Annotated in this window: 27 protein-coding genes; 14 read left to right on the forward strand and 13 right to left on the reverse strand. The window is 53.9% G+C overall.

Going from position 1 to position 43,512, the window contains the following annotated elements; genetic code table 11:
• Both OSC10802_RS45545 and OSC10802_RS0134370 read right to left on the reverse strand, forming a co-directional pair.
• Window positions 1–3,828, reverse strand: a 3,828-nt coding sequence (locus tag OSC10802_RS45545; RefSeq protein WP_017721296.1) for a putative Ig domain-containing protein, incomplete at its 3' end; no start/stop codon positions are given.
• Window positions 3,829–4,200: 372 nt separating this feature from the next.
• On the reverse strand, window positions 4,201–7,974 hold the full coding sequence (locus tag OSC10802_RS0134370; RefSeq protein WP_017721297.1) for a DUF4347 domain-containing protein: 3,774 nt from the start codon (window positions 7,972–7,974) through the stop codon (window positions 4,201–4,203).
• Window positions 7,975–9,120: 1,146 nt separating this feature from the next.
• Here OSC10802_RS0134370 and OSC10802_RS0134380 point away from each other — a divergent pair.
• The 4 genes from OSC10802_RS0134380 to OSC10802_RS0134395 all read left to right on the forward strand — a co-directional run bounded on the left by OSC10802_RS0134380 (window position 9,121) and on the right by OSC10802_RS0134395 (window position 13,636).
• The gene (locus tag OSC10802_RS0134380) at window positions 9,121–9,588 is read left to right on the forward strand and encodes an LptA/OstA family protein (protein WP_017721299.1); all 468 of its coding nucleotides are present in this window, start codon (window positions 9,121–9,123) and stop codon (window positions 9,586–9,588) included.
• A 121-nt stretch (window positions 9,589–9,709) separates the two neighbouring features.
• Entirely contained in the window at window positions 9,710–10,438 is a 729-nt protein-coding gene (lptB, locus tag OSC10802_RS0134385; RefSeq protein ID WP_026099065.1) for an LPS export ABC transporter ATP-binding protein, read from the forward strand.
• A 277-nt stretch (window positions 10,439–10,715) separates the two neighbouring features.
• Window positions 10,716–11,891: an LptF/LptG family permease gene (locus tag OSC10802_RS0134390; RefSeq protein WP_017721301.1), complete on the forward strand. Its 1,176-nt coding sequence runs from the start codon at window positions 10,716–10,718 to the stop codon at window positions 11,889–11,891.
• 203 nt (window positions 11,892–12,094) lie between these two features.
• Window positions 12,095–13,636, forward strand: a complete 1,542-nt coding sequence (locus tag OSC10802_RS0134395; RefSeq protein ID WP_017721302.1) for a hypothetical protein — start codon at window positions 12,095–12,097, stop codon at window positions 13,634–13,636.
• Between the two features lie 237 nt (window positions 13,637–13,873).
• Here the strand turns inward: OSC10802_RS0134395 and OSC10802_RS0134400 are convergent, their stop codons facing one another.
• From OSC10802_RS0134400 to OSC10802_RS0134425, 5 genes are all read right to left on the reverse strand, one after another.
• Window positions 13,874–15,301: an NADP-dependent isocitrate dehydrogenase gene (locus tag OSC10802_RS0134400; RefSeq protein ID WP_017721303.1), complete on the reverse strand. Its 1,428-nt coding sequence runs from the start codon at window positions 15,299–15,301 to the stop codon at window positions 13,874–13,876.
• Window positions 15,302–15,936: 635 nt separating this feature from the next.
• Window positions 15,937–16,473, reverse strand: a complete 537-nt coding sequence (locus OSC10802_RS0134410) for a hypothetical protein (protein ID WP_155969096.1) — start codon at window positions 16,471–16,473, stop codon at window positions 15,937–15,939.
• Window positions 16,460–17,266, reverse strand: coding sequence for a hypothetical protein (locus OSC10802_RS0134415; RefSeq protein WP_017721305.1), 807 nt, complete (start codon window positions 17,264–17,266; stop codon window positions 16,460–16,462). The genes OSC10802_RS0134410 and OSC10802_RS0134415 overlap by 14 nt, the downstream gene beginning before the upstream one ends.
• Window positions 17,267–17,364: 98 nt before the next feature.
• The gene (locus OSC10802_RS0134420) at window positions 17,365–18,084 is read right to left on the reverse strand and encodes a hypothetical protein (RefSeq protein ID WP_017721306.1); all 720 of its coding nucleotides are present in this window, start codon (window positions 18,082–18,084) and stop codon (window positions 17,365–17,367) included.
• A gap of 374 nt (window positions 18,085–18,458) precedes the next feature.
• Window positions 18,459–18,827, reverse strand: a complete 369-nt coding sequence (locus OSC10802_RS0134425) for a hypothetical protein (RefSeq protein ID WP_017721307.1) — start codon at window positions 18,825–18,827, stop codon at window positions 18,459–18,461.
• 699 nt (window positions 18,828–19,526) lie between these two features.
• Here OSC10802_RS0134425 and OSC10802_RS43200 point away from each other — a divergent pair.
• Both OSC10802_RS43200 and OSC10802_RS45180 read left to right on the forward strand, forming a co-directional pair.
• A complete protein-coding gene (locus OSC10802_RS43200) occupies window positions 19,527–20,858 on the forward strand; it encodes an AAA-like domain-containing protein (protein WP_017721308.1) in 1,332 nt (443 codons plus the stop codon).
• Window positions 20,842–23,718, forward strand: coding sequence for a protein kinase domain-containing protein (locus OSC10802_RS45180; RefSeq protein ID WP_071593412.1), 2,877 nt, complete (start codon window positions 20,842–20,844; stop codon window positions 23,716–23,718). The genes OSC10802_RS43200 and OSC10802_RS45180 overlap by 17 nt, the downstream gene beginning before the upstream one ends.
• Before the next feature lie 296 nt (window positions 23,719–24,014).
• Here OSC10802_RS45180 and OSC10802_RS52050 read toward each other — a convergent pair whose 3' ends face one another.
• Window positions 24,015–24,170 (reverse strand): hypothetical protein, encoded by a 156-nt coding sequence (locus OSC10802_RS52050; RefSeq protein ID WP_155969100.1) that lies wholly within the window; start codon window positions 24,168–24,170, stop codon window positions 24,015–24,017.
• A gap of 9 nt (window positions 24,171–24,179) precedes the next feature.
• On the opposite strand from OSC10802_RS52050, the gene def reads away from it, so the two are divergent.
• From def to OSC10802_RS0134455, 3 genes are all read left to right on the forward strand, one after another.
• Window positions 24,180–24,773, forward strand: a complete 594-nt coding sequence (gene def / locus OSC10802_RS0134445) for a peptide deformylase (RefSeq protein WP_017721311.1) — start codon at window positions 24,180–24,182, stop codon at window positions 24,771–24,773.
• Window positions 24,774–25,127: 354 nt separating this feature from the next.
• Complete coding sequence (locus tag OSC10802_RS0134450) at window positions 25,128–25,331, forward strand: hypothetical protein (RefSeq protein WP_017721312.1); 204 nt, start codon at window positions 25,128–25,130, stop codon at window positions 25,329–25,331.
• A 24-nt stretch (window positions 25,332–25,355) separates the two neighbouring features.
• Window positions 25,356–26,684 (forward strand): PrsW family glutamic-type intramembrane protease, encoded by a 1,329-nt coding sequence (locus OSC10802_RS0134455; RefSeq protein WP_017721313.1) that lies wholly within the window; start codon window positions 25,356–25,358, stop codon window positions 26,682–26,684.
• A 539-nt stretch (window positions 26,685–27,223) separates the two neighbouring features.
• Here OSC10802_RS0134455 and OSC10802_RS0134460 read toward each other — a convergent pair.
• Window positions 27,224–27,838, reverse strand: coding sequence for a hypothetical protein (locus OSC10802_RS0134460; protein ID WP_017721314.1), 615 nt, complete (start codon window positions 27,836–27,838; stop codon window positions 27,224–27,226).
• Between the two features lie 102 nt (window positions 27,839–27,940).
• Window positions 27,941–29,572: a CHAT domain-containing protein gene (locus OSC10802_RS0134465; RefSeq protein WP_017721315.1), complete on the reverse strand. Its 1,632-nt coding sequence runs from the start codon at window positions 29,570–29,572 to the stop codon at window positions 27,941–27,943.
• A 12-nt stretch (window positions 29,573–29,584) separates the two neighbouring features.
• Between OSC10802_RS0134465 and OSC10802_RS52055 the strand changes: the two genes are divergently transcribed.
• Window positions 29,585–29,734, forward strand: coding sequence for a hypothetical protein (locus tag OSC10802_RS52055; RefSeq protein ID WP_155969102.1), 150 nt, complete (start codon window positions 29,585–29,587; stop codon window positions 29,732–29,734).
• A gap of 461 nt (window positions 29,735–30,195) precedes the next feature.
• A complete protein-coding gene (locus tag OSC10802_RS0134470; protein ID WP_017721316.1) occupies window positions 30,196–30,948 on the forward strand; it encodes a ferritin-like domain-containing protein in 753 nt (250 codons plus the stop codon).
• Between the two features lie 320 nt (window positions 30,949–31,268).
• On the opposite strand, the gene OSC10802_RS45185 is transcribed toward OSC10802_RS0134470, so the two are convergent.
• The gene (locus OSC10802_RS45185; protein WP_017721317.1) at window positions 31,269–31,637 is read right to left on the reverse strand and encodes a hypothetical protein; all 369 of its coding nucleotides are present in this window, start codon (window positions 31,635–31,637) and stop codon (window positions 31,269–31,271) included.
• A 445-nt stretch (window positions 31,638–32,082) separates the two neighbouring features.
• Here OSC10802_RS45185 and hemC point away from each other — a divergent pair, with 445 nt between their 5' ends.
• Together hemC and OSC10802_RS0134485 are read left to right on the forward strand one after the other, a co-directional pair.
• A complete protein-coding gene (gene hemC, locus OSC10802_RS0134480) occupies window positions 32,083–33,060 on the forward strand; it encodes a hydroxymethylbilane synthase (RefSeq protein WP_017721318.1) in 978 nt (325 codons plus the stop codon).
• A gap of 210 nt (window positions 33,061–33,270) precedes the next feature.
• Complete coding sequence (locus OSC10802_RS0134485) at window positions 33,271–33,984, forward strand: glycoside hydrolase family 108 protein (RefSeq protein ID WP_017721319.1); 714 nt, start codon at window positions 33,271–33,273, stop codon at window positions 33,982–33,984.
• Window positions 33,985–34,183: 199 nt separating this feature from the next.
• Here the strand turns inward: OSC10802_RS0134485 and OSC10802_RS0134490 are convergent, their stop codons facing one another.
• A complete protein-coding gene (locus OSC10802_RS0134490) occupies window positions 34,184–40,801 on the reverse strand; it encodes a CHAT domain-containing protein (protein WP_017721320.1) in 6,618 nt (2,205 codons plus the stop codon).
• A 351-nt stretch (window positions 40,802–41,152) separates the two neighbouring features.
• Window positions 41,153–42,922, reverse strand: coding sequence for a hypothetical protein (locus OSC10802_RS45190; RefSeq protein ID WP_198525358.1), 1,770 nt, complete (start codon window positions 42,920–42,922; stop codon window positions 41,153–41,155).
• Here OSC10802_RS45190 and OSC10802_RS56240 point away from each other — a divergent pair.
• Window positions 42,921–43,512: hypothetical protein (locus tag OSC10802_RS56240; RefSeq protein ID WP_198525359.1), on the forward strand; the 592-nt coding region annotated here is incomplete at its 3' end. The genes OSC10802_RS45190 and OSC10802_RS56240 overlap by 2 nt on opposite strands.

The raw sequence follows: 43,512 nt of genomic DNA on the forward strand, positions 1-43,512 counted from the left end.
GCTGTTAGTAGGTGTGCCGGTGAAGGTGCGAGTCGCCGCATTAAATGTCAGCCAGGAAGGTAGGGGAGTGCCGCCGGCCAATGTGGCGGAATATGTTAAAATGTCACCGGCATCAATATCCGAGAAGGTAGAAGCGGGAATTTGGAAGTTGAAGGCGGTATCTTCCGCTGCCGGTGTGTCAGGGATGGGGGTGAGGAGTGCCGGCGCATCGTTAGTGTTGGCGACTGCCAAATTAAAGGTATCGCTGACAGAAGCACCGGCACTATCGGTAGCTGTCACTTGCACGGAGATTGTGCCAACATCGCTGTTAGTAGGTGTGCCGGTGAAGGTGCGAGTCGCCGCATTAAATGTCAGCCACGAAGGTAAGGGAGTGCCGCCGGCTAATGTGGCGGAATATGTTAAAATGTCACCGGCATCAATATCCGAGAAGGTAGAAGCGGGAATTTGGAAGTTGAAGGCGGTATCTTCCGCTGCCGGTGTGTCAGGAATCGAGGTGACGACAGTTGGCGCATCGTTAGTGTTGGCGACTGTCAAATTAAAGGTATCGCTGACAGAAGCACCGGCACTATCGGTAGCTGTCACTTGCACGGAGATTGTGCCAACATCGCTGTTAGTAGGTGTGCCGGTGAAGGTGCGAGTCGCCGCATTAAATGTCAGCCACGAAGGTAAGGGAGTGCCGCCGGCTAATGTGGCGGAATATGTTAAAATGTCACCGGCATCAATATCCGAGAAGGTAGAAGCGGGAATTTGGAAGTTGAAGGCGGTATCTTCCGCTGCCGGTGTGTCAGGAATCGAGGTGACGACAGTTGGCGCATTGTTAGTGTTGGCGACTGTCAAATTAAAGGTATCGCTGACAGAAGCACCGGCACTATCGGTAGCTGTCACTTGCACGGAGATTGTGCCAACATCGCTGTTAGTAGGTGTGCCGGTGAAGGTGCGAGTCGCCGCATTAAATGTCAGCCACGAAGGTAAGGGAGTGCCGCCGGCTAATGTGGCGGAATATGTTAAAATGTCACCGGCATCAATATCCGAGAAGGTAGAAGCGGGAATTTGGAAGTTGAAGGCGGTATCTTCCGCTGCCGGTGTGTCAGGGATGGGGGTGAGGAGTGCCGGCGCATCGTTGACATTCGCCACGGAGAGCGTGAAATTCTGGTCAACAGTTGCCATGCCATCGGATACCCGCAACACGACACTGTAAGTGCCAACTTCAGCGTTTGTTGGGGTGCCAGTTAGGGTGCCGGTGCCATTCCCATTGTCCGTGAAAGTTAGCCAGGCAGGGAGGGTGGGCGCACTAATGGTTAAAGTGTTACCGGTATCGGGATCTGTGGTGGTGATATTGTAGCTGTAGGCAACATCTTCGGTGGCAGCTGTCACCGCACTGCTGGTAAAACTGGGGGGTTGATTGAGTGAGGAGTTGGCATTAATCGTGTGGGTGTGGGCAGTATTTGCGCCCAAAACATAGGTGCTCCCAGACGGTGCTGTCAGCCCCAGCTGCACCGTCTCGGCAGGTTCAGTCAGGCTGTCTGCCAATATCTGCAGTGGGATATTGACGGTGGTGCTGCCGGCTGGTATAATAATTGTGCCGGTTGGGGCAGTAAAATCACTGCCACTGGTGGCAGTACCCCCCGTCACTGTGTACGGCACAGTTACGTCAAAACCTGCCGCTTGGCTGAGTTGAATTTGGATATTTTCAGTGGCGGAACCGCTAGCCGGTTCGTTGGCATTTGAGGCGGTAGAGGTAAACTGAATCTGAAACTGCTCAAAGGCACCACTATCCGCATTCACCCGGGTGACGCCGCGCTGATCTAATGTTTCCCCCGCCACACCGGCATTAATTGCAGGACTTCCCGGAAGCAGGGCGTGCGTGAACGTTAGCCCGCCATTATTTTGCAACAGGCCAAGCAAGGGATCGGCAAGCGTCACACTCGCTGTTACATTCAGATCCGAGGGGTCAGAAGGATTTTTTGGCGGCCACTGAATATTCCCCCCGCCATCAGTGAATTGAGTGCCGGTGTGTTGCTTAATATTCCAAGGATTGCCCCCATTTGCCGCCGTATTGTAGGCAACAATTGTATTTTTCAGAGTCGTACTCGAACCGCCCCCCCAAAACGCCCCACCCTGAAAGCCGGCGCTATTGTTAGCAAACGTCGAGTTGGTGATGGTGGTTGGATTGGTGCCATTGTTGAGCACTATCGCCCCACCCAGCGCGTTGGTATCTGTAGCTTTGTTGCCAGAAAAGGTACTGTTGGCCACCGTGAGAGTGGCGCTGTTTCCCACCCAAAAGCCACCGCCTTGAACCGGGGCCGAATTGTTGTCAACGGTGGTATTTCTGACGGTCACGTCACCGTTTCCTATCCGCACCCCGCCGCCAAGGGCGTCTCCTTTGGCGTCTTTAATGACCGAATTATTGGAAATGGTGCTATCTTCAATAACCACCTTATCGGGGTTATAAACAAACAGGAACAGCCCCCCGCCCTGTCCTGCCCCTGTATTCCCGTCAAACTGGCTGTTGCGTATGGTAATCGTACCGCCCACTGAACCCGGTGTGAAGGCCGGTCCAGAAGCATTCGCGCCATCGGTATAAATTGCCCCGCCGTAACCCCTGGTATAATTGGTGGCAGCTGTCCCCAATGGCCCGCCCGGCGTCGAGTCATTATTGGTGAAGATGGAGTTCTCTACTGTAAGCGTCCCCAAGAGGTTATTAATTGCCCCGCCATTAATCCCTCTGTTATTGGTAAACTCACAGCCGGTGACAGTCAGACTGCCCGCACTTTTGGTAGCAATCGCGCCCGCGCCACGTTCGCTGCCGGCCAAGGTGCCATCATTGCCATTAAATGTACTGTTAGTTACAGTATTGGTACTCTGAAAACCCGTATAAATGGCACCGGCAAACCCAGCAACGTTGTTATTAAAGGCGCAATTCTCTATCGTTAAGGTGCTGCTAGAACCCCCCAGAATTCCCGCCCCCGCACCCGTGGCTTCGTCTGTGCCAGTAAGCCGGCCATTCGCGACGGTTACATTCTTTAGGGTAAAATTAACGAGACTTTGCACGTTAATCACACGGCTGGCATTATTCCCACTGATGGTTAAGCCGGCAGCCGCCGCCCCATCAACTGTCAGGTTTTTAGTGACATTGAGTTGCCCGCTGGTGAGGGTTATTGTCTGATTGGCGAGGGTGGGAGCGAATTGAATCGTATCCCCCGCCGCCGCATTGGCAATCGCTTGTCTTAACGAACCGGCACCGCTGTCCGCATTATTCGTAACGGTTAGGATGGCTAAAAAACCAGTGTGTGCTAACCTCACCTCTGGCTTAAATGCGGGAGGCGCTTTAATGGGGCCGGTGGTAAATTCTAAATTCCAATTTCCGCCGCCTATTAACTCGGCAGAAGCCGCAACCGCCGCGCCGGTTAATTTGCTGATCTGTCGCACAAACGCTGCCCCATTTCCGCTGGCAACACGGCATCCATACAGTAGGAGGTTCGCTTCTTCGGCCAGTAGATTGCGCCACTCCTGCCAGCAACTTGTATACTGTTCCAAGGTATCTGAACTCAGGACAGTATTGCCTAATTTCAGGCGGCCACAACTGCCATGAGCTACGATGTGAACTGCGTCTATTAAGCTGCCATCAATGGCCATTTTTTGAAGCTCTGCCGTCATGGATTTGATGCCGTCTTTATCCGGATCGAGGACGGTGGCTCTCACATCCTCTCTCACACCCGCAGCTAAGACTTGGCAGTCATCCACGCGCGAGTCAATAAAGACAGCAGTTCTCGGGAAGAAAGTGGATAATTTAGATTTCTCAGGAATTGAAAGGAAAGCAGTTGTCACGATGGATACTCCAGGGAAAAGTTTTCTGGTAGATACACCCCCGGAGAAAGTTAGACGCGAGTGCGATACTTTTAGACTGCGCCAAACACATGAATAGCTCCAGCGAAAATACTGTCAGGGTTTCGGCCCCTATCTAGCTTGTGAGTCTGAAAAGATAGGAGATGCCTTTTGAAGTTGACTGAAAGTCAGATGCTGCCCCCTGGGGGATACTCCAGAACCTAAAGCTTCTGGCTAACCGCTCAAGAAAGTAGACTGACCTGCTATAAATTTTGAGCCGGAATCCCACAGATTTTTTCCTGTCTCTCTAAACTTCAAATCAGACCAATGCGCCCTGTCTAAAATAACGGGGGGCAAAAGCAGAGCTTTCGCCTTCTAAATAAGGATGAAATCCTGGATGTCAATGGCGATCGCTTGGAGTCCATTCAAAACAGCCAAGATTTCACCACTGCTGGCAATACTGATAGAAGTGGTGCCGGTGCCTTGGGAAATAGTTAGCTGACTGAACGTCAGGCCGAGGGCCAATCCCAGAAAATCTTCCCCATCTGCAAAATCTGCCACGGTATCGCTGCCGCTGCCAGATTTCAAGACAAACACATCGCCCCCGGCACCCCCAGTGAGAAAGTCACTGCCTCTATCGCCGCTGAGCACATCCGAACCGCTGCCACCTGTAAGCGTGTCATTATCTTGACCTCCATTGAGAGTGTCACTGCCCTCACCGCCATCGAGCCGGTCAGTGCCCGAGTTACCGGAAATAAAATCATTGTCCAGATCGCCATCGAGAAAATCGTTGCCTTGGTTGCCTATCAGAGTGTCCCTGCCCTGGCCACCTTGGATGCTATCATCACCCTCACACCCATCTATCAGGTCAGCGCCAGCGTTTCCGAACAAAAGGTCATTTTCCTCCCCCCCACACAGGGTATCATCCCCCATATCGCCCGACAGAAGATCGTCGCCCAAACCTCCTTTAAGGGTATCATTCTCCTCCCCACCATACAGGGTATCGCTGCCTATTCCGCCAGCTAAAAAATCATTCCCGGCATTCCCGTACAGCAGGTCATTTTCGGCACCGCCCCCCAGGGTGTCATCGCCTAAATCGCCGGCCAGGATATCATTGCCAGCCCCACCTAATAGAGCGTCATTTTCCTTGCCCCCAGAAAGGCTATCGCTGCCATTTCCCCCATCTGCAAAGTCAGCGCCAGCATTGCCATACAGCAAGTCATTGCCGGCACCGGCATTGAGGGTGTCGCTGCCGAAGTCGCCGGCGAGGGTGTCATCCCCATCCCCGCCACTCACTCCGTCACTATCCTTGCCGGCAAAAATGCGATCGTTTCCAGTTCCGCCCTCTGTAAAGTCAGCCCCCTGATTGCCGTAAAGCAAGTCATTTCCACTCCCCCCGTCCAAGTTGTCGCTGCCGGCGCTTCCAATCAGCGTGTCACTGCCATCAAAGCCATTCAGGGCTTCGTTTCCGGGGTTCCCATTCAGGATGTCGTCCCCCCCTGTGCCATTGAAGGTTTGTGAGACGGCATTGGGAATCGCGCTGGCGCTGCCCAAATTAGGGTTGGGCAACAGATCGCAAAGGCAACTCTGTTCAGGTGCGGGTGCGGGTGTTGGCACCGGCACCGGCACCGGTGGCGGTACTGGCGTCGGAGTGGGTGCCGGTGCTGGAGTGGGTGCCGGCGTTGGGGTTGGAGTCGGCACCGGCGTTGGGGTTGGAGTCGGCACCGGCGTTGGGGTTGGAGTCGGTGCCGGTGCCGAGTTGGCATTAATCGTGTGGGTGTGGGCAGTATTTGCGCCCAAAACATAGGTGCTGCCAGACGCTGCTGTCAGCCCCAGCTGCACCGTCTCCGCCGGTTCAGTTAGGCTGTCTGCCAATATCTCCAGGGAGATATTGACGGTGGTGCTGCCAGCTGGTATAATAATTGTGCCGGTTGGGGCAGTAAAATCACTGCCACTGGTGGCAGTACCCCCCGTCACTGTGTACGGCACAGTTACGTCAAAACCTGCCGCTTGGCTGAGTTGAATTTGGATATTTTCAGTGGCGGAACCGCTAGCCGGTTCGTTGGCATTTGAGGCGGTAGAGGTAAACTGAATCTGAAACTGCTCAAAGGCACCACTATCCGCATTCACCCGGGTGACGCCGCGCTGATCTAATGTTTCCCCCGCCACACCGGCATTAATTGCAGGACTTCCCGCCAGCAGGGCGTGCGTGAACGTTAGCCCGCCATTATTTTGCAACAGACCAAGCAAGGGATCGGCAAGCGTCACACTCGCTGTTACATTCAGATCCGAGGGGTCAGAAGGATTTTTTGGCGGCCACTGAATATTCCCCCCGCCATCGGTGAATTGAGTGCCGGTGTGTTGCTTAATATTCCAAGCATTGCCCCCATTTGCCGCCGTATTGTAGGCAACAATTGTATTTTTCAGAGTTGTACTCGCACCGCCCCCCCAAAACGCCCCACCCTGAAAGCCGGCGCTATTGTTGGCAAACGTCGAGTTGGTGATAGTGGTTGGATTGCTGCCATTGTTGAGCGCTATCGCCCCACCCAACCCGCCGGTGCCGGCAGCATCTTTTGCTTCGTTGCCAGAAAAGGTGCTATTGGCAATCGTAACGGGCGACGTTTCTCCCACCCACAATCCCCCGCCTTGCACCAGCGCCACATTATTTTCAAACGTGGTATTCCTGACGGTCAGTTCGCTGTTCCCATGCCTTATCCCACCGCCAAAGGAATCTCCTTTGGCGTCCTCAATCACCTGATTGCCGGCAATTGTGCAATCTTCAACAATTACCCTGTCCGGGGGATACGCAAACAAAAACAGGGCTCCCCCTTGGCCGGCTCCTTTATTCCCCTCAAACCGGCTGCTAGCAATCCGAATCTCGCCCGCATCCGGATTCGCGCTGTCCGACGCCCCATCGGTATAGATCGCCCCGCCGTAACCCCTGGTATAATTGGTGGCCGCCTGCCCCAACGGGCCTCCTGCCGTTGAGTCGTTATTGATAAACGTCGAATTTTCTACCGTCAGCTGGCTCAACAGGCTGTTAATCGCCCCGCCGTTGATGCCTTTGTTGTTGGTAAATTCGCTGTTCCTGACTGCCAGACTGCTTAAACTGTTTACAAAAATTGCGCCGCCGGCACTTTCAGTATTTGCCGAAGCCTGGTTGCTGTCAAAGGTACAGTTTTCAACCGTAGTGGTGCTAGAATTGCCCGCAACAATAGCGCCGCCCTCCCCCGCGACATTATTCTTGAAGTTGCAATTTCCTACCGTTAAAACCGCCCCCACCCCCGTGAGAATCCCTCCCCCTTTATCCGAAGTGCGCCCGTTGGCTACCGTCAGATTCTTGAGAGTGAAATTTGTGGCCGCACCCGCCACCTCAAAGACGCGGCTGGCATTATTTCCGCTGACGGTTAGCCCAGGAGCCGCCGCCCCATCAACCGTCAGGTTTTTGGTAATATTGAGTTGCCCGCTGGTGAGGGTTATCGTCTGGTTCGCGAGGCTGGGAGCGAATTGAATCGTATCCCCCGCCGCCGCGCTGGCAATCGCTTGTCTTAACGAACCGGCACCGCTGTCCGCATTATTCGTAACGGTTAGGATGGCTAAAAAACCAGTGTGTGCTAACCTCACCTCTGGCTTAAATGCGGGAGGCGCTTTAATGGGGCCGGTGGTAAATTCTAAATTCCAATTTCCACCGCCAATTAACTCAGCAGAAGCCGCAATCGCAGCGCCGGTTAATTGGCTGATCTGGCGCACAAAGGTGGCCCCATCTCCGCCGGCCACACTGCAGCTGTACAGGAGGATGTTCGCCTTTTCTGCCAGTAGATTCCGCCACTGCTGCCAGCAGCTTTTGTACTGGGAGAGGGTGTCTGAATTCAGGACAGTATTGCCCAGCTGCAGCCGGCCACGACTGCCGTGAGCGACGATGTGAACTGCATCAATTGATCCGCAAGCGGCGGCAAATTTCTCCAGCGCGGCGGTGATGGCTTCGACCCCATCTCTGTCGCCTCGAAGGACAATTGCTCCCACACCCTCTCTGACACCGGCAGCGAGGAATTGGCACTCTCCCACGCCCGAGTCAATGAGGACTAGCGATCTGGATTGGGGATTTTGGATAGGGGGTTGGGGATTGATTTGGGTGACGGATTCGGTCATGCAGGATATTCTACAGTTAGATTGGCAGGCAGGCATACTCCCAAAGGAAAAGACTCTCACCCAATTGGGCAGCGCCGGCAAAAAGCGAACCCCTTAGGGGGTGTGTGCGGCAGTGCTCGCAGACAAGCAAATCCGTTCAACCCTTCCTAGAGCGTTTCAAGTGTTAGGAAACTTTAACAAACATTCAAAGCTATACTGACTGAGCTTTTCATACTTTTGGCAGTTTTTCAGGACGGTTGGCACGTCAAAGCGTGTTTGCGAAACTGTTGAAGTGTAGAATATTTTAGATTCCCGTGTCAAATGCAAAACTTACAGGCCGGTGGTAGAAATGCTCCGCTTGGCCGTGTGGCTGTTTGCCGCCAAAACATCGCTAGCGAAACGAGCGAGAGTCCCAGCATTTTGCAGGGAAACCTCCCCGCAGTCGCAGGGGCAGAGCGCCTGAAAAAATTAAAAAATCGTAAAAATGTCGGCGGGTTATGGTTGAGGTTCGGCTGCGCGGAGACTTCAGTCCTCGCAAAAGACCGCTTTCAGCAACTGGCATATCTGTCGGAGTGCGAATCACTGCCTGGAAGGATATCCTAAAAACCCTACAGAATCCCTTCCAAACCGGTAAATTCAGCCGACTTTGCAGGAATTGCAGGATGGGGAATGCCCTCCGCTAGCGGCCCCGCAAACACCCTGCCGGCGCAACAGGAGCCGATATGCCCTCTGTTTTTGCCGAATAGATGCCAGGGCGTGCGCCCCGATGGCCTTTATGCCTGAGGTTTGGTCTAAACAGTGGCAGCATGGAAAGGTGTTCCCCTTGAGGGGTGTGACCCGGATATGCAAACACTTCCAGGATGACTGGTGGTGTGCGAGTTTTGCGGAAAGCCCGCTGCTACCTCAGGCTATCTTGTTTTTCACACAAGGAAGCGGGATCTGTCCATCCGGCATTTTACTGAATTTGGAAAGGCGCGGGCTCGGGAAACCTCCGTGAATCCCCAGTCGTCCAAATATGTGGGGCTTGCTAAGTGCCGGTCGCTATCATAAGGATGGCGATAGAGTTTTAGCAGGACACGGTAAACTACCTACAGCAGGTTGTCCCGGACCAATAGTCTGCGACCCTGTCGTGCCACTGATTGCTGACGTCGTGAGCTTCACTTGTCCATGATGCCCTTTGCGAAACTGCCTGGTTTGTTCATGCTTCGCCTCGGATTTGCCTTGATGCTGCCGGTGGCGTACCTGAGTGCGAGTGCCGCTCCCTCCTACCCGCAGCCTGCCGGTGCGGACCGCTCGCTGACCCTGCGCTCTGACATTCAAGAAGCCGATGCCAAAACGGGGATTGTCACCGCTCGCGGCAACGTGCAAATTGACTATCCAGCCCGACAAATTCAAGCCACAGCCGCCCAAGCTCAGTATTTTAGCCGCGAGCGCCGCATCGTCCTCAGCGGCGATGTCTATGTCCTGCAGCAGGGCAACAGCCTGCGGGGCGAGACGATCACCTACCTGATTGATGAGGGGCGATTTATCGCTGTCCCGAAAAGCAGCCGGCAAGTCGAATCGATTTATCTCGTCCCCGAGCAAAATGCCGCCGCCCCCGGCGCTCAACCCAAGCCGGCCATCCCCTCTTTTTGATGCCGGTGAGCTCGGGCGATGCGGAACTCTCCCCTGTTCCGGCACAGCACTCTCATCCAATGTTCCCCGTCGCTTGTTCCTTGTTCCTTCTGAACACTCAGCAATTACAGGAGTGGGGCGCGTGAAAATTTGGCTGGAGAATATTCACAAATCTTATGGCAAGCGCGTCGTTGTCAACCGAGTCAACCTCTCAGTGGCGCAAGGAGAAGTGGTGGGGCTGCTCGGTCCCAACGGTGCCGGCAAGACGACGACATTTTACATTACCACCGGCTTGATCAAACCCGATCGGGGCGCGGTGTGGCTCGACGACCTCAACATTACGAGCCTGCCGGTGCACAAACGGGCGCGACTGGGCATTGGCTATCTGGCCCAAGAGGCGAGTATCTTCCGCCACCTGAGCGTTCGGGACAATATTCTAGTGATTCTCGAGCAGACCGGCGTCCCCCGCCGCGAATGGCAGCAGCGTCTGGACTCCCTGCTGCGAGAATTTCGCCTGGAAAAAGTGGCGTCCACCCTCGGGGTGCAGGTGTCTGGGGGAGAGCGCCGGCGGACTGAACTGGCGAGAGCTCTGGCTGCAGGGCGGACCGGCCCAAAATTCCTGCTTTTGGATGAGCCGTTTGCCGGTGTCGATCCCATAGCGGTGGCGGAAATCCAGCAGATTGTCGCTAAGCTGAAGGACAGGCAAATGGGCATCTTGATTACCGATCACAACGTCCGAGAAACCCTGGCCATCACGGATCGGGCCTACATCGTGCGCGATGGCCAAATCCTGGCTGCCGGCAATGCCGAAGAACTCTACAGCAACCCCCTAGTGCGCCAGTATTACTTGGGTGAGAACTTCCAGCGATAGCCCCGCCGCAGTCAATCATCAGCAAATCTAATCAGTGGGGAGAGGAATGATGAATTTATTCTGCCTTCAGCTTTCATAATTTTCCCCTCTCTTCCTTCAGCCTTGACAAGTGGGCGCGTTCTTCTAGAAGATGGGGCGCAAACAACCTGTGGGAAAGCAACTCGATAGAAAATCCCAAATTCCCAAGAGGCTTATTCCAGGAAAATACCCTCACAACTTAACAGAAATATCTCGGCTCTGTTAAAATTCCTAAACCGTCAATTTTTTCTCCCAAACAATGAGATTAAGCCTGTCGAACTCTGTTGAGCCTCTCAGCTGGCCAGCTCCTGCGGGATCGGTCATGGACCGGTACATTATCTCGGAGCTCCTGCCCCCATTTTTCTTTGGGGTGGGAGTTTTTTCCTCCTTGGGGGTGGCGATTGGGACGATGTTTGACTTGGTGCGGAGAGTCACCGAATCCGGGCTGCCGCTGACGCTGGCGATGAAAATTTTGCTGTTAAAGTTGCCGTTTTTCATCGTCCTCGCCTTCCCGATGTCCATGCTCCTGTGCACCTTGCTCACCTACAGCCGGATGTCAAGCGACAGCGAGCTGATCGCCCTGCGCAGCTGTGGGGTGAGTGTCTCCAGGCTGGTGCTGCCGGCTCTAGTGATGGGTGCCGTCGTTACCGGCATCACCTTTGTCTTTAACGAACTGGTGGTGCCGGCGGCCAACTACGAGGCGTCCGTCACCCTGGACCGAGCCGTGAAGAAAAAAACAGTCTCCTTTCAAGAAAACAATATCATTTATCCTGAATTTCGGAGAGTCAGGCAGGAGAGTGGCGCAAAAGAAGACATTCTCGTGCGCTTATTTTATGCTGAAAAATTTGACGGCCAGCGCATGAAGGGCTTGACTATTCTAGACCGCTCCCAGCCGGACATCAATCAAATCTTGGTGGCAGAATCAGCCACCTGGAATCCCGAGACTAACGTCTGGAACTTTTTCAATGGCACGATTTATATTGTAGCGCCAGACGGGTCTTACCGCAATATTATGAAATTTGAGAACCAGCAGCTGAACCTGCCCCGCGCTCCGCTAGACCTGGCCAGCCAAAAGCGGGACTACGACGAGATGAACATCGCCGAATCCCAAGAGTATCTCAAGTTGCTGCGCCAGAGCGGCAAAGAGAAAAACATTCGCAAACTGATCATCCGCATTCAGCAGAAATACTCGCTCCCCTTTGCCTGCCTCGCCTTTGGCTTGGTGGGGGCAGCTTTGGGCACCAAGCCGCAGCGCACGAGCAAAGCCACAGGCTTTGGCATTTGTGTCGTTCTGGTTTTTTCTTACTATTTATTAATGTCGATTGGCGACGCGCTGGGACTGAGCGGTGTCCTCTCTCCCGTCATTGCAGGGTGGTTGCCGACACTGTGCGGCTTGGGGATGGGAATAGTGGTATTGCTGCGGGCGTCGCAGTAAGCAACCGAAAATGCTGATTCAAGGCTAGCATAGAATCACAGTCAAACATCGCAAAGGCGTTCCCCCCCGCTCGGCGGTTGCCCTGCGCACCGGCCAGTTGCCAAAAATAGGCGTCAAACCCGCAACCGACTCAACGATTGGCAACGCTGACCCGACTGCAGAACCTATTCCCCTGCCGTGCCAGCAAACCCAGGACTAAACCTATGTCAATTCACAAGCAGCTGCCAACTTCCATCGACAATATCAGAGCCAAGGTGCGGCCTCTCTTGCGACCCATATTTTGGGGCCCGGCAGGGGTGCTGTTGCTGGTGGCGCTGTTTATATCGGAGTACCGGGCGCACCCAGAGCGGTTCAGCTCCCTCGTGAGTCAGGAAAATAACCCTGATGGGGCTTCTGGCCTCACTGAAGAAGAAAGGGCCAAGGCGGCTGATATGGATAGCGTCTCAGTGCTGCTCAAGGAGTTGAAACAGGCCGGTGCCGCCCCGGGCCAGAAAACCGAAGCCCCCCCGACCAAGGGTTTATTTGAAGAAATCGACAGTCGCGCCAAGGAGAGCGCACCGGCAGCCAAACCGGGTGCCGGCGCACAGAATAGCGCCTCTGGCAAGCAAGACCAGACAGCTCAAGATGGCAGCCCGCTCAGCCCCAGCGCCTTGCAGGCGCTGGGAATATTGCCAGGAAACAAACCGGCTGGCGTGCGTTCCGAGTCGCCAGCAGCCGGACAGAGGTATAGCACGACCGCCGGCACCGGCTCTCTCCTGCCCGCTAGCCCAGAAATGGCTCCCGCCAGCCCGCTGCAAGCAGCGATGGACCGATACTATGGCCGGGTTCCATCTTCTGCCGAGCCGGCCAGCCCCTCCGCGCCATCCGCCAGTTTCCAACAGTCTTCTGGGGCAGCCCTGCCTTTGGCCAGCTCAAGGGCAACGCCGGCACAGGCACCGCTCTCCGCAAACCCAGACGGGAGAAGCTACCTGGAAGCGGCCACCGGCATGCCGGTGCCAGAGTCAGCCACACCGATTTCTCCCCGCACCCTCAACCTCCCTGGCCTGACCGGCTTGACTCCCACTGACGCGGCCAATCGGGCTATTTCCCCAAATGCCTACACCTATTTAACCGGCTCTGGGCCCGCAGCAGACGCCCCAACCGGGAACCCGCTACAGCCGCAGGGCTCAGCCGCCGCACAGAACACTGCTGGACAAATTCCTTTTGGGGGCTTGAATCAAGGACTGGGGGCGACGCCCTTGGGCAATCCGCTGGGCGGCTCAACTCCGGCAACTGGAGCGACGACTCCTAGCTCTGGCATGCAGGAAATCTATCAAAGACTCGGCATCACACCCCCCAGCGCTATCTACCAAAACGTCACTCCCCCACTCGGCGTCAGCGCCCCTGGCGCAGCCTACCAAAACGTCACTCCCACACTCGGCGTCAGCGCCCCTAGCCCAACCTACCAGGGCATCAGTCCCGGAGCCGGCGTCACCTCCCCTGGATCTGCCTACCAAGGCGTCAATTCGGGAGCCGGCGTCACCTCTCCTGGATCTGCCTATCAAGGCGTCAATCCCGGAATCGGCGTCACCTCCCCTGGGGCACCCTACCCAGGCGTCAGCCCGGGAATTGGGGCTAACATGCCGGCAAATCCCTATAATTACGGCAATCCCAGCGCCGGGCCGGCTCAGCCTGCCCAGCAGCCCAACTTCTCAGTCCCCCGTACCATTGGCGGCGGACAGATTAATACCTTCTCGAATCCGTAAGCAGAAAAACGCAGATATAGCGGTTCTCAGTCAGAAACCCGGTTTCTTAAAGAAACCGGGTTTCTCAGTACCTCACTAATATGAAAAGTAGGGTGCGTTCCGCAGGACGGAACGCACCCTACAAGCTTAATTCAGAAGCATAAAAACGCAGATAAATGCACATCCATTTGCGTTTATCTGCGTTCATCTGCGGTTAAAATCATCTGAAAAAGGACTGAGACTGAAAGCGAAAAACCCTCAATCGTTGAAATGCTTAATAATCGCTTGGGCGAATTCAGAACACTTGAGCGGCGGCTCCACCGGCGGCTCCATTAATCGAGCGAGGTCATAGGTCACTTCCCGGGTGGAAATAGCACCGGCAATGCCTTTCTTAATCAAGTCAGCTGCTTCTTGCCACCCCATATATTCTAACATCATTACGCCAGAAAGAATCACCGAACCGGGGTTGATACGATCCAGACCGGCATGTTTGGGGGCGGTGCCGTGAGTCGCTTCAAAGATAGCGCAGGAGTCCCCAATATTGGCACCCGGGCCCATGCCCAATCCGCCAACAATAGCGGCGGCGGCGTCGGAGAGGTAATCCCCATTCAGGTTCATCGTCGCCAAGATGGAGTATTCTCCCGGTCGGGTTTGGATTTGCTGGAAAATGCTGTCCGCAATCCGGTCATTGACCATGATTTTGTTTTTCCACTGCCCGCTGCCGTGGGTGTCCCAGATGGCATTGAGGACGCTTTCCACTTCCTGGCAAACGGCGGCTTTTTTCTCGTCGGTGAGGGCGTCGTAACCGGGCTCAATTTCGCGGGCGTTGTCTTCCAGGGAGATGTTTGGGTTGCGCTCCTTGTTGCTGAGAATCCAGGATTCGCGTTCGGTGACGCACTCTTGCCGGAATTCCGAGGTGGCGAGTTCGTAGCCCCAGTCGCGGAAGGCACCTTCAGTATATTTCATGATGTTGCCTTTGTGGACGAGGGTGACGCTTTGCTTGGATTTGGGCAGCGTCAGGGCGCGTTCGATGGCGCGGCGCACCAGGCGCTGGGAGCCGGTTTTGCTGACGGGTTTGATGCCGATGCCGGAGTCGAGGCGGATTTGCTTGTTCTTGTGTTCTGGGGTGGCGGGAATGAGGTCGTTATTGAGCAGGTGAATCAGTTTTTCGCAGATTTCGGTGCCCTGACGCCATTCTATGCCGAGATAGATGTCTTCGGTGTTTTCCCGGTAGATGATGACGTCCAGTTTTTCTGGGGTTTTGTGGGGGGAGGGGGTGCCGGTGTAGTATTTACAGGGGCGGACGCAGGCGTAGAGGTCAAAGATTTGCCTCAGGGCGACGTTGAGAGAGCGAATCCCGCCGCCGATGGGAGTGGTGAGGGGGCCTTTGATGGCCACGCCGTATTCTTTGATGGCGGTGAGGGTGTCTTGGGGGAGGTACTGGTAGGTGCCGTATTTTTCGCACGCTTCGTCGCCGGCGTAGACTTTGAACCAGCTGATTTGGCGCTTGCCGGCGTAGGCGGTGGCGACGGCGGCGTCAAAGACGGTTTGGGATGCCGGCCAGATATCGACGCCGGTGCCGTCGCCGCGAATGAAGGGGATGATGGGGTTGTCCGGGACGATGGGTTTGCCGTCTTTAAAGCTGATGCGTTCGCCGGTTGTTGGGGGCGTGATTTTCTCGTACATACTGCTGTTCTGTTATTTGCTAGGTAGAAGCTACCAGATTCTTTGGCAGCCGGCGGCAGAGTTAATCTTTTTTCAAGAGTTGCTGCTGAGTCTCCCAGCTCTGCTTTGAACGGGGGAATGGAGTTGGGATTAATTCGGATTTCCGCTTTTTGCATAGCGGTGTTCCGCTTTTTGCATAGGTCGGTTGTAAGTCGTTTGATGAAGGAATGTTAAAAGAGGGGGGCTGTATGGCGGTTTTAAATGAGTTGTGAAAGCTTTGGGGGCGAGAAACCCGGTTTCTTTGAGAAACCGGGTTTCTACGCTTTCACAACTCAAATAGAAAGGCTATATGGCGCTTTTGCCGGTTAAGGCGGAATCGGGTTCCGCCTTAGAGAGTTTTTATAAAGAAAACGTGAAGTCGGGGCGGGTTTAGTAATATTCTACAGTTTGTACAGACATCTTGGCTGAACCCGCCCCTACTAGAAACCGGGGGCGTCCACGGGGGGCCGGCCCTACAGGCTGTGTGGCATTGATTCAGAAACCCGGTTTATCAGTCCCCCCAGAAACCAGAAACCGGGTTTCTGCGACAGACTTTGCATCTAAGCCAAACCCTTGATTCAGAAACCCGGTTTCTTAGCCTCCCCACCCGTTAGCTATCAACCTAAGAAGCTGCCACCGCCGCTCAAACCTTTCTTATCGGATGGCTCTGAGTGCGGTTCTAACCACTTCTTTTCAGCGGCAGCTATGTGCATTTCCCATTCAGCAATCTCCGTCTTAATTTGTTCGATTTTGGTGTGATAAGCCCAACCTGTTGTCTTGACTTTTTCGCTCCAATATGCTTCGCGCTTAGGTGTCTCCTCTGCCACCCATTTGGCCCTGTGACGCTCAAATTCCTGGAGGTCTTTTTTGATTTGTGGCTCAAACTTGCCTTTGGCAACCAGGAGCTTTTCCAAATCAGAAGTGATGGGGAATTGCTGCGGCAAACTTTCCAAGTCAGCTTGTTTTTTCGACACCATTATTTTAATAGCTGTGTCGCGCTCTTGTTCGGTTTGCCGGAGCCGCTCTTGAGCTTCTTGCAAGCGAAAATTCAGCATAGCAATCTGTGGGGTTGGGGATGGGACAGCCGGAGATCCCATGTACCCTTCCAGCAAGGAGTCAATGCGGGCGGCTTCCTCGTTTCTACGGTTCATCATCCTCCTCCTCATAAGAAATTTTTTTTTGTGGATGTTTGTCGCCGATCAACTCGTCTGACATTTTTTTATACTGCGCAATGGCTGAGGCGGCATCCTTGGACTGGTCGATAATAGCGCTTTGGACTGCTGCTGCCAGCAGGACTAGCAGTGGCGGGAGAGCCGCAGCTATGATTTTATTGAGCGAGTCACTGCTTGCGTCTAAGGTTTGGGATAGGAAAAGAGAGGCAAAAAATTCAATCAGCAAACCCGCCCCCAGCAGTATAATATAGATGCTGTTCGGGGATTCGGTGTTACCTTCAACTTCTTCTACCCATAAGCGCTGGGCGTCATAATACGCATTAATAAAATCGCTTTTTCTTTTGTCTTTGGATTGCAACCTGTCAATACTGGCCAGGGCGCTATTCAGGTTGCGCTGCCGGTGCAAGAGGCTGAAGTTATTCGTGGCTAAGTGATCTAGCCCCAGGTTTAGGACTATCCCGCCTAGATAACTAGCAATAGGTGCCCAAGGGCCAAGTTTTGCGCTTTGCAATGCAAATGTGTTGCCGAGCAAGCTGCCAATGGCCACACTGACGCCGACCTTGATCTGCAATTCTGTTGCTCGCGTAAAAGTCCAGGCGGCCAGCTTCTCGAGTTGGTTTGCTCGTCTGTTGGATGCATCAAACTTACCAAGGTCTTCGACTAGACTTTTGGCGCTGGTGGCTGTTGCGTCATCAACCAGATCGAGGTTGCGTTGAGGGATACCCATAAATTTTCTGGCCTTTTCAGTCCAGTGCCTGTAAAAGTCATTCTCCATGATTATGCCTGGGTCAATTCTAATGAAATTTCCAAGTTTTCGACGAATCTGCGTTGCACTTTAGTGGCGTGTATTTTGTAAATGCCAACCAGTGGCCATCATCGCTTTCTGCCTTCTGTAAAACTCCAGTCCACACAATAATTTATTTCTGCGAAGGAGCAAACCTCTACTTTGGTATCTTTTAGATGGGCTTTGAGTTGTTCTTTGAGGTGTCCTGTTGGGCCAATGATGGCTACTACTCCGTTATTTCGATTAATCTGCTCAATCGAAGCTTTGATTTCCTCGAAATCCAGCTTTGGCTGATTAGGGCCGGCCTCTGCTTCTTGCAGGAACACTATGCCAACAAAGGGTCTTGAATCCTGGCTGTGCTTCTGTCTTTGCTGGAGATCGATCAATTCTTGGAGGGGCAAGCTTAGAGAAGTCCCGGAATATTTCCCAATTCCGTATTTCTTAAGCTCGGGCTGCTGGCACTGAGCGGCCAGTTCCAGCTTGTTCCAGACAAAGCCAATGTGGGACGTAATCTCGGCCCGGTCTGCAAAGGTGACGATTGCGGACCCGTCACCGGTCTTCTGCCGCTGGGACACTGTTTTGCAAACTTGTCGGCGCTCAGCAGCGAAAGGGGTCGCGGACTGGGAGTAGTCCAGGGCGATGCCGGTGTAGACTGGCGGGGTCAGCAATTCCAATACTAGCGGGATCACGAGTGCGCCGGTGGCCAACATTCCGATGAGCAAGAGCCACTTGAGCTGCGGTTTGGGTTGGGAACTGGCAGTTGGGCTACTGGGGGTGTGATAATTTGAGGTCTGCTGTTTGGTTCTCATCTGGAAGGGTGGGGCTCGGTTAAGTGTAAGGGCGGATTAGATTTAAATATAACGCAAGCGCCCCAGCACGGCCCGACTTTTACATTTAAATCTCTAATAGGTGTTGGCTGCTGGATATTCGTTCCCTCCGCTCTCCAGACGCCGTATCTCACAAAGGTGTAAAGCGGACAGCAGCCGTCTGAATGAACTTCGCAGACATATAAAAATTTCTTATATTTTGGCGGCAGAACTATTGGCTAAAATTCCGATTGTCCAGATCCACTTTCGCTGCGGTTTGAGTTGGGAACCGACATTTGGGGCACTCTGCTGTTTGGTTCTCATCTGGAAGAGTGGGGTGGCCCATCGGCGATCGCCGATGGGTGGGACATTAGGGGTTAGTTAGGAAAGTGGTAAAGCTCAATTTCGGCGATCTCAGTTGCGCTGGGATTGACGAGCGTATAAAACCAGCCGGCGGGGACATAAACTGCAGACTGGTTGGGGTAAATAATGGCCCGCTGAAACTCTTGCATGCCCGATCGCCACTTCTCGATGGCGATCACGCCTTGCCGGCACACTATATAAATGTCGTGATTCACGCTGTGGGGGGTGGTGACTTTGCCCCGTGGCAGCTGCCGGCTTTCCTTCGGGGCCACTTTGTCTGGGGACTGGCTGCCGGTGGCCGGAAAGCTCGCCGGTTGGCCCAAGCCGGTGCTGTCAGCACCGGCTTGGGGGATGGATTTGGTCGGGTCGAATCCTTCTAGCATATAATGGAGCTCACGAAAAACGATTTTTGTCGCTCCCACTTGGGCGCGAGCCCGAGCGGGACTTTCCTGTGAAGTGAGCTAGTGATCTGCCGCCATTGACTGACGCACCCTGGGTTTGCAGTTCAGCTCGACGAATGTCGGCGGCTGCCGGCTCGGAGTGGGGAAGGAAGCTGGCTCCCATCAACGCTCAGGCCGGCTGATCTGAATAATGGCCATCTAACGTAAGCAGAATCACTGGCTTACATATAAATGTATCCAAGAGTTCCTCTACTGTCAAAGTTTTCTATATATATGTAAGTCATTCGGAACCCCAACCCTGGGACATGGCCAAGTATAGCAATGGACAGTAAGTTTAGGACAGGCTCGTCGGAGGGAACGCCTGTCCTAAGAAATATAGGCGTAGGGCAGGCGTTCCCTCCGACCCTCAGGGTCTAATACACTCACCTATGTGGCAAGCGCTATAATAAAGTGGTTCGCGTCAGACCGGCCCGCGCTGGCCAGGTATGGTACATCTGTAGCATAGAAGGTTTCACCCCGACCGGCTATCCGAATCAATCTTGAGAGAGACTTGCAGGGGCAGGAATAAGCTGTATATTTAAATTGATGTTCCTTTGTTATCCACATCCGGTGGCTCACAAAGGTATAATCAATATATATAGAGCTCACAAGAGCTGGCTGTGGACGTGCGAGAGAACCGGTATGATGACCCAAGAACTTCGAGACACACTGGCAGCTTTGGCTGCTAAACGCGGCATCTCCATTGCCGAACAACAGGCTTTGTCCCTTGCTCTGGAAGGAAAATCGGCGGAGGCCATAGGCACAGAGCTAGAGATTACGTCCGATGCAGTGCGCAAGCGGCTGGGCGAGGTGTACGCCAAATTCAATATCCCCGGGCGGGGCACGGGCAAGTTGGCCAAAGTGCAGCAGTTACTCATGTCCGAGTACCAAACGCGCCAAGCTCTGCCGGCGCGTTCAGCCTTGCCGGCAGCGACGCTGCTGTCCCCACTGGCAGGCAAGGAGAAGATGACTTCTGACATCTATGTAGAGCGCCCACCCATCGAATCTCTCTGTTGCGAAACGATATTGCAACCGGGGGCACTAATCAGAATCAAAGCCCCCCAAAAGATGGGCAAAACATTATTGCTTGCCAAAACCCTCCAGTGTGCGGAAGAAAAGGGCTGTAAAATAGTGTTGATAAACCTTCTGCAAGCGAATGAATCAATGTTCGCAGACGTTGATAAATTTGCCCGCTGGTTCTGTAAAAACGTTTGCCGGCAACTAGGGCTACCCAATGATTTGGAGAGTTTCTGGGATAAGGACATGGGTAGCAACGATAATTGCACTGATTACTTTGAGAAATATGTATTTAAGGAAACAGACCAGCCAGTGGCTATTGGTTTGGACAACCTTGAGCGAATTTTCGAGCGGGAGGAAATTGCTCAAGACTTTTTGGGTATGTTGAGAGCTTGGCATGAGGAGGCCAAAAGTAGCACCCTCTGGAAAAAACTGCGGTTGATACTTGTACACTCAACGGAAGTTTATATCCCACTGGACATCAATCGCTCTCCTTTTAATGTGGGGGAGCCGGTGGAATTGCCGGAGTTTAATTTAGAGCAGGTGAAGGAGTTTGCGGGCATGTCTAAGTCTAAACCAACTTGGAGCCAGAAAGAAGTTGAGCAACTCATGGAACAAGTAGGCGGGCATCCTTATCTGCTGAAGCTAGCCTTTTCTCACCTCAAATTTCATCCAGATATTACACTAGAAGCATTTTTGCAAATCGCTCACACCGAAGCCAGTCCGTACAGCGACCATCTCAGGGAGCATTGGCTGACTTTAGAAAAGGATTCAGGGCTAGTGGAGGCGATGAAAACAGTCGTTGAGGGAGATAAGCCAGTGCGATTAGAGCCGGTGGAAGCATATAAGTTACACAGCATGGGGCTGGTGAGCATGCAAGGCAATGATGTTGAGCCTCGCTGCAATCTTTATCGTCTGTACTTTCACGAGCGGTTAAAAAATGAACATACAGCCTAACTCAGCTTATAAATATCAAGTCGGAGGCTGTTTACCACCTGATGCTCCTACTTATGTCGTGCGACAGGCCGATACAGACCTCTATGAAGGATTGAAAGCCGGGGAATGTTGCTATGTGCTGAATTGCCGACAGATGGGCAAGTCCTCGCTCCGCGTGCGAGCCATGCAAAAACTGCAAGCAGAAGGTATTGCCTGTGCGGCGATTGACCTGACACAGATTGGCAGCCAAGTCACCCCATCTCAGTGGTACAAAGGTATTGCCTATCGTCTAGTCAGGAGTTTTGCACTTTCTGAGAAAGTCAACTGGAAAACTTGGTGGAGCGATCGCGAGTCTTTATCTCGCGTGCAGTGCTTGAGCCAGTTTATTGAAGAGGTGCTGCTGGCAGAGGTGCCTCAACAAATTGTGGTTTTTGTCGATGAAATAGATAGCGTTCTCAGCTTGAAGTTCCAGGTTGACGACTTTTTCGCGCTTATCCGATCCTGCTACAACAAACGCGCAGACAATCCAGAATACAGCCGTCTCACTTTTGCGCTGTTTGGCGTAGCAAGTCCCTACGATTTAATTCAAGACAAACAGCGCAGTATGTTTAATATCGGTCGGGCGATTGAACTGAAAGGGTTTTCGCTGGAGGAAGCCCAACCTCTAGCTATAGGGATTTCGGGTAAGTTCAAAAACCCAAAAGCGGCACTGCAACAAGTGCTGGAGTGGACAGGCGGGCAACCCTTTCTCACCCAAAAGCTCTGCAAACTTATTGAAAGTTTGCCCTCTACCACTCCAGAAGGTAGGGAAGCAGAAGTAATTGATAATCTGGTGCGCTCTCGCCTAATCGAAAATTGGGAAGCTCAGGATGAACCGCCCCATCTCAAGATTATACGCGACCGCATTATCAGGAGCAGGCAGAGAAAGGTTTACCTGCTAGGACTCTACCAGCAAATTTTGCAAAAAGGCCCAGTAGCAGCTGATGACAGTCCAGAACAGCTGGAATTGCGGCTGTCGTGTTTAGCGGTCAACCGGAATGGACAGTTAAAAGTTTATAATCGCATTTCTGAGTCAGTTTTTAACCTAAGTTGGGTTGAGAAAGAGCTGGCGAATATCCGCCCCTATGCCGGTGCTTTGGCAGCTTGGTCAGCTTCAGGCGGTCAGGATGAATCGGCGCTGTTGCGCGGACAGGCATTGCAGGATGCCCTGGTTTGGGGAGCCGATAAAATCTTGAGCTCTCAAGATTATCAATTCCTGAATGCTTGCCTGGAACTGGACAGATACTCCCAAAAAAAACATGCTTTAAACCTTAGCGGTAAAGGTTACGAAATTATCCAAAAACTGGCCAGCGGGTTATTCTCTGAAACCTATCTTGCTGAAGATACAAGGTTCCCAAGTAAGCCCTATCGTGTGATAAAGAAACAAACAATACCGTCTAGCGATCCATATCTTGTCTGGGAGGCGACAGGTTTATTTAGCCGAGAAGCTGAAACCTTGTGTATGCTAGGACAGCACCCTCAGATCCCAAGGCTTTTCGCTTGGTTCGAGGAAAATCAAGAGTTATATTTAGTGCAAGAATTCATTGAAGGCGAAAACCTGAGCCAGGAGCTGATGACCAAAGGGCAGCTGAGTGAGGACGAGGTGATTGAACTTTTGCAGAATGTTTTAGGAGTTTTATCGTTTGTCCACCGGCAAGGCGTCATCCACCGTGATATCAAGCCGGCCAATTTAATCAGACGCGATCCGGACGGCAAAATCGTCTTGATTGACTTCGCATTGCTGAAAGAAATCAGCCTTTTGATGCTAACCTCTAAGGCTAAAGAAAGCTTCAGCGTTATCATTGGCACACAGGGCTACATGCCTCCAGAACAGATGGAAGGATATCCAAAATATAGCAGTGACATTTATGCCTTGGGCATGACTGCGATTCAGGCATTAACTGGGATATTACCTTCGGAATTACCGCGAGATCCAAAAACAGGTGAAGTCATCTGGCGCAATCGCGCACAGGTTAGCGATAGACTAGCAGATATTTTAGACAAAATGGTGCGGTTTGACTATCGGGAGCGCTACCAGTCGGCATCGGAGGTGTTAGAAGTTCTCAGGAGTTTGACACATCATACCACTGTCAGTACAATTGTCGATTCTTCTCGGACTTCGCCGCCGTCGTCTTCTGCTTCGCCTTCAATAATAAGGAATTTCCCGGCGAAAGTTGTGATTGTGGGCAGTCTATTAGGCGCGTTGGCCATCAGTCTTTCCCTGAGTAAATTGCTTATACTATATCAACAAGCAGCCTCACCGGCACGCCCTGTCAGAGAGCCATCTTTCTCATCATCAGCCTCAATCACGGAACCGAGAACAGCAAACTCTTCGCTCGACCGTCCAAGTAAGTCTGCTACAGCTTCATCTAGGGTAACTTTTACCTGTAAAACAGTATCTGGTGTGCCAACAACAGTCGCTAAAACTGCCCAGGGGGACAGACAGCTTATCCGCTGGGTATCTGATGCATTTAGCCAAGCTGGCTATACTCCTCAAAAACGCTGTCAGCAGGTTACTGAAAGAATGAATATATATTTCAAGCAGGGTGGGCGGTACATTACTCATGGGGTAATGAATCACCAAAAAGTTATTTGCATTACAGACCGTGTGGGTGAGGGATGCACAGGGTTGCTTTACACCCTAAAGCCGGATCAAGATGCCAAAGCTACCTTGGAAGATATGCTGCAACTCTTTGAGCGAAACGTTATGCCCAATCCTCTCCGGGAAAGTTCTTGCCCTACCTATGTCAGCTTAAATGACCTAATAGCAGGAAACGAGATTGTTGCTAATGAGGTTTGCCCAGAAAAAAACAGGAAAACTCAAGGTGATAACCCTAACTGAAAGTCGCTCACAGCTAGAGATACGACATTTATAGCAGGAGCCACTTAGGTGAGGATATTAGACTTTGAGGGCATGAGGGCACAGAGGGAACGCCTGCCCTACGTCTATACCTCGTAGGACAGGCGTCGCGCTATAGGCGCTTGCGCCGTGATCAAGACCCAAAACAGTCTGCTTCCCAGCAGCGCCGCTATTGACTGAAAGTCTGCCGGTGCAAAATTTAATTTAAATAAAAGGGCAACTCTACAAACTCAGCATACCGCACCGGCACCCTGCGGCTTGAGTTTTTAGGTTGATGCTCATGCTTCGCCCTGCGTATTGGCCACCCAACCGGCTGTCACCGGCACACCCACCGGCACACCCACCGGCACCCAGCGCCCCCCCGGACAGGCGGGAGAGCGCGGCGGCGGGCCGAGCCCCGGCGAGTTAAAATCGAAAAGGACACAGACTAACACCCCACCCACATGAGCGCTGACTTGCAGGTTGAAAAGAAAAAATTGGCCAAACCCCCGCTAGAGATACACTATCTCGGCGACCGGGCTCTGCGGCAGAACGCCAAAAGGATTGCCAAGGTGGATGACGAAATCCGGCTTCTGGTGCGCGAAATGCTGCAAACCATGTACTGCGCCGATGGGATTGGCTTAGCAGCACCCCAAGTCGCCATCCAAAAGCAACTCATAGTAGTAGATGTCGAACCGGAAAACCCCGCCAAACTGCCCCTGATTTTGGTGAACCCCACCATCAAGGGCTTGAGCGGCGACCTGTGCGTCTACCAAGAAGGTTGCCTCAGCATTCCGGGAGTCTATCTGGATGTGACGCGCCCAGAAATGATCGAAGTCACTTACAAAGACGAGCTGGGGCGTCCGAAAACCCTAACCGCCACGGGGCTTTTGTCCCGCTGCATCCAGCACGAGATGGACCACCTCAACGGCGTGCTGTTTGTCGATCGGGTGGAAAATCAGCTGGCGCTCACCGAGGAGCTCACCAAACACAAGTTCTCGCCTCGCGCCGTCAAACCCCTCGCCCAAGGCAGCCCTCAAAATCAGAACCGTTCGTAGTTGGGCTTTAGCCCCCGTTTGTAGTTGGGCTTCAGCCCAAAAGTTCGTAGTTGGGCTTCAGCCCAAAAGTTCGTAGTTGGGCTTTAGCCCCACCGTTATAGCACTAACCACTTAGGTTAGGACAGGCGAGACGCCTGCCCTACGTCGGGATATCGTAGGATAGGGGTTCCTTTCCGACGAGTGTGTCCGAACCTAAGTGAATATTACTGTAGTAGTTGGGCTTTAGCCCAAAGGTTTGTAGTTGGGCTTTAGCCCCACCGTTCGCAGTTGGGCTTTAGCCCCACAGCACTCTGCGGCAAAATTCCACAGGCATATTGATAAGCTAGGCTCTAGATAGTCGTTCGGTTCTGCCTCGTGATTCCTATAAGCCCGAAAAGTAGTATTTTCCTGGGAGCATCCTGCATCGCTGCGATAGCGGCGGTTGGCTCGATTTTCGAGCTGTCCTCTGGCCACCCCCAGCTGGGGAATTTGACCACCGGCATCATTCTGGCTCTTAGCGTGCCGGCGGTTGCTCTGCTCTTTTATGCGGCAGTGCGGGATGCCCGAGCCAACCAGTAAGCTTGTGAGCTTCTCACCCCACCCATGACAGCCACCCCAACCTCTGGCGCTACCTTGCGGCAGGTTTCCGCCGCCGGCACAGCCGCTCAACCCCCCGTCCACCCCCTGTCCGCAACCCAGGAAGTGACGGTGGGGCGAGATCCCAGCTGCCACATTGTCCTGGATTCCAGCGAATACGGTGGCGTCTCCCGCCGGCACGCTGCAGTCCGCCCCCTCGCCAGCACGGCAGCCGGCTCAACACCGCCCAGTTGGGAAATTTGCGATCTCAACAGCGCCAATGGCATTTATGTCAATGGCCAGCGCGTGCAGGGATGCCGGTCGCTGGAAGCAGGCGACCGCATCACTCTGGGCAATAATGGCCCGGAATTCATCTTTGAACTCGCGGGGGCGACACAGTTACCCCCACCCAGAACGCCCCAACCGGATACCGTCACCCTGACGCAGCTATTTCCCATTCTCTCTACCGGTCGGGATCTCAAGCGCAAGGCATACCTGGTGCCGATGGCCGTTACCGTGGCCTTTGTGGTGCTGATGTTTGCGGCGATCGGCAACCCGGTGGGGTTCAATCTGCTGCTGGCGGCTTATTTGGCGGGAGTGGCCTACTATTTTGTCTACCAGCTCTGCGGAGTGCGCAAACCTTGGTGGTGGCTGTTCGCCACTGCGCTGATTACGGTTGTCATCTTGCTCAGCCCCATTTTAACCGGCTTTTTGGTGGTGTTTCGCGAAATCCTCCCCGGACGCCTCCCCGGCGAAAGGGAGTCCCTGAGCTTCCCCGTCTTGCTCCTCCGGATGTTTTTTGGGGCGGGGCTGATGGAGGAACTGCTCAAGGCGCTGCCGGTGCTGCTCGCCTATCTGATCGGAACCAGGCTGCGATCCCCGTGGCGAGAGCGTTTGGGGGTTTGGGAGCCCCTGGATGGCATTTTATTGGGAACGGCTTCTGCCGTTGGGTTCACCCTGCTGGAAACCCTGGGGCAATACATCCCTAATATTATGCAGAATGTCACCCTGCAAGGGGGAAAAGACATCGCCCAACTGGTGGGATTGCAGCTGCTGATTCCCCGCCTTTTGGGTTCGATCGCCGGTCACATGGCTTATAGCGGCTATCTGGGATATTTCATCGGTCTGAGTGTCCTCAAATCTAAGAAGCGCTGGCTGATCCTGACGGTTGGCTACCTGAGCGCCGCCGCGCTGCACGCCCTCTGGAATGCCACCGGCACTTTCAGTGTCTTCCTCTTGGCCTTTGTGGGAATTGTTTCCTATGCCTTTTTGGCTGCAGCTATTCTCAAAGCTCGCTCCCTCTCCCCAACCCGCTCCCAAAACTTCGCCACCCGTATCACCGGCCCGGGGAATTAATATAATATCAATTTGGGATTTTAGATGCCCGGATTTTGGATTGATAAAAACGGCAGGAAAGCCTTTTCCGCAAGACAAAGTAATCAGCGGAAATAAAACATACATTTTGTATTTAATTAGAATATTTACATCTCTATCCCTCCTTCCCAGGCTCCTCATGATAACGCCTTCCAGGAGGCTCAGCTTCCTTTGGGCAGATAGGAAGATTAAAAGCCTAAGGCTAAAGCCCAACTACAAACCTTGGGCTAAAGCCCAACTACAAACTTTGGGCTAAAGCCCAACTACGAACTTTGGGCTAAAGCCCAACTACAAACCTTCGGCTAAAGCCCAACTATAGCAGTATTCATTTAGGTTAGGAAAGTAGGAAGGACGCTGTCGCGTCCCGCAACGCTTACGGAGGGGACGCCTATCCTACGCCTTTTCTTAGGACAGGCGAGACGCCTGTCCTACGCCTTTTTTCCCTAGGCCACTGATGTCCGAACCAATATGACTGCTGCTATACAAACCTTGGGCTAAAGCCCAACTACTAACTTTGGGCTTTAATTATCATAATTCTGCAATTCTGTCAAGGCATAGCGGGCGACTGCCAAAATTAAGCGGGCTTGTTCAATTTCTGACAGCTCCGCCGGCGGGACCTGTCGCACACCGGCTACTGCCGATTCAATGGCGGCGGCTTCATTTCCCCGCATGGCGTAGGCCAAGGGTCGGGCCAGCACCTGCAAATCTTCCTCTGCCCACTGGGGCAGCAGGGCGCGGGCGCACCGCACCAGCTTTTCCCCCAGGGAGAGGTTGGCTGGCAGCAGCTGTGCCGCGCTGTGTGCGATCTCATCTAGCCACTCCTCGGGGAGGCGGGCGGCAAACTGCCGGCGCAAAGATGCCTGGAGAGATGCGATCGCCCTGCCCGCAAGCGATTCCCCTGCGGGGGCAGCTGCCGGCCAGAGTCCCTCCAGCTGGGTGTAGAAGGCTTGCGCTTGCGCGGCTAGTTCATTTCCAGGCCAGTCTTCTAGGGCAAACTCTTGTTCCAAAGCTGCAAAGAAGGCTTCCGACTGCGGTTCTGCGGGATTCCAGGGGTAAGCTTGGTCAGCCAGCAGGAGTGTTTCTAGCAGTTCCAGTTCAGCCTGGGCTGCCGGTGGTTGAGAGTATTGAGAATCCATAGGTCTGTCGGTGGTGTGAGTGCGGCGGGCGGGTGTGCCGATTTCCCTCCGATAGCTACACCGGCACCTCAGCCAGTTCCGCAATCCGCTGTGCCAGCCGGCCTAATTTCCAGTGGGCGGTTGCGAGTTTTCTATGACAAAATCCCAAATCTGGCCCTGAGAACTGCCAAATTTCAGCCGCACGCCCGAGGGCAGGGGAACTTCTTGATGGTGGACTTTTTGCCAGCCGTCCCCCACCAGCATTAAGGTGCCGTAGCGAGAAAAATCCCGCAGGAAATACACCGGCACAGCGTCGTTTGAGAGGCTGTCGCGGCAGAAAATCTCGGCGTGTCTTTGAGACACCCACCGCTCCTCTATTACTAAATCATTCTCTGACAGGCGTCCCACGCGCATCAGCCCGCCGCGAATTGGGCAAACTTTGCCAGCGGCTTCCGGCGACCGCAAAAAGGCTTGGGGGATGCGCCGCCGGATAAAGGTGGTAGAATTTTCTGGCAGGTCTGTACTCAGATCGTTTTTAGGCTCGATGAGCGCGCCGTCAAATTCTGGGTGCATGTAGAGCACCGGCAGCGTCCAAGCCGGCTGGTTGAATTTATAGAGTGTTAGCAAATGCTGTCTGGCGGCGGCGGCGGCTCTGTCCACCGGCACCCTCTCCGCCAGAGCTCTGGCAAAAGCTTGAATAAAACTCAAGGCTTCGAGATCGGCAATCTCGTCGCGCATGGCTAAAACTGCGGGCACGCCATGATGCGTGAGCACTTCCGCTAGACTGCTGCGGGGTACCGGCTGCCGGTTGTGCCGGTCGGGTTGGGCTCCCCAGCAGGAATTGAATACCGCTAAGGTGACGCTGCGAGACACCAGGACTTGCGCCAATTCTGTGCCGCTGAGTGCCGTGTTCGCTCTCAAAAATAGCTGTCCGCCGTCGGGTGCCGGCACGCCGTGACCGGCATAAAAAAAGATATTGTAAGTGCCGGTTTTCAGGCGGTCAATCAGTTCTGCCGGTGTGGGCTGAATGAGGGTATCGACTTTGCAGGAAACTGTGCTGCAATCGCTGCTAGCAGTGTCAGTTTTTCCGCACTGCTGCAGGATTTGAGCTAGGTTAGCGGCTTCTTGCTGCAGCTGCAGGCGGGGCGGGCTGCCACCGGCTTGCGCCAGGGCGTCTTGCCCTAAAACGAGCAGGATATTTAAGAACTGACTGGTGCGCTTCTCGCAGAGGGGTTCTACATCGCTGGTGGTGCGGCTAAACAGCAGCTGCGGGTTGAGAGAAATGGCGGGGAAGCCGGCGACGGGCTGCATGATTTCCCACGGTAAGGCGATTAAATCTGGGTCGCGAATTTCTAGCCGCAGCCGCAGGGGTTTATCCTGTCCGATGGCAATGCCCCGGCTTTGGGCGAAGCTGTTTTGAATTGAGCCGGCAAACAGCCACTGCCACAGGCTCAACCCCAGCTGCTGCATCAGCCGGCTGCTCAGTGGCTGCGAAGAGGGGGAGAGGGGGATTTCTTGCAGGGAGGCGCTGGCTGCCGTCTGGCTGGAAGGGAGAGTGGCTGGTGGCTGGAGCGTGGAAAACAGCTGCTGCCATGCGTGCCAAGTCTGGGTCAATTCGATTGGCCAAATGCAGTCCTCGTGGACGTAGCCACTGGGGTAGGGCGCTTTCAGGACCCAGATGGCGAAGTGTTCTGCCCCCGTGGCTTTTAGGCGTGCTGCGCAGAGGCTCAGGCTGGGACTCTCAGACGGAGACATTCAAAACTGAGGGTGGTAGGAGCTTTTCTCTCAGTGTATCTGTTCTGTGGCGGCGTGCGATGGCGATTGCCGGTGCGCCGGCGCGACCGAAATCCCGCCTCTGACCCAGATTTGCTAGAAGTTCGCTCTCGGAAAACCGTCATGCAACCGACTTGCCATTAAAATTCGATTCTTGTTTTGTGCGCCTGACAGTAAGGGAGATAAAATGGTAATATGCCGTATATAGCGGTTCTCAGTTGGATGAACTATAGTCCAGAAACCCGGTTTCTTTAAGAAACCGGGTTTCTCTGTACCTCACTAATATGAGAAACGCTATAATGCGAACAGCAGTGGCCTCGCTCGTTCCGCCGCACAAGTGGGGGACAATCTGCCGGCTGGCTGGGAGCTATTAACGTTCAGGAGTGTCAGAAAACACACGCAGTATTCACTGGGGAAAGACAGCGATACTGTGGCGGTTAATTTTATTAAAGTTTCCGTTTGAAATTGAGCCCATGCCGGCTCACCTCGGCCACCGGCAGCGGCGGGCTGTAGCCCTATAAAATCATTGTATCACAGCGAGCAACATCTAGCAATCCCTAGCGATAAAATATTATCTGCCTAACGTTACGAGACAGCCATCTTCTATGAACTTCTGGACTCATCTGCTGCACCTTGCCGGTTCTGGCGCTGCTGCCTATTTCTCGGCGCGGAATTTGCGCGATCCCCTGACTCGACCGAATACCCTAGCGGGGTTACAGCTGGCAGAATCCGGTTCGGTTCCGTTTCTGGAAGCGCTCAGCCAGCGCGCTGCGCGTGAGGGGGATACTTGGCTGGCAGAGAAACTGGAGCGCCACGCAGCTGATGAGCGCCGGCACGGGCAGATTTTCGCCCAAGCGCTGAAACAGCTGAACAAGCAAGTGATTGACTTCAAGAGTCTGCCCAAGACTGATGGGGGCAAGCAAGAGAAACCGAAGCGCAGCCCGTTTTTTGCTGCCTACTTTGAGGGCTATGAGCAAGAGCAATTGAAGCCCGATACGATTGACTGGACGGTGTTTTTTGCTAGCACGTATATCCTGGAATTGGATGCGAGCAAGGATTTCGAGCGCATGGCGAATGTGCTGCCTGAGGATGAGCCGCGCAGCGCTTCGCTGAAGAAGGGAATGCTGAGTGTCGCTAAGGATGAAACCGGCCATGCGGCTTATTTGTATGAGGCAATGCAGCGCCGGCTGCCGGCGGCTGCGGTGGAGCGGGAGATCTGTGAGTGGCGCACCCGCAAGGTGAGTGCGCTGCTGGCGATGGTTGGCAGTTTTGTGCGAGGAGAAGAGCGCCCTTCTTTGGTTCAGGATGGTGCGCCGGCGGATCTGTCTGAGTCCGGCGCTTCCATTGCGGCGGCTTAGGGCAATTTCAATTTATAGCGGTTTTCATCTGAGTGAGGTGCTGAGAAACCCGGTTTCTTTAAGAAACCGGGTTTCTGGCATGTACTCGATCCAACTGAAAACCGCTATAATCGCGCGATAAGAGAGCATCTCTCGCAGCGCAAACAAGACGTGTGGGGACGCGACAGGTCGCGTCCCTACATTGCCAGCAGGCTGTCTTTTATTCAGGTGGAGTTTTAGCTGTTATGCTTTTAATCTGCTTGGGAGAGAAAGGAGGCAGAGCCTCCAGAACTTCGTTCCCAGGCGGAGCCTGGGAACGAGAGGAAGCAAGGAAATTGGGATTAGACGGCTGTTTTAATGCCAGACTCTAGATTTTGCGGCTCCAGGTCGCTATTCATTGTCTCGCCATCTGAGCTGAAGGTATTCCAGCTGTTGGGGATGACTGTAGAGACGTAGGGATCGAGGGGATACGGAGGAGAATACACAATTTTGACGTGATCCGCATAGACGTACCAACTGTTGAAGCCCTTGAAGGCAATGTCCTTGAGGGTAATCTTGATGTGATTCTCTGGTTGCCCAGTTAAGTAAGCCAGAATAACCAGAGTGGTTCCTTGAGGAATCATCTGCTTCTGCGAATCTGGCAGAGTGCTGGATTGGGCTGTGCTTTGCTTGAGGAAGGTATCTCTGAGAAAGTGTAGTCTTACGGTCATTGGTGTGTCGTTTGGTAACATTCAACATTCCGGGTTTTCTGGGATAACACGCAGACATCCGGAAAGTTCACAAAAAAAAATACGTGAATATACTGAAGAACCTGAGGGGCAGCTTGCCACAACCTGTCAACCAGCCGGTCTGTTCCAATCGGGGAAGCCTAGATTCTGGTCTGTTCAGAAATAGGCTGGCAGTGGCTGTGAGTTCCCCGTCTAGCAAACAGCCGGTGTCCACGGCTGCCGAAGGGCTCGCTCAGCGCGGCTGAGGCTTTCGGAGTGGGAGTTCAGCGATTGACGGCATAAATTTATTGCAGTCCCCCCCTGCAGTAGTCTAGATTAGTAGATTGTCTTTCATGTCCCCCGGTGCGGGACAGGCGTCTCGCACCTCCGGCACGCGCCGCCCCACCCTTCGAGAGTGAGGGCGCTAATCCTTCCCATTTACTGCTTTATGTCGTCAACTGTTTCCGCTCCCACACCCACCGTTCGCATCGGTTCCCGCAAAAGCCAACTCGCCCTGGTTCAAACCTACTGGGTGCGAGAACAGCTCCAGCAGCGCTTCCCGGAGCGCAGTTTTGAAGTCCACACCATGTCCACTCAGGGAGACAAAATCCTCGATGTCGCTTTGGCCAAGATTGGCGATAAGGGGCTGTTTACCAAGGAATTGGAGCTGGGAATGCTCAACAACGAGACGGACTTCGCTGTGCATTCCCTGAAAGATTTGCCCACCAATTTGCCGGAAGGGTTGGTGCTCGGATGCGTCACGGAACGGGAAAACCCCGCTGACGCCCTTGTGGTTCACGAAAAGCACAGAGACAAGCAGCTCTCCACGCTGCCGGCGGGCGCTGTGGTGGGCACTTCTTCGCTGCGACGCCTCGCCCAGTTGCGCCACCACTTCCCCCACTTGGAGTTTAAGGATGTCCGGGGGAACCTGAATACGCGGCTGGCGAAATTGGATGCCGGTGAGTACGACGCCCTGATTTTGGCGTATGCCGGCTTGCACCGGCTCGAAATGAGCGATCGCATCCATCAAGTCATCCCGCCGGAAATCTCCCTGCACGCTGTCGGGCAAGGTGCCCTCGGCATTGAGTGCCGCGCCGGCGACACGGAAACCCTCAATCTGATTAAATCGCTGGAACACACCCCCACCGCCCAGCGCTGCTACGCGGAACGCGCTTTCTTGCGCACACTTGAAGGCGGCTGTCAAGTTCCTATTGGGGTGAACACCCACATTGAAGGGGAGCAGCTGACTTTAACCGGCATGGTTGCCAGTCTGGATGGCAAGCGACTGGTGAGAGATACCGTCACCGGCGCGGCTGAGAGCGCTGAGCAGCTGGGCGTGGAGCTCGCGAGCCGGTTGCGGCAAATGGGTGCCCAGGAAATTTTGGATGAAATCTTCGCCCAAATCCAGCGGAGCGAGCGATTTTAGATTTTGGATTTTGGATTTTCGATTGGGTTCCTGATGAGAGCTAGATGCGGTCGAATCTCACCAGTAGCTCAATGGTTAAAACCCGCAGATGAACGCCGATGAATGCAGATATAGCGTAGCGGAGCGGAGAAACCGGGTTTCTTACAGCAACCCGGTTTCTGGCTCAGGGAAAGCGTTGATCTGGGGAGATTAAAATCCAAAATCTAGAATATGGCTCAATCACTTGATGGCTTTCAAACCGCTCTGCGATTCACGCTCCAGTGGGAAGGGGGCGCAACCCCTAGCGGTACGGTGAATCGCGGAATTATGCAAGTTACTTACGATACTTATCGCAAACGGAAAAGTCTGCCCCTGCAGCCGGTGCTGAAAATTACGGAGACTGAGGTTGAGGATATTTACTATAATGATTACTGGAAAGCTTCTAAAGCGGATACGATGTGTCTGCCGCTCGCAATTGTTCACTTTGACAGCGCTGTGAATTTTGGCATCACCGGCAGCCTTAAACTGTTGCAAGAAGCGCTGGGCGTTTTGCCCGTTGATGGCAAATTTGGCCAGAAAACAGTGGCAGCGCTGGAGAAGAAAAACACTCTGGAAACTGCGAAACTTTACTGTCAAGCTCGTATTGATGCCCGTCACGAGAGAGTTCAGAAAAATCCCAGCGACAGCCGATATCTTAAGGGATGGCTGAGGCGGGATAATGATTTGCTGCAAGTGATCAGTCAGCTGGATGGTGAAGCTGCTTCCAAGGCGGATGCGGGGAAAACGGAAGAGGCGAAGAAGGACTCATCCCCAGCGCCGGTGACGCCTTCATCTCCCCCTTCGTCGGGTGTAAGTGCTGAAAATAAAGAGAAGATTGCTGATAAATTAGAGCAGGCTATCAGTTTGCTGCACGAAATCGCTGAGCTTTTAAAGCAGTCTAAGTAACTTGTAGCGTTCCGCTTCGCGGAACGCACCGGGATCATCCTGTTTTGCAAAGACTGTCACCCTCACCCCCCTAACCCCCCTCTCCCAGGGCGGGAGAGGGGGGAAAAATCAAGAATTCTCCCCTCTCCCCTTGTGGGAGAGGGGTTGGGGGTGAGGGGGATTATAAAAATGGGATGCTCCCTAATACACCCCATTGTGTTTACCACGGGCTGCCAATCATGGTAAAGCCAGACCAATAATAGGGATGGGATAGATTGTGAGAACCTTCGTTGCGCAATTGTGCCGGCAACGCAACACCGTCACGAATCCCTGTTTGGCGCAACTCACCTCCTTCTATGCGCACGTCTCCCCGAATCATCGCCAGCTGTGCTTGACGCAGCGCCTCCGCCTTAATCTTGGCATCCGCCAAGTGCCGGTAAAATTCGGTCATCAGCGCTAAAGTGCCGGCATCACTAACATACCACAAACTGGCGACGGCTGTCTTGACTCCCGCTGCAACCGCAAAACCGGCAAACCCCAATTCCGCCTGTTCATCCCCTATTGCTGTGCGACAGGCAGACAGCACCAGCAACTCCACCGGCGGATTGTTCAGGCGAAGGTTGCGCAGCTGATCCAGGCGCAGTTTCTCGTCCCACAGCTGAATGTAAGAATTGCTGATGTTTCCGGGGAGAAATTGGCCATGAGTTGCCAGGTGAATCATCGGATAGGGAGAATTATAGCGCTGTCCTATCAGGTTGTTTCGCGTGAAGTCCTGATTCAAGAATGCTTTGCCTTGCCACAACTTCTGGGTAATTTCAGAAAGCTCCACCGGCACGGCGGGCAAAGGTTTTTGCTCGGGAAATTCAGACGCCCCCATTGCCAGGACTTGTTTCCCCTGTAGGGGCTGGTAGCGCGTATCGGTCAAACTGACGCTCGGAATAAGCGCCAGACTGTATTTTTCCACGAGAAACTGTTTGCCATCGTGCAGCGCCGCCACCGGCAAAGAGCGCAACCCCGCATCCATACTGAACAGCAGGGTGTCAATTTTAGCGGCTTGCAATTCCGGCTCGATTGGCGCAATCAGCCACTGATAGAGCTGCTGTGCCGGTTTCAAATAGCTGGTGGTTTTCCGTTTCAGGGTGTTGGTAACTTCAGTGCGAAACGCTACGACAACTTTCAGGAGTTCCTCGCGAGAGGCGGCGGGGACAGTCTTGCGAATTGGCTGACCTTCCGGCGGGAAAACTACCAGTTCCAATTGGTCGGGCAGTGCGGTGACATATATTATAGCAGAGCGGTTGCCGGTTTGGGAAGCAATGGTTGACAGAGCTTCTCGGATGCTTTCTGTGGTTGTCAGCTGGTTAGAGATATCTGAGCCGAAGTAGTTGGCAAATTCCCGCTCCCGGGTTTGCTCTAGCTGCGCTATAGTTTCAGCGGAACTGACCGCCAGCGGGCTGCTGCTGCTCACATTCAGACTTGTTAAGATTTGTTGGGCGCTGTTGCTGACTGTGGTATTGTTATTGTCGGCGGTGGGAGTTGGGCGGTTTGATATGTTGGGGTTGATGCTGCTATCTTCAGACACCTGAATTATCACTCTTCCTGTATCTGTGCGCACTTGACCGGTGTTAATTGGTCCGCTGGCGCTAGTGACAGTGATGTTACCACTTCCATTGATGCCGGTGGGGGTAAGATTGCCTGTCGTAATGCTGCCGCCAGCTGTGTTGGTTATCGTGCCGGCAGTTCCACCTGTGGCGCTTGTGGTTTGCAAGCCGGTGGTTATATTCCCACCGGCACTATTTGCGATATCCCCGGAATTCCCATTAGTGGCGCTTGCCGTTTGATTGCCGGCTGTTATATTCCCACCGGCAGTGTTGGTGATATTCCCGGAATTCCCTCCGACGGCGCTTGTGGTTTGGTTGCCGGCTGTCACATCAGATCCGGCAGTATTGGTGATATTCCCAGAATTCCCTCCGACGGCGCTGGTGGTTTGGTTGCCGGCGGTAATGTTGCCAGTGGCAGTATTAGTGATGTTGCTGGTATTGCCGTTGGTGGCGCTTGCGGTTTGGTTGCCGGCTGTCACATCCCCATCAGCAGTGTTTGTGATGTTGCCGGTATTGCCATTGGTGGCGCTTGCCGTTTGGTTGCCGGCTGTGACATCAGATCCGGCAGTATTAGTGATGTTGCCGGTATTGCCATCACCGGTGCTTGTGGTTTGGTCGCCGGTGTTGATGTCGCCAGGGGCTATCACTTCTATATTACCAGAATTCCCCTCATCTGTGCGCGACTGTATATTAAGAGTCGTGACGCTGTTGCCGGCACGCACTTGAATATTGCCCGCGCCGGTGCTGCCGATGGAGTCGAGGTTGCCTGCCGCAATGTTATTGCCGTTGATAGTGATATTGCCGCTGGGGCCGTTTCCCGATTGAGTGGTGATAGAATTTGTCGTGACGTTATTGCTCTCACTGGTGACAGTAATGTCCCCACTTTCGGTGCTTCCATAGGAGGTGATGTCACCCGTTAGGGCAATTCTACCCGGACTCGATAGGGTGATATTGCCGGCAGTGCCACTGTCAGAATAGGTGTCTAGGTTGCCGCCGACATTTATACTATTGGGGCTGTCGCTGCGGATGCTAAGATTGCCGCCTTGCAATCCGCCGTCTGAGCGGATGTCGCGGATTTCGACGTGTCCGGCAGCATTAATAGTAACACTGCCGGCAGTGCCCCCGGAAGACATGGTGTTGAGTGAGCCGGTGCTGGTATCTACCCCACCACGGCTACTTTCTATTGTGATGTCTCCGCCGGTGCCGGTGGTGTTTGGAACTGGGGTGAACGTTATCTCAGACGCACTCGCGCCCAACGCATTAAAACCCGCCATTGACTCAATCTGCGCTATCTTAATATCCCCAGAAGACATCAGGGTGACAGAACCCGCATTTCCCAGATTTGAAGCAGATAATAGCCTGCCGGAGACAGTGTCAATCCCACCGGCACTGCTAGTGAGGGCGATATTTCCCCCACTGCCGGTGCCACCAGAAGACGACCAGATGTCACCTGTCTTAATGTCCCCAGAAGCCGTCAGGGTGACTGTGCCTCCCTCCCCCTCAAATGAAGAAGAGAATAATCCCGCGCCTAAGGTAGTATCAATGGCACCGGCACTGCTAGTGAGGGCGATATTTCCCCCACTGCCGGGGCCAAACGCATACGACCTGATCTCACCTGTCTTAATATCCCCAGAAGCCGTCAGGGTGACAGAACCCCCATTCCCCTGAACTGAAAAAGAAAATAGCCCGCCACCGGCAGTGTCAATCCCACCGGCACGGCTTGTGAGGGCGATATTCCCCCCACTGCCGATGGTACTAGAAGCCGACGTGATTTCACCTGTCTTAATATCCCCAGAAGCCGTCAGGGTGACAGAACCCCCATTCCCCTCATATGAATTAGATAATAGCCCGCCACCGGCAGTGTCAATCCCACCGGCACTGCTGGTGATGGCGATATTCCCCCCATTGCCAATGATACTAGAAGCCGACGCGATTTCACCTGTCTTAATATCCCCAGAAGCCGTCAGGGTGACAGAACCCCCATTCCCCTGTGCGGCGCTTGAGTTGAGAGTGGCGCTGGCATTAATGGCACCGCCGCTGCTATTCAAGATGATATTCCCCGCATTCTCATCAAAGACTTGACCAGTGCTGACCGGCTCGATAATCGTGATGTCCCCTGTGGCACGTAGCGAAACGTCACCCCCACCTGATGTTGCAATCCCATAGGGGAAATCGGTAGCGCCGCCTACCGTTACTCCCAGTTCGGGAGACTCGAAAAACGCCCCGCTACTTCCCCCTCTTGCCTCTAAATTGCTAACGCTTATGCGCAGCGGTTCTGCCGGCGACCCAATCCTGCCGCTGTCTATTATAGATGTCTGTAAGAAAGCACTGCCGGCGGTTATTAACGAATCGGCTGAGCTGCGCAGGATATTCCCCGTTGCGGCATTGACTGTGAGAGCGCCTGTCGTGTTTATATTGCTCAGAGTGATGTTGCCGACTTCTCCGAGCGTGCCCAATTCTATCACGATATTGCCGCTGCCGGCATTGAGGGCAGTCCCGGGTGCCATTGTCACGGAACCCGGGCCAGATTCACGATATTTCGGGTCAGCGCTGTTAGAGTTGGCTCGCAGTGCGATATCCCCATTGCTTCCTGAGGTGTCGATGTCGGCGTTGATGTTGATGCTGCGACCGGCAATCAGTTCTAAACTGGCGATCGAAGAGGTTTTTATGGGTTGGCTGACTGTAATGTCGTTGTGAGCTCCCAAGGTGACATTCCCTGCGACAGTATTAATCTTCCCGGCATCGGATGTGACGCTGGCGTCTGGGTTAGCACCGATTGGCTCGTCATTGCCCCCACCGGCTATCGTAATATTCCTCAACCCGCTGAGATTTCCTGGAGATTGGCTGCCGGCATAAGCATTTGTGGTGCGTTTCCCATCCGCACCACTCTCAGAAAAGTTATTCAGAAATCCTCGATAGATGATGTCACTCAACTGGCTGGTGATGGTAATGTCCCCCCCCCGCAATAAGCCCGAGGAATTGATGTCGCCTATGGTGATTGTACTGCTGGCTGTCAGGCTGAGGGAACCCCCCTGACCCTGACTTGAAGAAGAGTCCAGCCAGTAGGAGGTAGTATCAATGCCACCGGCACTGCTAGTGAGGGCGATATTCCCCCCACTGCCGGTGCCATAAGAATTCGTAAATATACCACCTGTCTTAATATCCCCAGCAGCCGTCAGGGTGAGGGAACCCCCATTCCCCTCACTTGAAGAAGAGTCTAGCCAGGGCTGGACAGGATCGTCGGCACTGGTAGCGAAGTCAGTATCAATCCCACCGGCACTGCTAGTGAGTTTGATATCCCCCCCACTGCCGGTGCCATTAGAATTCGACGATATGAAGTAACCTGTCTTAATATCCCCTGAAGCAGTCAGGGTGACAGAACCCCCATTTCCCTGACTTGAAGAAGAGGATAGCGATCCCGAGGTAGTATCAATGCCACCGGCACTGCTCACAATCTCGATATTCCCCCCACTGCCGGTGCCAGCAGAATACACGGATATCTCACCTGTCTTAATATCCCCTGAAGCCGTCAGAGTTAGGGAACCCCCATTCTCCTGACTTGAAGAAGAGTCTAGCTTGCCACCGGCAGTGTCAATGCCACCGGCACTGCTGGAAATCTCGATATTCCCCCCACTGCCGGTGCCAGACGACGAGATGTTAGCTGTCTTAATATCCCCAGAAGCTGTCAGGGTGACAGAACCCCCATTCCCCTGATTTGAAGAAGAGGATAGCTCGCCCAAGGCAGTGTCAATCCCACCGGCACTGCTAGTGAGGGCAGTATCAATCCCACCGGCACTGCTAGTGAGGGTGATATTCCCCCCACTGCCGGTGCCGGTGCCAAGCCAAGCATATGTATTCGGGTCGTAAAAACCTGAAGAAGAGCGGATTTCACCTGTCTTAATATCCCCAAAAGCACTCAGGGTGACAGAACCCCCATCACTCTCCAATGAATAAGACGACAGATTGCCGGCGCTGGTATCAATGGCACCGCTGCGGCTTTCTAGGCTGATATTCCCTCCCGTGCCGGTGCCTCCCTTAGATGACAACTGCTCGGTGCCTGATTCATCGGTAGTGGAGGTAATCTCAACCGATGCCGATAAAATCTCAGCTGTTATAATGTCTCGTTCCGCCGTCAGGGTGACAGAACCTCCATCCCCATCATCAGAACTGGCGTCTAGTTTGCCGGCACGAGTCTTAATCCCACCGGCACTGCTGGCAATCGCAATATTCCCCCCGGTGCCGGTGCCGCCGGCTGCAGTCCGCAGAAAACCTGTTATAATATCTGATGTGGCATTCAAGGTAATCGCCCCGCCATCCCCTGATTCCGAACTCGTGTCAATATTGCCGGCAGCTATCCCCCCTGATGCCGGGATTGTCACCCCAGAACCCGTCAGAGACACTTCCCCTGTTTCACTCACACTCAGCGCAGAGGCGTGGCCAAAATCTGGTCTGCCGGTGAGCAATTGCGGTAAAGACATAGGCTGTAGTACCGCCGGAACCTCCGCCCCTGTTAGCGCCGCCGGCTCGATGTCCAAACTCAACAAATGCCCCTCTTGAGAAATCCGCACCGCACTGTCACCCGGCACTGCCGCAATGGTAATATTCCCCCCAGGACTTGTCAGGGTGCCGGTGTTTATTACTGTCCCGCCCAACAGCGTTAGACTGCTCCCAGATGTTAAGGTTAAATTGCCCTCATTGACAATCGCCCCGGGCTGTGATACCGCGAAATTAAACGCACTCGGCGTCCCAACTAAAATATTGTAATCGTTGCTGCCAACCGCGTTAAACCAGCCCGAACCAAACCCAATGCCGGTGGCGGTTGTCGCCGTGAAGGATGCCGGCACATTCAAACTGGCATTTGGGCCAAATAGGATGCCGGCGGGGTTCATTAAGAATAGATTGGAGTTCCCCCCGCTGACTTGGATTAACCCATTTATATAGGAAGCGTCGCCCCCGACAACCCGCCCCAGGATATTGCGGATATCGGGATTGCTGAGGAAATTGGCCGTCTCTCCAGAACTCAGGCCAAATTTCTGGAAACTGTGGAAAAGATTCGCGCCATCGCTTGACAGGGAGCCGCCCTGTATGTTAAAGTTATTACCCTCTGGCGTCACCGTTGTGCCGGTGCCGTCGGGTGCCGGTGCGATCGGTTGCGAGAGTGCCGGTTTGGCAGAGGCAAGTGAGCCGAAAAAAGAAACAATAAGCAGCAACGAACTCAATGAGCCGGCGGCGAAGTTCATAAGGGATCTCCCCCGATTTGCACTTTTTATAATTTATAATACTCTACCTTAAATTCTCAGACTTGTCAACCTCACCGCCATTTTTTCTCAACCTCTCTCGTTGTGGGGCATTCGCCCACCTGACGAGAAATCCCTCTCCCACTCTGGGAGAACCATGTTGAGCCGGTGCATGGGTATGTTGCCCGGCTACATTGGCACGCTCTAAATTTCAGAACTCCGGTTTCTTTAAGAAACCGGAGTTCTGGACTCCCACAGGTGTGCTATATTCTAGCGCTAGCGACTTAGGGCACGGACCAAGGATCGGCGTAACTGCTGGCGCAGCCGTTACACCTGCCCCCAAGGTCTAATGTTCTAACCTAAGTGGCTACTTCTATATTGAACCACACCGGCGCGACCTTCAAACCGGCCAAAACCCAAGAAGTGCTCGAACCCGCTGCGATAAGTGCCGGCGGCTACGGCTGCAGCGACATCCGGATTAGCTGCCAGATAAGCCTGCTCATCAAACGCCAGCAAAGTGCGAGCGCGCCCTTGCAGATAGCCGGTTTTCAGGAAGTGTTCAAACGCACTGCGCCAGACACCCTTCGCCACCGCCTCAGCTACATCGGGGTTTTCCGCCAGATAGCGCTGACTGTCAAACTCCGCGCTGGGGTTGCGATTCTCAAACAATCCGAATTTGACGAAATGTTCAAAACCACTGCGAAATGCGCCCCTCACCACAGCGGAAGCAACATCCGGGTTTTTAGCCAGATAGAAGCTTTCATCAAACAGCATGCTGGGATTGCGCCCCTCAGCTTGTCCAAACTTCAGGAAGTGTTCAAACCCGCCGGTGAAACCGCCCTTCGCCACCGCCTCCGCCACATCCGGATTCTCCACCAGATAGAAGCTTTCGTCAAATAACAGGAAACTCGGATCGCGCCCCTCAAATAAACCGAACTGCAGGAAGTGTTCCAGCCCGCTTAGCGAACCACCCCCAGCCACAGACTCAGCCACATCCGGGTTGGACGCCAAATAAGTGTCTTCGTTGAAACACAGGGAAATCGTTCCGCGCCCCTCACGAGGAGCAAACTGGAGGAAGTGTTTTAACCCACTGTTGCCCTGACCATTCGCAATGGCTTCTGCGACATCTGGATTATCCGCAAGATACGCATCTTCATTATAGAATACCGCCAGGGCACCGCGACCTTCATCACTCAAAAATTCGGTAAATTTTTCAACTGCAAGCAGGCGGTCCGTTGGCAGCAGCTGGGAGTGACGCCCTTCAGAAAGACCCCAGCGCAGGAAGTGCTCAAACCCACTGCTCAAATCACCTCGGACAATTGCTGCAGCTACATCAGAATTTTGGGCGAGATAGATCTGGCTGTCAAACAGGGCGCAGGATTGGCGACTTTCCGCTAAACCGAACTGCATGAAGTGCTCAAATCCGCTGCGGTAAACGCCAGAGGCAACCGCTTCTGCCACATCGGGATTGTGAGCGAGATAGAAGGTTTCGTCATACAGGATGCTGGGATTGCGCCCCTCAACCTGTCCAAATTTGATGAAGTGTTCAAACCCACTTTGGAAGGAGCCAGAAGCGACAGCACCGGCAACGTCTGAGTTCGTGGCGAGATAGTAGCCTTCGTCAAACAGCAACAGCCTTAAATCGCGCTCTTCAAACAGTCCGTGCAACATGAAATGTTCAAAACCACTGCCATAAATTCCTTTGCCAACAGCCTCGGCAACGTCAGGATTCTGGGCGAGATAGAGCTGATTGTCAAAGAGAGTGCTGGGGTTGCGACCTTCAAATTTCCCGCATTCGGCGAAGTGCTGGAAGCCGCTGGTGAAAATGCCTTTGGCTACGGCTTCGGCGACATCTGGGTTTTCGGCGAGATAGAAGTTTTCATCGAAGAAGAGGTTTATGAAGGGAATGTTGCGGTTGGCATAATACTGGATAAAGTTTTCAAAGTAAAATCCGCGAGAATCGTTGGGGGAACTTGGCGCAGGTGCCGGTGTGAGTGCGGGAGCGAGTATAGATGCTGGTTCCCCCGCAAGTGCCGGCTCCTGTACAGGAATTGGCGCACCAACTGGCATGGAAATTGGAGCCGGTGCAGGATCGAGCGCTACTACAGGAGCGGTCACAGGCATGGGAGCCGGTATAGGGATGGGTGTGGGTTCTGGTGTGGGTGCCGGTGTGGGTGCCGGCATCGGTTCTGGTGTGGGTGCCGGTGTGGGGATAGGGATGGCAGTCGGTTCTGGTGTGGGTGCCGGTGTGGGTACAGGAACCGGCATCGGTTCTGGCGTGGGTGCCGGTGTGGGTACAGGGATGGGTGTGGGTGCCGGTGTGGGTACAGGGATGGGAGTCGGTTCGGGTGTGGGTGCCGGCACCGGTACAGGAACCGGCATCGGTTCTGGTGTGGGTGCCGGTGTGGGGATAGGGATGGGAGTCGGTTCTGGTGTGGGTGCCGGCACTGGTACAGGAACCGGCATCGGTTCTGGTGTGGGTGCCGGTGTGGGTATAGGAACCGGCACCGGTACAGGAACCGGCATCGGTTCTGGTGTGGGTGCCGGTGTGGGGATAGGGATGGGAGTCGGTTCTGGTGTGGGTGCCGGCACTGGTACAGGAACCGGCATCGGTTCTGGTGTGGGTGCCGGTGTGGGTACAGGGATGGGTGTGGGTGCCGGTGTCGGTACAGGGATGGGTGTGGGTTCTAGTGTGGGTGCAGGTGTGGGGATAG

Source organism: Kamptonema formosum PCC 10802, from assembly GCF_000332335.1.
Lineage (GTDB): Bacteria > Cyanobacteriota > Cyanobacteriia > Cyanobacteriales > Oscillatoriaceae > Oscillatoria.

Bases quoted from the DNA above. Each gene is read 5' to 3' on its own strand.
- OSC10802_RS0134370 (WP_017721297.1), bottom strand. From the start codon at position 7,974: ATGACCGAATCCGTCACCCAAATCAATCCCCAACCCCCTATCCAAAAT.
- OSC10802_RS0134380 (WP_017721299.1), top strand. From the start codon at position 9,121: ATGATGCCCTTTGCGAAACTGCCTGGTTTGTTCATGCTTCGCCTCGGA.
- OSC10802_RS0134390 (WP_017721301.1), top strand. From the start codon at position 10,716: ATGAGATTAAGCCTGTCGAACTCTGTTGAGCCTCTCAGCTGGCCAGCT.
- OSC10802_RS0134395 (WP_017721302.1), top strand. From the start codon at position 12,095: ATGTCAATTCACAAGCAGCTGCCAACTTCCATCGACAATATCAGAGCC.
- OSC10802_RS0134400 (WP_017721303.1), bottom strand. From the start codon at position 15,301: ATGTACGAGAAAATCACGCCCCCAACAACCGGCGAACGCATCAGCTTT.
- OSC10802_RS0134410 (WP_155969096.1), bottom strand. From the start codon at position 16,473: ATGATGAACCGTAGAAACGAGGAAGCCGCCCGCATTGACTCCTTGCTG.
- OSC10802_RS0134415 (WP_017721305.1), bottom strand. From the start codon at position 17,266: ATGGAGAATGACTTTTACAGGCACTGGACTGAAAAGGCCAGAAAATTT.
- OSC10802_RS0134420 (WP_017721306.1), bottom strand. From the start codon at position 18,084: ATGAGAACCAAACAGCAGACCTCAAATTATCACACCCCCAGTAGCCCA.
- OSC10802_RS0134425 (WP_017721307.1), bottom strand. From the start codon at position 18,827: ATGCTAGAAGGATTCGACCCGACCAAATCCATCCCCCAAGCCGGTGCT.
- OSC10802_RS43200 (WP_017721308.1), top strand. From the start codon at position 19,527: ATGATGACCCAAGAACTTCGAGACACACTGGCAGCTTTGGCTGCTAAA.
- OSC10802_RS45180 (WP_071593412.1), top strand. From the start codon at position 20,842: ATGAACATACAGCCTAACTCAGCTTATAAATATCAAGTCGGAGGCTGT.
- def (WP_017721311.1), top strand. From the start codon at position 24,180: ATGAGCGCTGACTTGCAGGTTGAAAAGAAAAAATTGGCCAAACCCCCG.
- OSC10802_RS0134455 (WP_017721313.1), top strand. From the start codon at position 25,356: ATGACAGCCACCCCAACCTCTGGCGCTACCTTGCGGCAGGTTTCCGCC.
- OSC10802_RS0134460 (WP_017721314.1), bottom strand. From the start codon at position 27,838: ATGGATTCTCAATACTCTCAACCACCGGCAGCCCAGGCTGAACTGGAA.
- OSC10802_RS0134465 (WP_017721315.1), bottom strand. From the start codon at position 29,572: ATGTCTCCGTCTGAGAGTCCCAGCCTGAGCCTCTGCGCAGCACGCCTA.
- OSC10802_RS0134470 (WP_017721316.1), top strand. From the start codon at position 30,196: ATGAACTTCTGGACTCATCTGCTGCACCTTGCCGGTTCTGGCGCTGCT.
- OSC10802_RS45185 (WP_017721317.1), bottom strand. From the start codon at position 31,637: ATGACCGTAAGACTACACTTTCTCAGAGATACCTTCCTCAAGCAAAGC.
- hemC (WP_017721318.1), top strand. From the start codon at position 32,083: ATGTCGTCAACTGTTTCCGCTCCCACACCCACCGTTCGCATCGGTTCC.
- OSC10802_RS0134485 (WP_017721319.1), top strand. From the start codon at position 33,271: ATGGCTCAATCACTTGATGGCTTTCAAACCGCTCTGCGATTCACGCTC.
- OSC10802_RS0134490 (WP_017721320.1), bottom strand. From the start codon at position 40,801: ATGAACTTCGCCGCCGGCTCATTGAGTTCGTTGCTGCTTATTGTTTCT.
- OSC10802_RS45190 (WP_198525358.1), bottom strand. From the start codon at position 42,922: ATGCCTGTGACCGCTCCTGTAGTAGCGCTCGATCCTGCACCGGCTCCA.